This window comes from Rhodoferax sp. (genome assembly GCF_028688795.1).
GTDB lineage: Bacteria > Pseudomonadota > Gammaproteobacteria > Burkholderiales > Burkholderiaceae_C > Rhodoferax.
Genome location: NZ_JAQTXM010000015.1, coordinates 1 through 55181, shown reverse-complemented (window position 1 = coordinate 55181; position 55181 = coordinate 1). Strand labels below are relative to the sequence as shown.

The window sequence follows — 55181 nt, the reverse complement described above, 5'->3', positions numbered from 1 at the left end:
CACCCGCCACACCGCTGAGGTATTGGCGCTGCACGCTGGCCGCAATGCCCTCCACTTTGAGCGCATCGGCCCACAGGGTGGCGATTGCGAGGTTGGGGGCTTGGGTCAGGCGCAGCATGGTGGCAAGAGCATACGCGGGTTTTTCGGCAAGCGTCAGGACAAGCCAGCGGCATCAGGCCTTCAAAAACTCGGCCTTGGTCCCCAGCCAACGCTGCACATGTTGCTCGGCCAGCGCCGGGTGTTGATCGAGCATGACCGGGGCCAGGCGGCGGGCCCAGTCCAGCAGGTGGGCATCTTCCGCCACATCGGCGAAACGCAGCATGGCGTCACCGGACTGGCGCGCGCCCATGAACTCGCCGGGGCCGCGTATTTCCAGGTCGCGCCGGGCAATCTCAAAGCCATCGTTGGTCTCGGCCATGGCCTTCAGGCGTGCGCGCGCGGTCTGGCTCAAACGCGGCGCATCGCCGGTGGAATACAGCAGCACACAGGCCGAGGCCGCCGCGCCCCGCCCAACCCGCCCGCGCAGTTGGTGCAACTGCGACAGGCCAAACCGCTCGGCGTGTTCGATCACCATCAACGAGGCGTTGGGCACATCCACGCCCACCTCGATCACCGTGGTGCTAACCAGCACACCCATGGCGCCGCTGGTGAACAAGGCCATCACCGCCTTCTTCTCAGGCGCTGGCATGCGCGAGTGCAACAGCCCAATTTGCAGCGGCACGCCCGTGGGCCCCACACAGCCTTGCAGAGCCGCGCTCAGCTGGGCGTGGGTTTCGGTGGCGTTGCTCAGGTCCAGCGCCTCGCTTTCTTCAATCAGCGGGCAGACCCAGTAAATCTGACGCCCATCAGTCAGCTGGGCGCGAATGCGCTCAATCACCTCGTCGCGCCGCGCATCATTCACCACCTTGGTGATGATGGGCGTGCGCCCGGGCGGCAGCTCGTCGATGGTGGACACATCCAGATCCGCGTAATAACTCATGGCCAGTGTGCGCGGAATGGGTGTGGCCGTCATCATCAGCAGGTGCGGCTCCAGCGGGGATGGGGACGTAACTCCAGCGGAAACCGCCACGAGCGGATCGGAGAATTCGTCATGCAGTTTGTTCGAAGGCTCAAGCGGCTCCTTTTGGGGCGCCAGCTTGCTGCGCAGCGCCAGCCGCTGCGCCACGCCAAAGCGGTGCTGCTCGTCGATGATGGCCAGCGCCAGGTTATGAAACTGCACCTTGTCCTGGATCAGCGCATGGGTGCCCACCACCAGTTGCGCCTGGCCGCTGGCAATCAGCGCCAGCATCTCGCGGCGCTCTTTGGCCTTTTGGCTGCCCGTGAGCCAGGCCACCGTGATGCCTAAGGGGTGTAACCAGCCCACCAGCTTGGCAAAGTGCTGGGTCGCCAGAATTTCGGTCGGGGCCATAAGTGCACACTGCCAACCGGCATCCATGCACACGGCAGCAGCCAGCGCGGCCACCACGGTTTTACCGGCGCCCACGTCGCCTTGCAGCAGGCGGTGCATCGGCATGGGGCGGGCAATGTCCTGCGTGATCTCGGCCACCACACGCGTTTGCGCGGCAGTGAGTTGAAAGGGCAGCGCAGCCAACAGGCGCTCGTAAAGCGGCGTTGTGGCGCGCACCGCAGCAGTTGCGCCAGAAAAACTGTGTTCCAGCCCCATTGATGGGCGCAGACTGTTGCCACTGCCGCTCCCCGCCAGCACGGGCGAGCGCAGCTGGGCGCGTTCTCGGCGGGACTGTAATTGAGAGAGCTGCTGCGCCAACAGCTCCTCGGCCTTGAGCCGCTGCCAAGCCGGGTGGCTGTGGTCTTGTAGCGCGTCCAACGACACATCAGGCGTGGGGTTATGCAAAAAAGAGAGTGCCTTACGCATATTCCATAAGGGCTGCATGCCAATTTCTTGTAAAAAAACACTTGGCACGGTGTCCGGCAGTTCAGCACGCGCCAGCCCGGCCTGCACGGCACGGCGCAAATAAATTTGCGGCAAACCCGCCACCGTGGGGTAGACCGGGGTTAGCGCCCTGGCCAACTCGCCGCCGGCGGGTTTCACCACCGGGTGCATCATGGTCAGGCCAGCAAAGCCACCCCGGATTTCACCGCGCACCCGAATCCGGCTGCCCACAGCCATCGCCTTTTGCATGGACGGGTAAAAGGTAAAAAAGCGCAGCAGGCAAGTGCCGGTGCCATCGTCGAGCGTGACAAGCAGCTGGCGATGGCCACTGAGTTTGACCTCGGCGTGCGCGACGGTGCCCTCAATCTGCGCCACATCACCCTCGCGCACATCGCGCAGTTGGGTCAGCCGGGTTTCATCCTCGTAACGCAGCGGCAGGTGCAGCGCCAGGTCAATGGCGCGGTTCAAACCGAGCTTGCGCAGGGCTTTTTGCGGGCCCGACAGGGGTTTGGGCGGCGGCTTGCAAACAGACGTGGCTGAAGGCGTGGGGGTGGTCGGCGGCATGGGCCGATTTTGCATGGGATCAAAACTGACCACGCAGGGCCTGGGCTCAAGCCTTGATTTTTCGCACACCAAAAAAAGTGGCCGTGGCTTTAAATCGAGTGGCAGAACTTCCCAAGCCCATTTCAACTGAAGAAGGAGCACATCATGAAATTACATCAATGGCTTGCCGTGGCCATTACAACCGCATTCATCGCTGCATGCAGCGGCGGGGGCGGCGATGCGGGCGTGCCTGCGTCCAACGCGCCCGTCACATCCACCGACACGTTTCAGGTCAAGGCGGCCTATGTCAATTACTTCAACGACACCCGCAGCTACCCGTTCACAGTCAGCGGCACAGCCAGTGGCTTCAGCGTGACCGGCTCAGGCACCGTGACGCAATCACCAGTGACCAACGGCCTGTTTGAAGGTGCCGCCGTGTTACAAAAAACAAGCACGGTCAGCGGGTCAGTTGTTGCCAACGGCGTGACCATCTCGCTTGCGGCAAGCGACACAACTTTTGTCGATTCAAACTATGTGGCCAAAGGCTGGTCGGGCGAAGAATATGTGGTGGTCACCAGCGTGGCCGTTGTTCCCGACACAGCAAAAGTCAACGACTCCGGCCCGTGGCACACGTCCAACCGGTATGCCGACAGCAGCAAATCCACCTTGCTTGGATCATCCGACGTGAGTTTTTCCCTGGCACCGGACACCGCCACCACAGCCCTGCTGAAAATCATTCAGGTCGACAAGGACACCGTGGGCAACACCACAATGACCATGACCGCCGTTTTCAGAATGACACCCGCCGGCGGCCTGACCCGGCTTTCTGAAACTGCGGTGGACGGCAGCAGCACGTTGACGCTAACTTACTGAGGTGGCTGGCAGTGCGGGGCCATGGACACATGGTCTAAACTTTTCAGGGCGTGCGACGCCTTGAATCCGCCCCCTTGCCAGTAACTGCCTAGCACAAACAAAAAAAGCGGCGCATAGGCCACTTTTCATTGACCACCTGCAATTTATCGTGCAGCTGCCCGCTCAGCCAAAAAGATCTCGATGCGGCGATTCCTGGCGCGGCCATAGTCGGTGTTGTTGTCCGCAATCGGCTCATATGAACCACGGCCATCGATCTGGATGCGTTGTGAGTTCACGCCGCGTGACACCAGGTAGTTGCGTGCGCTGGCGGCGCGGTTGACCGACAGCGGGTTGTTGATGGCATCAGAACCGGTGCTGTCGGTGTGGCCCACGATGCGGATTTCGGTGTTGGGCTGATTAGCCAAGCCTTGCGCAAACTGGTCAAGAATCGGGCGCATGTTGGGCTTGATGTCGGCGCGACCGGTGTCAAACGAGATGTCGCTTGGAATGTTGAGCTTGAGCTGGTTGTCAGCGGTTTGCGTCACTTCCACGCCGGTGCCTGCGGTGGCTTGCTCCATGGCGGCTTTCTTCTGCGCCATTTGGTTCGACCAGATGTAGCCACCCAGTGCGCCCAGGCCAGCGCCAATGGCTGCAGACTCACGGTTGTGGCCAAGAGCCACGCCTGCCAGCGAACCCACGCCGGCACCAATGGCCGCACCGCGCTGTGTTTCGGTCATGTTGGCGCAGCCACTGACCAGCACAACCAGTGCGCTCAAACCGGCAATCAGGGGGCGGCTACGCGATGTTGAAATTGTCGAAATTGTCATGATGACTCCATGAGAGTTGTTTGAAAAAGAAGTTATATCACCGGACCCCCGCTACGCTGCGTGTGCTGGCGAACAGAAAGCCCAATTAATCACGTTGTGTTGACAATCCTCAGTTGTCATCGTCATGGAGCATGCCTGCGACAATCTCAACCCGACTCAATTGGCGGGCGATCATGCTCGCCCCACAAGCATCATGACCGCATTTCCCCTTGAAGCACAGCGCACGTTCACCCTGAGTGACTTTGATTTTGTGCTGCCCACCGAACTGATTGCCCAGCACCCAACGCCTACACGCAGCGGCTCACGACTGCTGGACGGCAGCGCCAGCACGCCGGTGAACCGCATCTTTCATGACCTGCCCAGCCTGCTGCAACCTGGTGACCTGATGGTGTTCAACGACACCAAGGTGATGAACGCGCGCCTGTTTGGCGAAAAGGCCACTGGCGGCAAGCTGGAACTGCTGATTGAGCGCGTGCTGGGTGGCAACCAAGTAGCGGCGCACATGCGCGTCAGCAAAAAGCCCGAGGTAGGCAGCACGGTGAGTCTGGTCAGCGCGCCCGGCAGCAAAGACCACCTGAGCGCCACCTTGCTTGGGCGCTGGCCCAATGCGCACGGCCCACTGTTTCGCTTTGTGCTGTCCAACGACGCGGGCGATGACCCCTACACCCTGATGGCGCGCCACGGCCATGTGCCGCTGCCGCCCTACATCACCCACGCCGACTCAGTCGAAGATGCGCAGCGCTACCAAACCGTGTTTGCCAAAAACACCGGCGCCGTGGCCGCCCCTACCGCCGCGCTGCACTTTGACGAAGCCCTGCTGGCCGCCATTGACGCCATGGGCGTGCAGCGCGCGCATGTGACGCTGCATGTGGGTGCCGGCACATTTCAGCCGGTCAAGACCGAAAACCTGGCCGAGCACCAGATGCACAGCGAGTGGTATGACGTGCCCGAAGCAACGCAACAGGCCATTGCCGATTGCCGCGCGCGCGGCGGGCGCATCGTTGCCGTGGGCACCACCAGCGTGCGCACGCTGGAGTCTTGGGCTCTGACGGGGCAATCCACCGGAGACACCAGCATCTTCATCACGCCGGGGTTTGACTTCAAGGTGATTGATGCACTGGTCACCAACTTTCACCTGCCAAAGTCCAGCCTGATGATGCTGGTGAGCGCCTTTGCAGGGTTCGAGCACATCATGGCGTTGTATGCCCACGCCATTGCAGAAAAATACCGCTTTTTCAGTTACGGCGACGCGATGTTTTTGTCTCGCCGAAACGCCGCATAATTTGTTCGCCTGCTTAGATAAACAAACCTGCTCATGAACAACTTTCAAAAACGCACAGCCATCCGCATTGCTACCGTGAGTCTGATGCTGGCCTCTATTGCCAGCCCGGTGGCCTGGTTTGTCACACGTGAGAGCGCGGAAGAAAGCGTGGTCGCACTGGCCATTGAAGAATCTGGCCGGCTACTCCACCACTACGACGCCATCAACCTGACTGGCCCACAGGCCACCGAGCATGCGCAATTGGCAGCGAAGACCATCTCGGGGGGCTTGTTTGACATTGCTGAGATTTACAGCCCCACAGGCGACAAGCTGGCGGAGTCCCTCACCAAAGAAGGGGCGGCAGTAGAGTCGGCCTTACCCCCGCATGGCAAACCGGCCTACGCCCTTCCCTCTTATGAAAGCCTGAAGCTTGCTGACGGGTTGTGGATGCTGCGCGTGTTTGTGCCGTTGCGCGAGTCCGCCACCGACATGAGTTTGCCAATTACAGGCTATTTCGAAGGTGTTCGTGTTGTGCCGGAATGGCAAAAATCACAAATTCTGAGCAACGCTATGACCGTCGCACTGATGGTCTGCCTGGCATCCTTGCTCTGCGGCGCCGTGCTGTATCCGGTGGTGGTGCGGTTGTCCGCCGACAACGAGCGCAAAGCGCGCGAGGTGCTTGACTCGCATATTTCGATGATGGAGGCCCTGGGCCGCGCCATTGCCAAACGCGACTCGGACACCGGCGCCCACAATTACCGGGTGGCCTGGATTGCCGCAGGCATTGCCGAAAAAATGGGCTTTTCTGGCAACGCCATGCAGGCCTTGATTGCTGGCAGCTTCTTGCACGACGTGGGCAAGATCGGTATTCCGGACGCCATTTTGCTCAAGCCCGGCAAGCTCGACGATGCCGAAATGACCATCATGCGCACCCACGTCAACCAGGGCAAAGACATCGTTACCGGCGCTGGCTGGCTCGACGGCGCCAACGATGTGGTGGCTTCGCACCATGAGAAATGGAATGGCTCGGGCTACCCACAACAGCTCGCAGGTGATGCCATTCCCCTGTCCGCACGTATTTTTGCCGTGGCCGATGTGTTTGACGCCTTGTGTTCCAAGCGCCCCTACAAAGAGCCCATGAGCTTTGAAGCCAGTATGGCAATACTGGACAAAGACACCGGAAGCCACTTTGACCCCAGCGTGATGGCCGTCTTCAAACCCATGGCCAGGGGCATTTTTGACCGCCTTGCCCATGCCGATGAAAACGCCGCTCGTGAGTTACTGGAAGACCGCGTGCGCCGTCACTTTGAGCTGTGAACCAATGGCGTGAAGCCAAACCACTGCCATTCACCCGTCCCTAGATCAAAGACAATACCGGCCACGTTCTTCTCACACACCATGACACACGCTCACCCACACGACCCTGCGCACCCGCATTCACACCCGCACCCGCATCCAGCCCAGCCCGTGGTTCAATTTGATGTGCTCGCCACCGACCCCGCCCGGATTGAGACAGGCTACGCAGGCAGCCACGCCCGCCGCGGCACCATGGTACTCAACCACGGCATGGTTCAAACCCCCATTTTCATGCCAGTGGGCACTTACGGCACGGTCAAAGGCGTGATGCCCTCCAGCCTGGAAGACATGGGCGCACAGATTATTCTGGGCAACACCTTCCACCTGTGGATGCGCCCGGGCGCAGATGTGATGAAAAGTTTTGGCGGGTTGCACGCGTTTGAGCGCTGGAACAAACCGATCTTGACCGACTCCGGTGGTTTTCAGGTCTGGAGCCTGGGCGCCATGCGCAAGATCACCGAAGAAGGCGTGCACTTTTCTTCTCCCGTGAATGGCGACAAACTGTTCATGTCGCCCGAAGTGTCCATGCAAATCCAGACCACGCTGAACTCTGACATTGCCATGCAGCTTGACGAATGCACGCCGTATTTGTCGGTCGAGCCCAAAACCAAAGGCCAGATCACCACCGAGGCCGAGGCGCGCACCTCGATGGAAATGAGCCTGCGCTGGGCCAAGCGCAGCCAGGACGAATTCGCCCGACTGGAGAACCCCAACGCCCTGTTTGGCATTGTGCAAGGCGGCATGTTTGAGAGTTTGCGCCAGGAATCACTGGAGGCGCTGGTGGCCATGGACTTCCCCGGCTACGCCGTGGGCGGGGTCAGTGTGGGTGAGCCCAAGGATGAGATGCTGCGCATCATGGCGCACACGCCGCACCGCCTGCCCGCCCACAAACCGCGCTACCTGATGGGCGTCGGCACGCCCGAAGATTTGGTCGAAGGCGTGGCGGCCGGTGTCGACATGTTCGACTGCGTCATGCCCACCCGCAACGCCCGCAACGGCACCTTGTTCACCCGTTTTGGCGACCTGAAAATGCGCAACGCCCGCCACAAAAGCGACCATGGCCCGCTGGACAGCACCTGCACCTGCTATGCCTGCAAAGGCAGCGTTCGCGCCAACGGCACAGTGAGCGGGGCTTTCAGCCGCGCCTACCTGCACCACCTGGACCGCTGCGGCGAAATGCTCGGCCCCATGCTGGCCAGCATTCACAACCTTCACTATTACCTGAACCTGATGCGCGAGGTGCGCGCCGCGCTGGACGCTGGCACGTTTGGCGCATTTCGGGCGCAATTCAAGACAGACCGGGCACGCGGGGTGTGAGACCGGCTTGAATTCATCCTTGCAAATCATGAAATGAAACTCCATAATTGTAAGGATGTTTACACGCCTCCTGCTGCCACAACTGACCGAAGAACTCCAGCATTCACCGGCCGTGGCCCTGCTTGGGCCACGCCAATCCGGCAAAACCACGCTGGCGCTGGAAGCCGCAAAGTCCATTCCCAGCATCTACCTTGACCTGGAATCTGAGCGTGACCTAGCCAAACTGAGGCAACCTGAGCTGTATCTGGCAGATCACCTGGACAAACTGGTCATTCTGGACGAAGTGCACCGCACGCCCGCGCTGTTCCCCGTGCTGCGTGGCCTGATTGACCAAGCCCGCCGCAACGGCAAACGTTCGGGCAACTACCTGTTGTTGGGCTCAGCCTCGCTGGACTTACTCCATCAATCTGGTGAAACCCTGGCCGGGCGCATTGCCTACCTGGAGCTCGGGGCCCTCAATCTGCTGGAAGCCGGTGCATCGCAACTGGATGCCCTGTGGTTGCGCGGCGGATTCCCCGAGAGCCTGACCGCACCCAGCGATGCACGCAGCCTGCGCTGGCGACAAAACTTCATCAGCACCTACCTAGAGCGCGACATCCCGCAGTTTGGCCCGCGCATCGCGGCTGACACCCTGCGCCGCTTCTGGACCATGTTGGCGCATCACCAGAGCGGTCTGCTCAACGTGGCGCAACTGGCACGCAACATCGGCGTCGATGCCAAAACCGCTCAAAGCTACATCGACCTGCTGTGCGATTTGCTGCTGGTGCGCCGCCTGCCACCCTGGCATGCCAACGTCGGCAAGCGCCTGGTGAAGACCCCCAAGGTGTACGTGCGTGACAGCGGGCTGGTGCATGCCCTGCTGGACATCGACACCAAAGAAACTTTGCTGTCACACATGGTGCTGGGGGCAAGCTGGGAAGGGTTTGTGATCGAAAACCTGCTGCAGTGCGCGCCAGCCAATGTGCAAGCCTACTTTTACCGCACCGGTGGCGGTGCTGAAATCGACTTGCTGCTGGTCTGGCCCGGCGGTGACATCTGGGCCATTGAGGTCAAACGCAGCCTGACACCCAAGGTTGAGCGCGGCTTTCATGCGGCCTGCAAAGACTTATCTCCCGTGCGCAAGCTGGTGGTCTACCCCGGACAAGAGTCCTTTCCCCTGGGTCATGACATCACCGCCATGCCACTGGCCACCTTGTGCCAGGAGCTGGCCTGCAAAGTTCATCCCGCACAATAAAAGCATATGACTCAACACTTGTTCGCTACACACTGGCTCGTCAACACCCTCCTTGACGAGGGTTTTGTTGCCCAAAAATCACAGAATTGGCCAAGCTGCCACTGCCTTACGGTTTGAACGATTGGCTCGCCGCCCACTTTGACGTGGCCAGCTTGTCGCAGCGCAGCGAAGCCCAGCTTGAAGAACGCTTCATTGGCCCGCTGCTCACCCAGCTTGGTTGGACCAGCGTCACCCAGCAAACCATCACGGTGCAGGGCAAACTGGCCAAGCCGGACTGGTGTCTGTTGCTGGAGCCGGGGCAAGACAACGCCCTCATTGCCAGCAAAGACCACGCCCTGATCACCGCCATCTGCGAATCCAAGGCCTGGGACAAAACCCTAACAAGGGCTACACGCCTATTTGTCATATAAAACTCGCCCATGACCCAACTGCCCCCTGAGCCTGACCATTTCTGGCTCACCTGCCGCTGCGCCTGATCAAATATCTTTTTGGCGGCCTGCTGGCGCTGGTCATCCTGTTTGAAGAATGGGGCTGGGAGCCACTGCAACGCGCGCTGGCCTGGGTGGGTCGCTTGGCCGGGTTGCGCTGGCTGGAGCGACTCATCCAGACCCTGCCGCCCTACGCCGCGCTGGCGCTATTTTTGTTGCCAACCTTGCTGTTGCTGCCCGTCAAGCTGCTGGCGCTGTGGCTGATTGGCCAAGGCAAAGTGATCTCAGGCACGCTGGTGATCCTGATGGCCAAACTGGTCGGCACGGCCATCGTGGCGCGCTTGTTTAGCTTAACGCAACCCGCGCTGATGCAGCTGGCCTGGTTTGCGCAAGCCTTTGGGCGCTGGACGAACTGGAAAAATGCCCTGCTGGCGCAAGTGCGCGCATCCATGCCGTGGCGACTCGGGCGGGTGCTGAAACACCGGCTGAAACAACGCTGGAATCGTTTCTAAAATCCTGAAACACAGGCGGCCTCCTGCCAACATCAGCTATTGCAATCCACCATGGCACATCAAAAACACTTGCTCCCGAACGATCCGCTACCACCCGCCATCACACCACCCCCAGGTGTTGCACTGGCGGTCAATGCACTCAGTTTTGGCGCCGGCGCCATGTCACCGGCGCAAAAGCGCTTTAACCAGCTGCTGAAACAAACGGAAACCCTGGCGCAAAAAATCGAAGACACGCGCAAGCTGGCTGACGCCCACCGCTTGGTGGCCGAGCGCACGCTGGTGCCGCTACAGAAAATGCGCATTGCCCTGATGCGCCAAATGGCCGTGTGGCTGGACGCTCGCTTGCAGCGCAAGGGCTTGAGCGCCAAGCAAAAAGCCATCGCCACCGAGATCCTCTGCCACTTGGCCGCACAAGTGGCCAACACCGGGGACGTTGCCATGCACGTGCTGTACGAGGCACACAGTGACTCATCGCTGGCCGAAGAAGAAGCCGCCACCGCCGCAAACATGAAAATGTTCATGGAAGACATCTTGGGCGAAGACATGGGGGACGATGACACTCCGTTTGAGCGCCTGGACGACCTGCTGCGCGCCAGCATGGCCAAAATGCAGGAAAAAGCCGCTACTGAGGAAGCCGCCCGCGCCAGCCACCAAAACAAGCGCAAGAAAACGGCAGCACAACTCAAGGCCGAGGTCAAAGCCACCGCCCAGCTGAAAGACGCCACCGGTGCCCTGCGCACCATTTACCGCCAGTTGGTCAGCGCCCTGCACCCCGACCGCGAGACCGACCCACACGAGCAACTGCGCAAAACCGGGCTCATGAAAGAAGCCAATGCGGCTTATGAGAAGCGCGACTTGCTTGGGCTGCTGCAACTGCAACTGCGCGCCGAATTGACCCATGCCAGCCAGATGGCACACCTGGCCAAGGAAAAAATGGCCGCCTTGACCACCCTACTTAAAGACCGGGTGAGCGTACTCACCGACGAGCTGTATGCGGCTGAGCGGCAAATGATTGGCGAATTCAATTTGCCCATGTTCAGCACCCTGAGCGCCACCGCGCTGCGCCGCCATCTCAACGAATGCGAACAGAATTTACAAGAAGAGATCAGCCAGATGAAGCAAGACCTGACCGTGGTGCAAGACGACACCCGTTTCAAACGCTGGTTGCGGGAGCAACAAAAAGCCAGCCAGGATGCGTTTACCCCGCTGGATTTCTTCTGACGCAGGCTGCGCCTAGCGGGATCTAATTTTGCTATAAATAAAATAGCTACTAGCGCTTTATTATCAAGGGCTGCTGGCCTATTTGCCTGTAAAAACTGTCAGCACGCCGGTGTAACCATACAGGTGGTGCCGGGCGATTTCACCGGCGGCAAAAAAGCCCACCAGCGGCACGTCGCCCAAGGCTCGGCGAATGATCTGCAGTTCGGCACTTGGACCCCCAAAATGCGCGCCACCGCGGCCGGTGCAACTCACGTAAATGGCCCCAGCAATGCCACGGGCGGCATGTGGTGCGGCCTCAGCCTCAGATTGCGCCAAGGCGGTTGCAACTTCCAGGGCCTGCTCTTGCGGCTCCAGCTCCTCACGAATTTCAGCGCAAATGCGCATCAGATCGGCGCGGGCGGCTTGCACGTTGCGCTGACAAAAAGCCAGTTCCATGCCCTCGGTCACCACGTCAGCCACGGCGATGCCTGCACGTCCGGGGTCCAGGCCGATGATGTGGCGCACCAGCACGTCGGAACCAAAATTGCCCGTGCGCATGATGGTTTGCGAGGCATCGGCCAAAGCCGCAGGCTCGGTCAAACCGACCAGCGTGGCGCGCACCGCTTGCAAGGCTTCACGCGGCTGCTCCAGCGTCACATCAAGCTCACGTAGCAGCACGTCGAGAGCGCTCTGGCCATCCAGCGTGAGCACCACATTGCGGTCAACACCGGTGACCTTGTGCGCCCGATTGATTGGCAGGCAGCCTTGCGTCACGCGTGACACCAGGGTCACGTCCGGGCCAAAGGCCACACCGCTCAAGCCACCGCTGAAGACACCGCTGGCCTTGCCCTGGCCTTTGACATTGCCGTCCCCTGACACGGCAAACTGCACGGTGCGTCCGCGGCTGGACGACAGGCCGCCAAAAACGTAGCCGGAGTCGGTGCGCTCCGCGAGCTCCTCTATCAGCCCGGCCACGTCAGGCGCATGGCCGTCGGCATGCACCAGCGCCGTGTGTGCCTCAAAAGTCAGGCCAAGCGGCGCCACGCCAGAGAACACGCGGTACTGGTCGCTGGGCAATTCCAGCAACATTACGGCCAGCGCTGGTTCATCAAAATATTCGACATTGTTGGACGCAATGCCGACCCCCACGGTGCCCGACCAGTCGGTGATCTCTGGCAACTCAGCGCTCAGGTGCTCCAGAATGGCTTCGGCGTGCACTGCGTAATGGTCGGTGATGTAGAGCAGCGCCAGCGTGGGGCTGCTGGCATAGCCGTGCAGCGCAATCTGGGCGCGCAACTGCGCCAGCACCAGGTTGGCCGCCATGCCCCACTGCGGGTGGGTGGCGTGGGCGTACGGAAACAGTTTCATGACCAGGCCCTGTGCACTGAAAACAAACCTTAGCGACGACGCGCAGGGGTTTTTGTGGTGGCTTTGGCTGCCGTTTTTTTGGCGGCTGGGGCTGGCGTTGCTTTTTTGGCCGGCGCTTTTTTGACGGCGGTAGCACTGACTGGATCCTTGGTGGCTTTGACGCTTTCTTTGGCCAGATTTTTTCCCAGATCCATGACGGTGGCCTTGCCGGCTTCCTTCATGGCGTCTGCGGCAATGTGCTGAAACTGCTCGGTCAGGGAGGTCCACAGCTTCAGGGGGTCGACCAAACCCGCGGCGACAGGTTTGGCAGCGTCACCGACTTTTTTGGCGACCTCTTCGGCTTGCTCAGCCACCTCGGCCACGGTCTTGACGGTGGCGGCTGCGGTCTCGGTGACCTTTTGCACGCCTGATGCCACAGTATCAGCGGCTTTGAGCTTGAAGGCGTTGGCCACATCACCCATGTTGAAGTTCATGCCCTTCAGGGTGGCCAGTGTCATTTTTTGCACCTCAAGGGCTTGCACGGTGGCGCCCAGTGCCTTGGAATTTTGGTCCAGCCAAAAATGCACGGTTTTCAGCTCGGAAATGCGCTTTTCCAACTCTTCTTCATTGAGCGTGGGCGCAATCCAGTTGGCCAGATTGGGCATTTGCGGCACGGTTTGTGACGCGTTTTTTGCCAGGTTTTGCAAAAAGTCAAAGCCGGGGATGAATTTGCCAAAACCTTCAGTTGCTGAATCGCTCATGTGTCTCTCCTGTTGGGGTTGTTAAAGCTTGCAGGCAGCAGCTTACCGCAAAGGCCTGCGCTGCTGTGAACTTGTCGCGTCCCCAAAATCAGGCCGACCCGCGGCGAAACCAATCAGTGGCGGGCAACGGCGAAAAGCCGTTTCAAGCGCCAGCCATTTGCCCGCGCAATACGGCCGAGCTGGCGGTCATGCCCGGAATCAGCGCCTGCGCACGCAACGCCAGGCTGCTGAACCGCGCCCGGTGCGGCTTGCGGTCTTGCAGGTAATCGAGCTTGCGCATGCTGCTGAACACCCTTGAGACGGTTTCAGGAGCGACGTCCAGAATGTCGGCCATGTCGTTCAAATTTGGCAGAGCACATTCGGAGGTGGTTTTGGCCTCGGGGTTGACGCTGTCGGCAAACATCAGCAGCAGGCACTTCACCCGCTGTGACGCCGGCCCGGTGCGCAGGCTCACCACCTCGCGGCAGCGTTGGTGGGCAATCACCACGGTTTCCATCAGGATGTGCATCATCTCAGGGCCGGTGGCTAGCATCGGGCTCAAAGTGACCGGAGTGAGCGCTCGCAGGCTCAGGGCATCGTCGGTGCCCACCCATTTCTCTACACCAATCACATCGCCAGGCAGTGCAAGGCGCATGAACCGACTGGCCTCGCCGGGCTGCGCGCTGTCGATGCGCAGCGCGCCCGTCTCCACACGCCACATCTGCGTCATGTCAAGTGCGGCCAGACCCTCACGGGCGCTTAAGCTGTGGCTGGCTGCGGTGGGCATTGAGGTGCTCATGATCTTTCCTTTTTTGTATAATAAATCGGGCTATAGCCCTCACTGAATAAGCGCTAATAGCTATTATTAAAATAGCATAAGAAGCTTGACAGCCCAAGCCCGCAAAGCTCTCGCAGGCTTGGGCTTGACCATCAGAACTTCACATTCATACCGACATAAATCGAGCGGCCCATGCCCGGCACAGCCGTACCGTAGGGCGTGCCCGTGATGCTCATGGTCGTGCCCTGGCCGGTGTAAGCACCGCCCGTGGGCAGGTAGTAAAACTTGTCAAACAGGTTCTCGACGCCGAAATCGAGACGCACGGTTTTCCACGAATAACTGCCACGCAAGTTGACCAAGCTGTAACCAGGGGTCTTGATCTCGTTGCGCATGGCATTCACATCGTCTTTGGCGCTGACCATGAGCAACTCGGCGCTGTTGGCCCAGGCACCGGTGGTTTGCGTCACGGCCAACTTTGCGTTCAAAGGCATGATGTTGTACAGGTTGTCACCTGTGTCCTCGTTGGTGCCTTTGGTGTAGTTCAACAGGCCTTTGAGACCGAACTCACCCCAGGCGGACTTCGTCAATGGCATGTGGCCTGACAGGTTCACGCCATAGAGCTGCGCTGACTGGTTCATGTACTTCAACACAACGAACTTGTCGGTGACCAGGGTGCTGGTGGCGGCATTGGTGGTGGCGTTCCACTGCACGGCATCGATGTAATCGTCCACCTGCGTGTAAAACGGCGTGGCCTTGAAGCCCCAGCTGCTGTCTGCGGCGTGCCAGTCAAAGGTGGCGCTCAAGGTGTTGGCCGCCTCTGGCTTGAGGTTGAGGTTGCCGATATAACCGTTGCCGTCACCGACAAAGTTGTTCATCACCGCAGCCATCGTCCAAGTGGACCACGGGAAGCGTTCATACACACTGGGCGAGCGCACCTTGTGGGCAAAACCAAACTCGATGTCGTAATTGGCATTGGCGGTGTACTTGGCCAGGGCAGTCAGGTCAAGGTTGGTGTCGGTGCTGCTGTGGTCCAGAGCGTTGAATGCAACCGAGTCACGCGACTGGAACCCCATGGCTGCGACTGCGGTGTTATAGCCCTGCACATCGCCTGCATCCATCTTCACTTGCTCGACCCGGGCGCCGATCAGCGTCATCCACTGTGCGCTCTTGCGCGCTTCCCACTCGGCGTAAAGCGCGGTACGGTCGCGTTCGCCATCCTTGATGTTCCAGAACGATTTGCCAAGCTGGGCATAGGTAGTGGTGGTGGGCGACCACATACCGGCGCCCGAGGCTGGCCACCAGTCGTTAAGGCGGTACTGCTGCAGCTCAGCGCCCACGCGCAGCAGGTCTTGCGGGCTCAGTGCCATATCGGCCTTGACGCTCACACCGGTGGTTTTGCCCTCGGTGTACATCGGCATACCCGCTGCACAGGTGGGGCTGATCGGGCTGCACGCATACCCAACGGGTGACGTGGACCCGCCCGAACTTGTGACGCCAATCCCCGTGAGCGTGCCACCATACCAAAACCGCTTGTCCGCACCAAAGTCCATGAAGTGATCCACGTTCTCCTGGTAGGCGCGGGCTTCCAGCGAACCCCAGTCAAACTGGCCCAGGTAGCGCAGGTTCAGGCTGTCTTGCTTGTTGTAGAGCATGTCCATGCGCTGGTTCGGGTAGAGCTGGAACGGCATGTCCTGGATACCCACCTTGGCTTCAAACAGGTGATTGTCTTTTTTGAAGGCCAGCCCCAGGCTGTGGTTGAGGGTCTCAAAAGCGGTGGACCCGACTTCATCGCGCGCCAGGGTGTGGCCAACGCGGCCAGTGAAGTCATAGGTTTTGAAATCGGCACCGGCGGTGTAGTTGTCGGCTTTGCTGGTGGCCCCGCTATAGCTGATGTTGAACTGCTCTGTGGCGTAGGTGGCCGAGAGATTGGCACCACTGGCGTTGTTGTTGCTTCGGTAGAAGGTGCCCACCTCGCCCTTGAGGATCGGTTTTTGTCCTGGTGCGGCGAATTCGGGGGCGCGCGACTCGGCCACGATGCTGCCGCCAATGCTGTCGCCACCGGCGCTCACGGGCGTGATGCCCGCGTAAACCTTCAACAAACCGACATGGGTCGGGTCGATGTAGGACAGCGCCGGGTTCATGTGGTTGGGGCAGGAGGCGATCAGGTCCATGCCGTCGACCTTGATGCGCAGGCGGTCATCGGCCAGGCCATTGATGGCGGGCAGGCTGGAGACTCCGCCGGCACCGTTGAGGCTCAAGCCGGGAATATCGATGAGCAGGCTGGCAGTGTCGCTGGTGGCTGACAGCTTGGGCGCCAGGCTGGTCTTGTCTAGCGGTGTGGCCGCTGGCAGCGGCGTGATTTTGCTGGCGTTCACAGTTACGGTCGGTAATGTGGCGGCGTTTTGCGCCAAGGCTTGGCCGCAGAGCAGGCACAGGGCGGGGACAGCCAGCGCCATGGCGCGGGCGAATTCGTTAAATTTGAGAGAGGACATGGTGATTTTCTGAAAGTGTTAAGCGGGACAGTAAATGCTGATGGGCCACGCTGTCATCGCGCGTAGGCACAACGTGGTGATCCATAAACCCTGGAATGCCGCGTGGTTGGCGCTCTTCGCAATGACGAAAACGGTCCATTGACAATTTCCGATGCCCTACGCAGCGAAAGCATGAGATGTGCGGCATCTGCACCCCAAAGCCGGGGACCGCTACAGCAGCCACACCGCTACCTCGGATGCGCAGTTCAGTCGACGAAGAAATTCAGAACGCGGGCGGACCGCGGGGCTGCGACGCCGCAAGCACTTGGGCGGGCAAACAGGTCAAGGGCGGTGAGACAGGCGCATCAGTGTGGCCGGAAGCTGCAAAACAAAGGTGCTGAGGCTGCGGTGGCGGCGCTATGCGGTCAGCCATCAGCATGCAAAAGGGGCAGTGCGCCAACACTGCGGCTGAGTTGGGCGTGCGGGAAGAAGGGTCAGGCGTCGAGTCAAGCGGTGTCGCTGCATCTGTGACACCACCTTCAAGCCGGGTATCAGTAGCATCAGCTTGGCTGACAAACGCCGTCCAGCGGGGCCCAACGCTGGTGCAGATTTCAATCAGCGGTGCCCGCTCGCCCTGCGCCCAGTTCAGTGCATGCGACACCGTCGGGGCCAGCGCACCCAGCAGTGCCATACACAGCGCCAGCCACACCGCCCAGGGGCGGTGTGGCGTGGTCATCATGTGCCGGTGGCGACTGGACATCAGGTGCGCGGGCTTGGGCTAAAGCAGAAGGCTTGGCTGACCGTTTGGCTTAGGGCTTGGCAGCAGGTTTTGTCGCTGGCATGCCATGCATGGAATGGTCCATGGCAGCGGGTTTTGCCATGCCACCGGGGGCCGCCATGGCTACCGGCACCTTGAGTTCGAGCTTGCTCTCAATACCCTTGGCGTCCTTGAACAGCAGTGTGACGGGCACGGTGCTGTCTTTCACCAAAGTCTCTTTCAAGTCCATCAGCATGACGTGGTAGCCGCCGGGTTTGAGCTCAACCGCTTTGCCTGCGGGCAAGTCCAGCCCACCTTTGACTTCGTTCATTTTCATGACGCCAGCGTCCATCTTCATCTCATGCACCTGCGCCACACCGGCCACGGGGGAAGTTGCACCAACCAGCTTGACGCCGTCTTTGGCCGTAAGTGTCATGAATGCGCCCGTGGCCATTTGGCCCTTGACGGTGGCGCGCGCCCAGGCGTTTTGCGCCTCAACCGCTTCGCCAGCCGCAAAGGCGCTCAGGGTGGCCGCAGCCAGGGCAACAGCCGTCATCAATGATTTGATTTTCATGGGGTTTCCTTCAGGGTTAAATGGTCAGTGCGACCGGGATATTTATAGAAAATAGGGCTATAGCCCATATATATAAAGCGCTATCAGCTATTATTTATATAGCTACTCAGGTAGATTTTTAGTCCCTTCCCGCAAGCCAGCCAGCCAGATCACAGGTGAACTTCTAGGGCCAACTTGCACTGGCCTGGCCAAATGAAGTCAACTCTACGGGAGCCGCAACACCAGCCAAACAGCGAAAAATATCAGTCAAATCAGCCTCTAGCCCTTACGCTGATTGCGCAGAGCGCTCTTTAAAAAAGAGCGATCAGGCTTTGGGAGGTGCGCGCGCAGGCGGCGGCGCGGCGGTCAGGGCGGCGATGATGGCCGCTGGAATATGTTGCAGCACAAGGCCCAAGGGCTGTGGTGGCGCTACCGTGTGCGTGACGAACGGTGTCGGTGCGCCACCCAGCATGCACAGCGGGCAAAACAGGGCGCTACCCGCGTCAGCAGCTGCCGTGGTGACGGTGCCGTCATCAGCCAGCACCACCTTGAGCATGCCCGCGCCAGTGCAGATCACCAGCTCGGTCTGCGGGTTAACCGCGGGCGAGGCCACCGCCACGCCCAGCGTCAAGGCAAACCACAGCAACGCCAGTTTGGCGAGCCAGGGTGAGTTGCGCAGGGTGTGCAGAAGGGTCATGGGGCGCGATTATGGCATTGGGCTTGTGACGTCAGTCTGACAGGCATCAGACGCCAAGAACTGCACAACCGCGGACCGGTTGGCGCTGCCATCAAACATTTTGGCCCGCGTGGTAGCGCGCAAAGAACTGCTGCGTGGCAGCGTGTTGCGGGCGGTCAATCACATCGGCAGCTGGGCCGTTTTCAAGCACGACGCCGTCGCGCATGAAAAACACCTCATCGGCCACTTCGCGCGCAAACGACATCTCGTGGGTGACCAAAATCATGGTCATGCCGTCGGCAGCCAGGTCACGAATGACGCCCAGCACCTCGCCTACCAGTTCAGGGTCGAGCGCCGAGGTGACTTCGTCAAACAGCATCACCTGCGGCTGCATGGCCAGGGCGCGGGCAATGGCCACGCGCTGCTTCTGCCCGCCCGAAAGTTGGCCCGGGTGCTGATCCGCCTTGTCCTGCAGGCCCACTTTGGCCAACAAAGCATGGGCTTGCTCGCGCGCAGCCGCCTTGGATGTGCGCAGCACGGTCACCGGGCCTTCCATGACGTTTTGCAGCACGGTCATGTGCGGAAACAGGTTGAAATGCTGAAACACCATGCCGGTGTTGGCCCGAAAACGCGCCAACGCGCGGTCGCCCGGCAAGCGCGTGGCATCGCCTGAATAGGTCATCTCATGCGTACCGACACGGATGCTGCCTTTGTCGGGGATGGTCAGCAGGTTGACACAACGCAGCAGAGTGGACTTGCCCGAGCCCGAGGGCCCCAGCAACGCCACCACCGCGCCTTTGTCAATGTGCATGTGGATGTCTTTGAGGACGACGTGGTCGCCAAAGCTTTTCTGGAGGGCGTGGATATCAATCATGGCATGGCGTCTGGCGTGCTTCATTTTCTGGGGTTGGCTTTTACTCGGCGCGCTGCGACTCCAGCCGGCGCACCAGCTTGCTCGCGGGCAACAAGATGGCGATGTACATCAGCGCAATCAGCGTGTAGGCCTCCAGCGGGCGGTAAGTTTCATGCGCCACCGCCTGGCCCTGGTAGACCAGGTCAGGCAGCGCCAGCACCGACAACAGCGAGGTGTTTTTGAGCTGCATGATGGACTGGTTCATCAGTGGCGGGGTCATGCGGCGCAAGGCCTGCGGCAGCACCACACGACGCATCACCTGAAAACGCGTCATGCCCAGGGCGCGCGCGGCATCGGTTTGCCCAGGGTCGATCGAGACAATGCCACCGCGAATGATCTCGGCATAAAACGCCCCACCGTACAGCGACAAGGCCAACACCGCCGCCACCGATGCCGTCATGGCCACGCCAATGAGCACCGGCAACGCGTAGTAAAACCAGATGATGAGCACCAGTACCGGCGTGGCGCGAAACAACTCCACGTACCATTTCAATGGCAGATGAATTAGCCGCGATTTGGCCAGCCCGCCAATGCCAGCCAGCAGCCCCACCGACAAGCCAAACACGATGCACAGCAGGCTGTAGCCCACGGTGACCATCAGGCCGCTGGCAAACAGCTGGCGGTATTGCCAGAGGTATTGAAAGTTCCACTCGTACACGCCGGTGTCCTTTACGAAAGGGTCAGAAACTGACGATGGCGGGAATTTCTTCGCGCTTGATGCTCATGAGTTTGTCCAGGTTGCCCAGCACAATGGTGTTGATGGCACCACTCTTGCGCAGGTCGGCAATCCAGCCGTCCACATAGGTTTTCCAGCGCGAGTCGGTCTCCATGCGCAGCCCGGCGTTGGTGGACGTGCCCTTGATGGGCTCGGGCACCACCACATGGCCGATGCCGGGGTTCTTTTTGACGATACCGGCAGAGAGCGTAACCACCAGCGGCTGCACATCGGCGCGGCCGGTTTGCACTGCCAGCGTGGCATCGGCGGATTTCTCGAAGCGCAAGATCTTGGCCTTTTTGTACATGGCCGTCACCAGGTTGTCGTAAGACGAACCGACATCCACCGCAATCGTCACCTCAGGCGTGTCCATCTCGTCCCAGGTTTTGGGGCTGTAGCCTTTTTTGGCGATCAGGCTGTAGGCGTTGTTGTACAGCGGCTCGGAAAAGCTGATGACTTTCATGCGCTGCGGCGTCGGGTTCAGGCCAAAAAAGATGTCGATCTTGTTGGTCTGCAAATCCAGCACCGCATTGCCCCAGGTGGTCTCGGTGATGACCAGTTTGGCACCCAGCTTGGCCGCTAGATTGTTGGCCAGGTCAATCATGATGCCGCTCCACTCACCCGTGGCCAGGTCTTTCTGGTAGTTGGGTGCGCCGCCCGCCACGGCAGCAATGCGCAGGGTTTTGCTGCTGGCAATGCGGTCCCAGGTGGCCATGTCGGCCTGGTTCTGCGCCCAGGTCGAGAAGCTCGCGGCAGAACCCAATAGGGCGGCGCTGCCCAGAAGCACGTTGCGGCGGTTGGTGGTTGTCATGGCTTTTCTCCTCAATATTGGCAAGTGGCTTGCCGGTTACAAAACGGTTTCAGATTCGGAATAAGCAGCTAGTGCTGCCAGCGACACCGGGCGCAGCGGCCAGCGCTGCACGTCGCCATTGAGCGCAGCGGGGTCAAAGTCAATGCCACGCTCGTGCGCCATGGCGCTCAGGTGCTGGGCACAAAAACGCCCCTGGCAGGCGCCCATGCCAAAGCGCCCCACCAGCCGCAGTTCGTGCGCCGAGCCTGCCACTTGCAGCCGGTCAAAGTCGGTGCGGCGCAAGGCTTCGCAGCGGCACACCACGGTGTTGGCCGTGGGGCTTGTGGGCGCGGCCGCAAATAACTGCGCCAGGGCTTGCTGGGTGCGCCGCGCCGCAGCGATGGCAGCGTCTAGCTGGGCGCTGTCGCAGCGCTGCCCCAGATGGCGCGCCACCTGCTGCGCAGCACGGCGACCATCGTCGATGGCGGCGCTGGCGCCCAGCACCTCACGGCAATCACCAGCATGTACCACGCACTTGTTTTCTGCCTGCGCCGCGGCGGGCAGCCCAGTGGCATTGGGCACCAGACCGTCATGCAAGGCCAGATGCTGCACCGTGTAGTGGCGCGCCACGCCGCTGCCGTGCCGCGCTTCAACCAATAAACCGTCTTCCACACGTTGTGCCGATTGCACCTGCCAGCCGGTCAGGTAAGGCACACGCGCGCGCCACAGTTCGCGGGCATATAGCGCGGCCTCTTGCACATGCGCCCAACTGCGCAACGTATTGACCACCGCGCGCCCCTGCCAACGTGCCGATGCCATGGGTTGGGCATGCTCCAACACCGCCAGCGGAGGGTTACCCGCCGCCGCCAGTTGGGCCGCCAAAGCCAGCAACAAGGGGCCGCTGCCAGCGAGCAATATCGGGCCTTGTGGCGTTTGCCCAGTTTCCTTGAATTGCACCTGCATGCCGCCCGCGGTGACCACGCCAGGCAGCTCCCAGCCTTCACGTGGCAGCACCCGCTCGACCGTGCCCAGCGCCAAAATCACCGCCTTGGGCCGCACACTTTGGACGCGGCCCGTTGCCCGGTTGTCGATCAAAAAGCGGCCATCGCGGTCCACCCCGATGAACACGGAGAAAAAAAGCGGTGTGACACGCGCCTGCGCCTGCTCAAAACCCTGCATCAGCGTGTCGCGCCGGCGGCGGTGGTGTTCCGGCATCAACAGCACATGGCTGCCAACACCCACATGGCGGCGATAAATGGCGCCGCCCACCTGGTCGCGCTGCTCCACCAGCAGGCTGCTCAGCCCCAAGCGAGCCAGCTCCACCACGGCGGACAACCCGGCGGGCCCGGCGCCAATCACCAGCACATCGGGCATGGTCACGGGGTGGCCCCAGTCTTTGGCGAGTTGATGGGTGCGCTGTAGGCCGGCTGCGGCGACCATGCCGGCGGGGCATCACTGAGCAGCAGCGCCGGGCTCAGGCGCATGCCGTCTTGCGCCAGCGTCAGGCAAGCCTCCACTGGGCTGGCCCCGTTGACCGACACCAGGCAAGCCTGGCAGGTACCGATGCCACAAAAATAGCGACCCGGCAAGCCACCCACACCCGCACCTAAATCAGCCACACCCTGACGCTGCAGCGCCGCCGCGATGGTTTCGCCCGGGCGAAACACAACGGCAAAAGTGTCCCAATACAGGGTGGGTGACGAGGTTGTCGACGGGATGTCAGTCATAAATTTATTTGTACAAATGTGAATTCAACGATAACAGATCATCCAGCCCACGTCACCCCGAAGTTGCCCGCGCAGCCCGGACAGTGAACGCTCAATGGGTCTGCTGCAAAGGCAGGTCGCCAAAGCGTCCGGGGTTTAGCACCGATATGTCAAAGCGGGCGCGGGCCTGCAACACCATGTCAGCCACGGCCGCACCAATCACCGGGGCCAGGCAAATGCCATCGCCCTCCATGCCCGTGGCTATGAACAGCCCCGGCAGCGTTGGGTGCGGGCCCACAATGGGCAAGCCATCACGCGTACCAATGCGAATGCCGGCAAAGGTTCGAATCACCCGCTGGCGTGCCAACGCCGGGTACACCGCCAGCGCCTCGCGCAGCAGGGTCGACACTGTCTGGATGTCAGTCTGGCGATCCTCAAACCCGGTTTCGCGGCTGCTGCCGATCAAAAACTGCCCGGTGGCCAGCGGGTCAATCACCAGACTGGTGCTGCTGTGGCCCAGCACCATGCGCCGTTTGGCGGCCAAGTAGCCGGCAGACATCAGCGGCCCGGGCAAAGCCGCGCCCGACAGTGAGGCGCGATCGGTGACGATGAGCTGACCTTTGCGCGGCATCAAAATATCCTGCAGGCCGACCAGCGCGCCGCTGCCCAAACCCGCTGCCACCACCACCACGTCAGCCACCAAAGGCCCTTGTGCCGTGACCACACCCACTACCCGACCATCAGACAACGCCAGGCGCTGCACCGGCGTGTGACGCAGCACCTGCGCACCGCTCACCTGCAGTAAGCGGTCGACCACACGATAGCCCAGCGCATGACCGTCGTCCGGCACTTTCATGCCCGCCAGCACATGGCGACCCAAACCAGGCACACGCTGCATCAGTTCGGCATGGGTCAGGGGCAAGATGCGCTCGCCGAGTGCCATCAGGTCAGAACCCTGGTGTGCAATCACCGCCACTTCTTCGTCCGTGCGGGCAAAAAGATAGGTTGGGCGTGAGTGGTAAATGTCACTGAGGATGCCCTGCTCAGCCCACTGCCGGTAAAGGCTGCGCGCCTCGCAGGCCAGCGCCATCATGGGGCCGGGCCGTTTGCTGGCCACCGACACCGCGCCATCCGAGGCGCCAGACGCACCTGCCGCGGGCGCTTTGGCATCCAGCAGCGTCACCTGGGCGCCAGCGCGCGCCAAAAAGTAAGCAATGGCGGCGCCCACAATGCCCGCGCCCACAATCAAAACCTTGGGGGCGGTAGGCAAAAACGAATCAGGAGCAGTTTGCAAGATGCAATTAGGAGCAGTGGCGATGCACAAGCTTAACCGCTCGCCGCAGTGGCTGCCCCTGGCTGCAGATGGAATGCCCTGCTATTCTTCGTGCCATGCAATCACTCTTTCACCTTGCCTTCAACGTCACAGACCTGGACCAGACGCGAGCCTTTTACGGTGGCGTGCTGGCCTGCCGGGAGGGTCGCAGCACCACTACCTGGGTTGACTTTGATTTTTTTGGTCACCAGCTGTCGATGCATCTGGGCGAGCCCTTCAAGACCACGCCGACCGGCCATGTGGGCGATCACCTGGTGCCGATGCCGCACTTTGGGGTGGTACTGGCACTGCCCGACTGGCAAGCATTGGCGCAGCGCCTGACCGACGCCAACATTGATTTCATCCTGCCGCCACAGCTTCGCTTTGCCGGGCAGCCCGGCGAACAGTGGACGATGTTTTTTTGCGACCCGTTTGGCAACCCGATCGAGATCAAGGGTTTTGCGTCACTCGACGCGCTTTACGCCAGCTGATCAGGCTTTATCCTGTGGCGGTACCGTGTCACCCAGACGCCGCAAGGCGCTGGAGCGGCGCTCCTCGTCGCGCGCCTTGTCCTCAATGCCCTGGCGCACAAAATCAATGTGATCACTGGCGGCCAACGCAGCCTCTTGTGGCTTGTGCTCACGTATGGCTTGCCAGATGGCTTGGTGTTGCGCCCGCAGCTGACCCCAGCGCTGCGGGCGGGCATGCAAATGCTCAAGATTCTTAGCCACATGGCCGTGAATCACGCGCATCAGGCTGGCCGTCAGGTGCCCGATCAGCACATTGTGTGAGGCTTCGGCAATGGCTTGGTGAAAAGCCACATCAGTGTCAATGCAGTGGTCCAAATCATCGCGGGTGTAACTGTCTTCCAGCGCCGCATAGGTCGCGTCAAGGCGGCTGATGTCCGCGTCGGTGGCCCGATCAGCCGCCAGTGACGCTGCCTGGCTCTCCAGCATCTGCCGGAACTCAAGCAGATCGCGGTGCATCGACGGATTGCCCTTGAGCATGTCTTGCCAGGGGTCGACAAAATGGGCATCCAGCCGATCGGTGACATAAGTGCCACCGCCATGGCGCGTGGTCAACAGACCTTTTGACACCAGCTTTTGCATCGCCTCGCGTAAGGAAGGACGCGACACGCCCAGGTCAAGCGCCAGTGTTCGCTCTGACGGTAAGCGGTCGCCAGGCTTGAGCGAGCCCTCCAAGATTCTTTTTTCGAGTTCGCTGGCAACGGAATCAGCCAGACGGGCAACGGCAGGGCGTGATGGAATCATTTTTTCAACAAATGGTAAGACCAGTTGTATGGTATTTCAAAACACGAATGAAAAATTTGCATCTGGCGCGAGGGTAAACCCTGATTTCACAACAAAATTGAGGCTTTTATAGTTACACACTGGTCATACCAATTTACCAAAACAAGAACTAAGAGGCTTCCAATGAACCAATTGATGACTGGGCTGGCGAGCGTCTTGCCACCCAAACAGGTCATTACCGACAGCCTGCGCCTGCTGGCCTACGGCACCGATGCCAGCTTTTACCGCCTGACCCCCGAGGTGGTGGCCGTGGTTGAATCCGAGGAAGAAGTGCAGGCCGTGCTGCAGGCGGCGCGCTCTGCGCAGCGCCCAGTGACCTTTCGCGCTGCGGGCACCAGCCTGTCAGGCCAGTCCGTCACAGACAGCGTGCTAGCCCTGATTGGTGAAGGTTTTGCAACCTGCGAGATTGGCCCGGACGCGGCCACGGTGCGTGCAGGCCCCGGCATCATTGGCGGCGAGGTGAACTACCGGTTGGCACCCTACGGACGCAAAATCGGGCCCGACCCGGCCTCCATCAACGCCTGCAAGATCGGTGGCATTGCCGCCAACAACGCCTCAGGCATGTGCTGCGGCACCCAGCAAAACAGCTACCAAACGCTGGCCGGCATGCGAGTCATTCTGGCTGATGGCGCGCTGCTTGACACCGAAGACGCCTCCAGCGTGGCCGGTTTTCGCCAGAGCCACGCCACTTTGTTAGACGAACTCAAGCACCTGGGCGCCGTCACCCGGGCTGACGAAGCGTTGGCCGCACGCATTCGTCGCAAGTACAAGATCAAGAACACCACAGGCTACAGCCTGAATTCGCTGGTCGACTATGAAGACCCCATCGACATCCTGGCGCACCTGATGATTGGTTCGGAGGGCACGCTCGGGTTCATCTCACGCATCACTTACCAGACCGTGGCGGAAGACCCGTTCAAGGCCAGTGCGTTGGTGTTTTTCCCGACGATTGAGGTGGCTTGCCAGGCCGTGCTGCGCCTAAAACCTCAACCGGTGTCAGCGGTGGAATTGCTGGACCGCCCAGCCTTGCGCTCAGTGCAAGACAAGCCCGGCTTGCCCGCCATCATGCGCACGCTGGGCAATGAGGCAGCGGCCTTGCTGATTGAGGTGCGCGGTGAAACCGATGCGGCCATGCAGTTGCGCATGCAAGCGGCTCTGGGTGCGCTGCAAGGCATTGCCACCATTGAAGCCCCGGCATTTTCCACCGACCCCGCCACCTGTGAGATGTACTGGAAAGTGCGCAAGGGCACGTTCCCGTCGGTGGGCGCCATGCGCCGTACCGGCACCACCGTGATCATCGAAGACGTAGCGTTCCCGCTTGAATCGCTGGCCGCCGCCACGCTTGACCTGCAAGCCTTGATGCGCACACATGGCTACAGCGAGGGCATCATCTTCGGCCACGCATTGGAGGGCAACCTGCACTTTGTCTTCACGCAGGATTTCTCGGTGCAAACCGAGATTGACCGGTATTCATGTTTCATGGACGACGTGGCAGTGCTCGTGGTCGACACCTACGACGGCTCGCTCAAGGCAGAGCACGGCACCGGGCGCAACATGGCGCCGTTTGTTGAAAAAGAATGGGGCAAGCAAGCCACTGACCTGATGCGCCGCATCAAGCAGCTGTTTGACCCCGAGAACCTGCTCAACCCCGGCGTCATCCTGAATGACGACCCGCAGGCGCACCTGAAAAACCTCAAACCCATGCCCGCTGCCGAAGAGATGGTGGACCGCTGTATTGAGTGCGGCTTTTGTGAGCCACTGTGCCCGTCGCACCGGCTCACCCTGTCACCGCGCCAGCGCATTGTGAGCTGGCGCGAATTGTCCCGCCGCACCGCTACCGGCGAAAGTGTGGCCGATCTGGAAACCGACTTTGCCTACTATGGTCTCGACACCTGTGCCGGCTGCGGCCTGTGCTCCACCGCCTGCCCGGTGGGCATTGACACCGGTGCCCTGACACGTTTGCTGCGCGGCCGCGGCATGGGCGCAGGCTCCCGCAAGGTGGGCGAATGGACGGCAGACAACTTTGGCAAAGTGGCCACCGCCTCACGCATCGGACTGGGCCTGGGACACGTTGCGTCCAGCGTGCTCGGGGACAACTTGCTGGCCAAGCTCTCGGGCGGCAAATGGAAACGCGGCATGCCACTGGCGGGCAAGGCACCGGCAGCCTACGTCGGCGGCGGCGACCCGGTGGTTTATTTCCCAACCTGCGGCGGTCGCATTTTTGGCGCAAACAGCGCGGATGAAGCCACCCTGCCCGAGGTCATCATGGAACTGCTGGTACGCGCCGGTTACGCACCGATCCTGCCCGAAGGCTTTGACAAACTGTGCTGCGGCCAGATGCTGGAGAGCAAAGGCATGAGTGAGGAAGCCGCCGAGATGGCAGATGCCGTCACGCAAGCTGTGCTGAAAGCAGCTGACAACGGCCAGGGCGGCTACTACCCGGTGATCATGGACGCCAGCACCTGCTCAGTGCGCATGCAAAAAGTGCTGGTCGGGCGCCTGAACCTTCTGGATTTTCATGAGTTCGCGCACGACGCGTTGTTGCCGCGCCTGGTTCTGACCAAAAAGCCAGGGCCGATTGCCTTGCACATCAATTGCAGCGTGCGCCGCACCGCCTCAGATGCCAAGTTGCGCAAGGTGCTGGCGGCCTGTGTCGAGCAAGTTGTCGAGCCTGCCGGGGTCACCTGTTGCGGCTTTGGTGGCGACCGCGGCTTTGCCGTGCCAGAACTCAACGTGCATGCGCTGCGCAAGGTGCACGACGCCTTGCCCGCCAGCTGCTGCGAAGGCGTGTCCACCAACCGCACCTGCGAAATCGGACTCACTGCCGAGACGGGGCGCCCCTACCACTCGATTGCCTACTTGCTTGAAGAGTGCAGCCGAGCAGATGCCATGGCCACCTGCCGCCCCAACGCATGAAGCCTTTCCCCCAGCGCGTACTTTTTCATTTTATTAACGAGGAGATTTTCATCATGTCCATCCGGCGCCCCCCGCACTTTTGTGCCCAACCCTCAACACGCAGGCTTCAATCATGAACCAAACCATGCTTTCTTTACTGGCCTTTGCGCCACTGGTGCTGGCAGCCGTGCTGCTGGTGGGCCTGAACTGGCCGGCCAAGCGCGCCATGCCTGCAGTGCTGATCATCAGCGTGGTGATTGCCCTGACGGCCTGGGGCATGTCAGCGAACCGCGTCATGGCCTCCATCCTGCAGGGCCTGATCCTGACCGGCGCGGTGTTGTGGATCATTTTTGGCGCCATTCTGCTGCTCAACACCCTGAAACATTCAGGCGCGATCAAGGCGATTCGCGGCGGCTTTGCCAACATCAGCCCGGACCGCCGGGTGCAGGTCATCATCGTGGCCTGGCTATTTGGCTGCTTCATTGAAGGCGCCTCCGGCTTCGGCACACCAGCGGCCGTTGCAGCACCGTTGTTGGTGGCCCTGGGCTTTCCGGCCATGGGCGCGGTCATGCTCGGCATGATGGTGCAATCCACCCCAGTGTCGTTTGGCGCGGTCGGCACGCCGATTGTGGTGGGCGTGACTGGCGGCCTGGACAAGGCTGGCATTTCAGCCCAACTGCTGGCCAAAGGCTCTGACTGGGAAGTGTTTTACCGGCTCATCACCTCTGAAGTGGCGATCACCCATGCGCTGATCGGTTTCATGATTCCGCTGCTGATGTGCGCCATGCTGACGCGCTTTTTTGGCCGCAACAAGTCTTGGCGCGAAGGCCTGGCCATTGCCCCATTTGCCATTTTTGGGGGCCTGGCCTTTGTGCTGCCTTATGCGGCGGCTGGCGTGTTTTTGGGCCCAGAGTTTCCGTCAATCATCGGCGCCCTGGTGGGCCTGGCGATTGTGGTGCCCGCTGCCAAAATGGGTTTTTTGGTGCCCAAAAAGAGTTGGGATTTTGCTGACCCGAAAGAGTGGTCACACCTGTGGATGGGCAGCATCGAGATCAAGCTGGACCAATTGACCGCCAAGGCCCCCATGTCGGTAGGCCTGGCCTGGCTGCCCTACCTGTTGCTGGCTGGCTTGCTGGTGCTGTCACGCGTCAACGCCGACGTCAAAACCTTCTTTACCAAAAATCTCGTGCTGGGCTGGAAAAACATCCTGGGCGAAACCGGTTTGTCTGGCAGCATCGAGTTCTTGTACTTGCCTGGCGGCATCATGATCATGGTGGTACTGGCTACTTTTGTGCTGCAACGCATGAAGTTCTCGGAACTCAAGGCGGCGGTGAGTGAATCCTCACGCACCCTGATCGGTGCCGGTTTTGTGCTGATGTTCACCATCCCGATGGTCCGGATTTTGATCAACTCGGGCGTCAACATGGCCAACCTGCCCTCCATGCCACGCGCCATGGCCGAACTGGTGGCCAGCAGCGTGGGCAGCATTTACCCATTTTTTGCACCGTCGGTGGGTGCGCTGGGTGCTTTTATTGCCGGCTCCAACACAGTCTCGAACCTGATGATGGCGCAGTTCCAGTTTGACACGGCCCAACTGATCGGCGTCTCCGGCGCCCTGCTGGTGGCCGTGCAGGCCGTCGGTGCAGCAGCCGGCAACATGATTGCGATCCACAACGTGGTGGCAGCGTCGGCCACGGTGGGCTTGCTCGGCCGCGAAGGCGCCATTCTGCGCATGACCATCATCCCGACGATCTACTACCTTTTCATGGCGGGCATCCTGGCCATGATCGCCATCTATGGCCTGGGCATTACCGACCCGATGATGCTGGCCGCCAAGCTTTAAACCGTTCCATTTTCCAGGAGTTCCTTCATGTGTAAACGTATTTTTGTCGCTGTCGACGGCAGCGCCACAGCGCAAGCAGCGCTGGTCGAGGCCATCCAGTTTGCCCGGTTACCCGACACCAGCCTGTGTATTGGCACCGTGCTTGACGCCAGCCCGTTGGGTCAGAACAGCATGGGCATGGGCGCCTTGATTGATGTCGACCAAGTCAAGGCCAACATGCGCCAAGCCGCCGAAACCCTGCTTGACCAAGCCGTGGCTAAGGCAGAAGGCGCGGGGCTGTTGCCCTACCGCATCCTCATCGAGTCGGATAAAAAACGCATCGCGGAGTCAATCGCGGATGCTGCCAAACAGTGGGATGCCGACCTGATCGTGATTGGCACGCATGGCCGGCGCGGCTTTGAGCGCCTGGTGATGGGCAGCGTGGCCGAAAACCTGGTGCACATTGCCACCACGTCCCTGTTTCTGGTACGCAATAAACCAACTGCCAAGGCGTAAAGCGCTTCAAAAGTCAGGCTCGGCGCAGGCAGCAAGCCTGCTATCCTGTGGCGGTTAAAAAGTTTTTTCAGCGCGCATGAACTACACCTTTGCCTCTGCCACGATTTTGCTGATCCTGATCACCGACCCGATCGGCAACATTCCGATTTTTGCCAATGCACTGAAGCACGTGGCCCCCGAGCGGCGCGCCCGGGTGATCCTGCGCGAGATTCTGATTGCGTTTGCCTTGCTGCTGACCTTCATGTTTGTTGGCGAGAGCTTCTTGCGTGTGATGAACCTGAGCGAGTTGTCACTGCAAATAGGTGGTGGCGTGATCCTGTTCCTGATTGCGCTGCGCATGATCTTTCCGCCACCCAAGGTGGAGTCGGATGAACCGCTGGGCGAACCCTTGATCGTGCCCCTGGCCATCCCCGCCATTGCCGGGCCGTCGGCCCTGGCCACGGTACTGTTGCTGGTGTCGCAGGCACCGGAAAAACGGCTTGAATGGATTGCCGCACTGTGCGTCACCATGACGGTGAGTGCCGTGGTGCTTGTGCTGGCCGAGCGCATTCAGCGGGTGGCTGGTGACCGCTTTGTGGTGGCGCTGGAACGCCTGATGGGGCTGGTGCTGGTGGCTGTGTCGATCGAGATGATGCTGCGCGGCATCAAGACCTTCGTCAAACAGGTGGCGGGCGCGTGATGGGTTGGGAGCTTTCGCCCTAAGCGGCAGGCAGTGCCGTTTGCGGCCCCACCTGCACATCCTGGTCAATGGCGCCAAACACACTTTGGCCATCGGGCCCCATCATGTCAATCGTCACGTTGTCACCCTGCGCCAGCCACGGCGTTTTTGCACTGCCACTCTGCGCCATTTCCAGCCCCCGCCGGGTGGCGATGCTGCTGCAGCCCGCGCTGACCGCCAGTTGCCGCACCTCGCCTGAGCTCACAATGCTGCCCGCTCGCAGACGACGCGCCAGACACAACTGGGCCATCAATTCGCCGAAATGCGTGCGCATGTCATGCCCGGCGTTGCAGGCGCCAAATTTGCGACCATTCACGCTGCATTGCAGCGTCAGGCTCAAGCGGCCTTGCGCCCAGGCACTTTCACCTGCCCACACCAATTCATCGGGCGTCACGGCCACCGGGCTTAAGGCGGTATGGGGCGCTGCCATCAGTGCCAGCGCCGGCTGGTCTTGCCAGGCACGGTAATGGGTGTGACTGGCCAGCGCCAGCAGACGCACCGCGTCCAGCGCCTGCTCGGGCGTTGCGCCCTGGGCCACGTCGCCGGTCATGACCGCCACGCTGGCGGCAAAGTCAGGGTACTGGGCGGCATGGGCACAGGTCAGGGGCGCGCGGGCACCCAACAGCGCGTCGGCAAACCCCAGGTGCAACGCGGTCGATGACGCATTTGGCAGGCTGGCGGTAGCCGCCTGCGTCTCAGCAGGGCTCGGGTAAGCATCACCCACGGCCAGCAGGTAGGCGCGCGGCAATGGGGCCATGCATTGGCGCGCGTCAAACGCAAACGCGTGCCGGGCCTTGCCATGGTTCAGAGTGTCGTACAGGTCTTGCAGCTGGGGCGAGATGAAGCTCCAGTCATCCAGCACTTGCTGCAGGTGCTCAGCAATGCCGGTTGCATAATGCGCGCTCGCCAGGTCGGTTGACACCACCACCAGCTGGCCGTCGCGCGAGCCGTCATTCAAAGTCGCAAGTTTCATTCAGTTTGTCCCACGTAGCCGCCAAAATCCGCCCGAGTTTAGTTGACATGGCACACGCCAAAACCCCGCTTAAAGCCTGGCTGACGCTGAGTCTGGCGGTGCTGCTGCTGCACCTGGCACTGCTGCAGACCATGCCATTGAGCCTGGGTCACACAGCAGCCGATAGGTCAGCGCTGAGTTTCACCACCCGAACGCTGACAACCGAGCCCGTGGCACACAAGGTGGCCATGCCCACGCCTGTGACCACGCCTGTGACCACGATAAAACCCAAGCCCAAACCCGTTGCCAAGGCTGCGGCCCGGCCACTGCCCCCAGCCCCCGTTGATGCGGCCCCGGCGATGTCAACCGACGGCAGTGCACCCTCTGCCTCAGCAGACGGCCCGGCAGTCTCAGAGCCAGCGCTACCTGAGCCTGCGTCGGCGCCAGCTCCACCCACCGAGCCTGCACCAGAACCAGAGTCAGCACCTGCGCCACCGCCGCCCCGGGACAAAGCACCAAGCTTCAGCAACAACGGCTTGCCGGGCTCTGTCAAACTGGTCTACAAGGTAGAGGCCAACAAGTTTCCCTACAGCCTGAATGGCGAGCTGGTGTGGGCACACGCGCAGGGCCACTATCTGGCGTCCTTGAGTTTTGGCGCCTTCGGCCAGACCCGCACCCAAACCAGCCGCGGCCTGATTGGCGCAGACGGCCTGGAACCGGAACGCTTTGCGGACAAATACCGCAGTGAAGTGGCGGCACATTTCAACCGCGAACAGGGCAAGGTGACGTTCAGTGCCAACACGCCGCAGGCTGCGCTGCTCAGCGGTGCACAAGACCGCCTGAGCGTGCTGATCCAGCTGGCCTCCCTGGTGGCGAGCGCGCCCGAGCGCTTCACAGCAGGCACCACACTGACCCTTCAGACCGTGGGCCCGCGCGACGCCGACCTGTGGTTGTTCACTGTGGGAAACCTGGAAGCCCTGACCTTGCCCGGTGGCATCGTGCAAGGCCTGAAAATCACCCGCAACCCGCGCCAGGCCTATGACCAGCAGATGGACATCTGGCTGGCCCCCACCTTGGGCTACTTGCCAGCACGCATTCGCATCACGGACGCCAATGGTGACTTCATTGACCAAAAATGGGCGTCCTCTGAGGCCGCCAGCATGCCGTGACCCCGCACCGGCTTGAAATTGCGCCATCTGCGGCCATCTGCAAGGCGAATCTCTTTCATGGATAATTTACCAATGCACACGCTCTACGACTCTGACACTTATTCTGTGACCCACATGCTGGCCAACGCAGTGGCCGCTGATGTGCCACCAGACACGCTCAAGGATGGGGAGCAGTTGCTGGTCGTACCGGCATTGGCGCGCCACGGCTTTGAGATTGTGGACAAGCGCTCCAACAAAGAGGTTTACCTAGACGGCTCATGGGCTGAGTTGTTTCAGCAGCAAATTTCTGCCTGGCAACAAAAAACCCCCACACAAGAAGAGGTAGAAGACACGCTGGAGCAGTACGCCGAGTTGGCGCAAAATCCGGTGGTCGTGCATTAATTTATAAGAAATAGGGCTGTAGCCCTTATAAATAAAGCGCAAGCAGCTATTTATTAAATAGCAATCTTATGCCCTTTGTGACTCCGAGCCACCTGCAACCCTGTCGCCCCCATGAATCCTGTTTACATCCTGACCCTCTCGTGTCCTGACCGTTTGGGCCTGGTGCACGCCGTTTCCGGCTTCTTACTGGAACGCACCGGCAACATTGAAGAAGCAGCGCAGTACAACGACGCTGGCACGGGCCTGTTCTTCATGCGGGTGCAATTTGCCTGTGCCGCACATAGCTTTGACGAGCTCAAGGTGCAACTGGCAGAGTTTGCGGCACCTTTCCAGATGCTGTGGCAACTCCACGCCCAGGCGCAGCCCATGCGCACCGTGATCCTGGTCAGCAAAGAAGGCCATTGCCTGAATGACCTGCTGTTCCGCTGGAAAAGCGGCCTGTTGCCCGTGGACATTCGCGCCATCGTCAGCAACCACCGCGAGTTTTACCAGCTGGCGGCCAGCTACAACGTGCCATTTCACCACCTGCCGGTAACCGCCGCCACCAAGGCGCAGGTGGAAGCCAAACAGCTTGACATCATTCAGGACGAGGCCGCTGAGCTGGTGGTGCTGGCGCGCTACATGCAAATTTTGAGCAACGACCTGTGCCGCAGCCTGTCAGGCCGCGCCATCAACATCCACCACTCGTTTTTGCCCAGCTTCAAGGGCGCCAAACCCTATTACCAGGCGCATGACCGCGGCGTGAAGCTGATTGGCGCCACCGCCCACTACGTGACGGCGGACCTGGATGAAGGCCCGATCATCGAGCAAGATGTGGCGCGCGTGGACCACAGCAAAACCGTCGAAGACCTGACGGCATTAGGCCGCGACACAGAGAGCCAGGTGCTGGCCCGCGCCGTGAAGTGGCACAGCGAACACCGCGTGTTGATCAATGGCCACAAGACCGTGATTTTCAAATAACGACCAGGGCTTGATCCTCGCCAAGCTCAAGCGCACTGGGCGCATGAAAGCCGGCCAACTTGTCACGAAAAGCGGCGGGCATCAGGACCACCTTGTGGGATTTGTAGTCAAAAAAGACGATGCCCGTCTTGCCACGGGCCACCTCGCGCTGGGTGGACCGCTCGTTCATCGACCAAACCATGTCAAAGCCCTTGCGGCCCAGGTCGGTTGCCGCCATGCGCACCACCATCACCTCCCCATGAAACGCCTCGGAGCGGTACTGCAACGCTGCGTCTGACACCAAAATACCCACGCCCTCGACATCGAGTTCGGTGTAGCCAAGCGATTTGAAAAATCTGACCCGTGCTTCGGACACCAAAGTGAGCAGCAGTGCGTTGTCCAGATGGCCACCGTAGTTCAAGTGACTTTGGTACAGCGTGATGTCTGTGGAAAACGCGAAATGGGAGGGAAGCCGGATTTGAATGCGAGCCATGGGAGGCAAAACCTTGAAGGAGAGCAAGATCGGTATTTGACCACTGAGGCCTGCCGTGTTGCTGACAAGCTGCGTTGCCCTCATGGCGCCAGCAGCAGCGTTTATCGTGCTGTTGGCAACTCGCGGCCAAGCTGGGGGAGCGTCAAACCCGATGAGCCACAACGCCAAGTTGTGCAGCATATCGATACAACTGTTTACATCCCAAAAAACTGCGCTTACAATTTCTCACATGTTTTTCCTGACCGAATCAGGAAAACTCAGAGGGCAAACCTGTTGAAAGACAGGGACGCAAAACCTCCGGCCTAAAACGCATGTGCGTCACGGTAGCGGGGTTGCCAATGTTTTGGCAGGCTGTTCATGGCTTGCGCGTCTGAATCAGACGACAACATTGTCTAGCGTGACCCTCGCCCAACTTGGAGCGACGAGTTCATGCATCACACATTACCCAATTCAACACTTCCCCGCGCTGGCGGCATATTGACCGCTTTGTGCGCTGCGGCGTTGCTGAGCGCCTGCGGTGGTGGTGACACCGCCGACAGCGGCGAGGCAACCTTTCAGACCGTTGCCGCACCCTTGGCCAGTGGCACCACCACCTTGCAAATTGACATGCCGGCCCTGCCAGAAGAAGTTGGCGCACTCATCATGCAGCCCGCTTTTCACATGGCCCCCGCGCTGCTTGACACGCCAGACGATGCAGACCGCTCAGGCAACAACCTGTCTTCACACCGCCGACCGCATCGGCATGCGCTGACATTGGATTCCGAGGGCATCTCCACGCGTCAACTGACGCCACAATTGCTGGACTCGACACAGCGCGAGCACCGGCACGGTCGGCGCATGCGTGAACTTTCGCCGCTGGACGAGGTCGTCACCCCCATGGCAACAGGCAGCGCGGTTTCAACCTACTCGCCAGCACAAATTCGCGCCGCCTACAGCTTGCCTGCGCTGCCCGCCACAGGCACCGCCTTGACTGCTGCGCAAGCGGCACAGTTCGGCGCTGGACAGACTATTTACATCGTCAATGCCAAGCACAACCCGAATGTGGCGGCAGAGCTGGCGGCCTTCAATCAAAAGTTTGGCTTGCCAACCTGTACCACCCAGGCCATCGCCACCACCGCCGCCTTGCCCTTGCCTGCGGCATCGGTCAGCGGTTGCAAATTGTCGATTGTTTACAACACAGCCGCTGGTGGCATGACCAGCACTGCGCCCGCCTACGATTCAGGTTGGGCCACTGAAATTTCGCTGGACGTGCAATGGGCCCACGCCACTGCACCGCTGGCGCGCATCATCCTGATTGAAGCCGCAGACGCTTCCATCAACAGCCTTCTGGGTGGCATCAAACTGGCCAATGCCATGGGCCCGGGCGCGGTTTCCATGAGTTTTGGCACGCTGGAAGGCAGCTGGACAGCCTCCGTTGATGCCGCTTTCAATGGCAGCAACATGACCTATCTGGCGGCCACGGGCGACTCCGGTGCCGCTGTGTCCTGGCCAGCAGTATCGACCAAGGTGGTGGCCGTGGGCGGCACCAGCCTGACCTACTCTGGCACGGGCACCCGCTCAGAAACCGTCTGGTCGGGCACCGGCGGTGGCACCAGCTTGTACACCCTCAAGCCGTCCTACCAGTCCAACGTCGTCCCCGGCATGGGCACCTACAGTGGCCGCGCAGTAGCCGACGTGGCCTTTAATGCAGACCCGGCAACTGGCCAATATGTCGCCACCATGGCACCCGGCAGCGCGACCGTGAACTGGATCAGCGCCGGTGGCACCAGCCTGGCCACACCACAGTGGGCAGGTTTGATCGCCATCGCCAACGCCGCACGTGCTTTGTCTGCCAAAGTGGCCCTGGCCTCCCCCCATGCTGTGTTGTACAGCCAGATTGCGGCCGTCCCCGGCACCTACGCCAGCGCGTTTTCCGACATCACCAAGGGTCTGAATGGCGCCTGCGCCATTTGTGTATCAACCATCGGGTACGACACACCTTCGGGGCTGGGGACGCCCAATGTGAGCAACCTGGTGAGCACGCTCTCGGGCGTGGTCGCTGCGCCGAGCGCGCCGGTTGTTTCGTCTGCCAGCATCAGCGGCAAGGTGGGCACGGCCTTGACGTTTACAGCGTCGGCAACGGCCCCCAACGCCGTGACTTACACGCTGACCGGCGCACCCTCGGGCATGAGCATCAGCACCGCAGGCATTGTGAGTTGGGCCGTCCCTGTTGCTGGCGCCTATAACGTCACGGTAACTGCCAAGGACAGCAAGACCGGCCTGAGCGGCAAGGGCGTCTATGCGGTAACCATCACGGCATCACCACCGCCAGTGGTGGGCTCAGCCACGGTCAGTGGCAAGGCTGGTACGGCCCTGTCGTTCACGGCCACCGCAACATCGACCAATGCCGTGACCTACACATTGACTGGCGCGCCATCGGGCATGACCATCCGCACCACAGGTGTGGTGACCTGGGCGAAGCCTGTGACCGGCACGTATGCAGTGACAGTGACCGCCAAGGACAGCAAGACCGGCCTGAGCGGTAAGGGCGTCTATACCGTGGTGATTGCAGCCCAGTTGCCGCCAACCGTGGCCGCGACCACTGTGAACGGCAAGCCTGCGGTTGCCTTGTCATTCAAGGTGTCGGTGTCAGCACCCAACCCGGTGGCCTACACATTGAGCGGGGCACCCAGCGGCATGAGCATCGCCAGCACGGGCGTCGTCAGTTGGGCCAAACCGGTACTGGGCAGCTACAGCGTGACCGTTATCGCAAAAGACAGCAAGACGGGTTTAAGCGGACAGGGTGTTTACACCGTCAAGATCGCCACCGCTGGCCCGGTGATCACGGCACCTGCTGCGACGGGTGTGGTTGGCAAGGCATTGAGTGGTTCGATCAGCATTTCGGACCCAACGGCCACGTCGCTGTCGATCTCCATCACCGGCGCACCGCTGGGCATGGGCTTTTCAGTCAGCGGCCTGACCATCAAGTATGTTTGGGCCAGCCCGGTGGTAGGTAGCTACAACCTGAAGGTGTCGGTGGTGAATTCGGCCGGTTTGACGGCTCAAGCCACGGTGCCGATCACCATCACATCGAAATAAGACAGCGGATTTCCATCTTCAACTCATTTTGCATTGATACCCATCATGTAGACGATGGGCATCAAGCGCACCGCTAAACGCGCTGCGCCATCACCTCACCTAACCGGACCGCGCCGCCCGGCTGCCAGGTTGGGTTGAACTGCAAAGGGCCTTTGGGGAACAGCATGACCACGGTGGAGCCAAGCAAAAACCGCCCCATCTCGTCACCTTGCTTCAATGCAACACGCCCGTCTTCATAGTGCCATTCGCTCAATTTACCTGAACGTGTGGCATTAACAACGCCGTGCCAAGTGGTGGCCATGCTGCCGACAATGGTGGCACCCACCAACACCAGCACAAACGGCCCGCTGACCCCTTCAAACACACACACCACGCGCTCATTGCGGGCAAACAAGCCGGGCACACCGCGTGCGGTGGTGGGATTGACTGAAAACAAATCACCCGGCACGTAGATCATGCGGGTCAGGCGGCCAGCACATGGCATGTGGATGCGGTGATAGTCGCGTGGACTCAAATACAAATTGGCAAAGTGCCCGTTGTCAAACTGCGCAGCCAAAGCGGCATCGCCTCCGAGCAGCGCCGTGCTACTGAACGCCTGACCTTTTGCTTGAAAGATCTGTTGGCCTTCGATGCGACCAAACTGGCTGATGGCGCCATCCACCGGGCAAATCAGGTCGGCAGCGGCCAGCGGCCGGACGCCAACTTTCAGCGCGCGGGTAAAAAAATCATTGAACGAGGCGTAGCTGGCCATGTCCGGGTTGGCGGCCTCGGCCATGTTGACCTGGTAGCGATTGACAAACCAGTGGATCAGCCGCGTGGTGAGCGCACCAGCCTGGGCACTGGCAACGCGACCAGCCAGCAGGGTGAGGGCCTGTTTGGGCAAGAGGTACTGCAGCAGCACGGCAAAACGGTCGGACATGAATGGCTACCTGGGTAAAAAAGAAAGGGGGGCCTGAATCAGAAAAAAAGACGGCATGGCCGAGCCATGGCGAGGGATTTTACCCAGTGAGATATCCCGCTCAAGTGCCACAATGTTTGCTATGTCCATCGCCCGCATCCCACCCATTCAATGCCTGCTGACGTTTGAGGCGCTGGCGCGTCTGCGCAGCGTCACCCAAACCTCTGAAGAACTGTGCGTGACGCCCAGCGCGGTGAGCCACCGCGTCAAACAGTTGGAGCAAATCATTGGCACCAAGCTGTTTGGCCGGGCTGATTTTTCACTCACCATCGAAGGCGTGGAATACCTGGCCCATGTGCGTGACGGGCTGGCCATGCTGCAAAAATTTCCGGGCGCGGCGGCCATGCCAGGCAAGCGCAAATTGCGCCTGGCCGTGACGCCGACCTTTGCCCGCTCGATCCTGATCCCGCGCCTGCGCCAGTTCACCGAAGCCTACCCCGAGATCGACCTGACCCTGCAAATCTCCATCCCGCTGCTGGACGTGGTGGCCGAAGACGCTGACCTGATGATTCGTTTTGGTACCGGTCGCTATGCCGACGTGGAACATGTCTGCCTGCTGAAAGATGAGGTCACGCCGCTGGCCTCACCCGCGTTTGTGCGGGAGCACGGGCCGTTTGAGCTGGCACAAGACCTGGACGGTGAAGCCTTGTTACGCAGCCCGCTGGAGCCGTGGCGCACCTGGTTTGCCGCCCGCAACCTGGACTGGCCTGAGCCAGTGGACGGCTCGCAGTTCAATGACGTGGGCCTGATGTGCGACGGCGCAGCGGCCGGCATGGGCATTGGCTTGATCCGCCTGAAGCTGGCGCTGCCCTGGCTGGAAAACGGCTCGCTGGTGCGATTGGGTACCAGCGATGTGTTTGCCACCAATGTGCCCAGCCCGCATGCGCACTACCTCTGCTGGCGCACCGGCATGATGGAGCGCTGGGAGTGCGTGGCGTTTGCCGACTGGCTGAAACAGGGCATGGTGTGAAATTTATGAAAAATCAGCCTGTAGCCCTTATTTAATATGCGCAAGCAGCTATTAATTAAATAGCATTATTTATTTCAGGAAGGGCTATAAAAATGCTCAACTGCGATGCCGGCCGCAGGCATTAAAGTCCTGTCTCAGCCCATACCCGTCAGCCTGACCGGCCAGCACAAGGAGCCAGATGAACGCCACCGTTACCCCACAAGAATTTTCAAGCTTGCAACGCACTGAGCGCCAAGCCCAAGTGGTGCAAGGACTGTCTGCGGCCCTGCCCGCATACGCCTTGCTTTGGCACACCGAGGACACCACGCCCTACGAGTGCGATGGCCTGACCGCCTACCGCCAGCGCCCGCTGGTGGTGGCCCTGCCAGAGGACGAAGCCCAAGTGCAAGCAGTCCTCAAAACCTGCCACGCGCTGGGCGTGCCGGTGGTGGCGCGTGGGGCCGGCACAGGTTTGTCGGGCGGTGCCATGCCGCACCAAATGGGCGTGACCTTGTCACTGGCTCGCTTCAACCGCATCCTGAAAGTCGACCCAATGGCACACACGGCGCTGGTGCAATGCGGCGTGCGCAACTTGGCCATCAGCGAGGCGGTTGCGCCTTTGGGCTTGTACTACGCACCCGACCCCAGCAGCCAGATTGCCTGCACCATTGGCGGCAATGTGGCAGAAAACTCAGGCGGCGTGCACTGCCTGAAATACGGCCTGACGCTGCACAACATCGTCAAAATCAAGGGCTACACCATGGATGGTGAGCCCGTTGTTTTTGGCTCCGACGCGCTCGATGCCCCCGGCTACGACTTGATGAGTGTGGTGATTGGCAGTGAGGGCATGCTGGCGGTGGTGACCGAGGTCACCGTCAAACTGATTCCAAAACCCTTGCTGGCGCGCTGCATCATGGCGAGCTTTGACGACATTCGCAAAGCGGGTGAAGCGGTAGCTGCGGTGATTGCCGCAGGCATTATTCCGGCCGGCCTGGAGATGATGGACAAACCCATGACCGCTGCGGTGGAAGACTATGTGCATGCTGGCTACGACTTGACCGCCGAGGCCATTTTGCTGTGTGAGAGCGACGGCACACCGGAAGAGGTTGAAGAAGAGATTGGCCGCATGAGCGCCGTGTTACTTGCGGCCGGTGCCACGAAAATTGCAGTAAGCCAGTCTGAACAAGAACGCATGACGTTCTGGAGCGGGCGCAAAAATGCGTTCCCAGCCAGCGGACGCATCAGCCCTGACTACATGTGCATGGACAGCACGATTCCGCGCAAACGGGTCGCCGACATCCTGCTGGCCATTCAAGAGATGGAAAAGAAGTACCAGCTGCGCTGCGCCAATGTGTTCCACGCAGGCGACGGCAACCTGCACCCGCTGATCTTGTTTGATGCGAATGACCCCGACCAACTGCACCGCTGCGAGCTGTTTGGTGCCGACATTCTGGAGACCAGCGTGGCGATGGGCGGCACGGTCACGGGTGAACACGGCGTGGGCATCGAGAAGCTCAACAGCATGTGTGTTCAGTTCAGCGCGGCGGAAAACGAGCAAATGTTTGGCGTCAAACGCGCCTTTGACCCGGCGGGCCTGCTCAACCCTGGCAAGGTTATTCCCACTTTGCACCGCTGCGCCGAGTACGGCAAGATGCTGGTGCGTGGCGGCAAGATCAAGCACCCTGATTTGCCTCGGTTTTAACAGCAAAGCATGCGAGGATTACAAGGGCTGGCATGGCTTTTGGCTATGCAATCGCTGGGCGAACTGCTGTCACGCGGCTTGTCGCTGCCGATTCCGGGGCCGGTGATCGGCATGCTGCTGTTGCTGGGTGCCTTGCAACTGCCCTTGGTGCGCAACCCGGTGGCTGCGTGCGCCAATTTTTTGCTGTCACACCTGTCTTTGCTGTTTGTGCCGGTTGGGGTGGGTGTGATGACGCATTTGGGACTGCTAAGCCAATACGGTGTGCGCATGATGGCCGTGGTCGTGCTGTCAACCTGGATCGGCTTGGCCGTGACCGTGCTGGTGCTGCGCGCCTTCAAGGGGCCGCGCGATGCCTAAATTTGTCGAGCTATGGGTTTACCTGTCCGCGACGCCGCTGTTCGGCCTGACCGCCACGCTGGTGGTTTATGTGCTGGCGCAAGCGCTGTATGCCCGCCTGAATCAAGCGTCATGGGCCAACCCGGTGCTGTGGTCCGTGGTAACGCTGGCCAGCCTGCTGACCGCAACGGGGGTGGACTACCCCACCTATTTCTCGGGCGCACAGTTCATCCACTTTTTGCTCGGCCCCGCCGTGGTTGCCTTAGCCTGGCCGCTGTGGGAGCGTCGCGCAGCCTTGCGCCTGCACTGGCGGGCCTTGTTGGCCGCCGCTGTGGTCGGTGGCGGGGCGGCCAGCGGGTCAGCGCTGCTGTTAGGCTGGCTGGCAGGTTTGCCACATGACGTGGTGCTGTCGCTGGCACCCAAGTCGGTCACGGCGCCAGTCGCCATGGGCATTGCCGACAAGATCGGTGGCATTCCGGCTCTGGCCGCCGTGTTTGCCGTGGTGACCGGCATGGTGGGCGCGCTCAGCGGCAAAGCTTTGTTTGCCTGGCTGAAAATCCCGATCGATGCGGGAGGCTGGATGGCCCGTGGTTATGCGCTAGGCACCGCCGCCCACGGCATCGGTGCTGCGCGTGCGCTGCAGGTCAATGCGGATGCAGGTGCGTATGCCGGGTTGGCGCTGGGCGTACAAGCGGTGCTGGCATCCTTGCTGATTCCCTTGCTGTTCAGGCTGTTTTGAGCCTAACGCTCAGCGCACAATAATGTCGGCCCTGCGGTTTTGGGGTTCATCCACTTCATCGTCGGTGGGCACCAGCGGGGAGCGTTCCCCGCGCCCCACGGCATCAACCAAGGCAGGCGCGAAGCCTTGCACCACAAAAAGCTCACGAATAACCTGGGCACGTTTCAATGACAACGCGTCGTTGGCTGGCACCGAGCCCACTCGGTCGGTATGCGCAACCACAACGATTTCGCCGCCTTTTCGGGCTCTGGCTTGGCGCAGGATGGTCGGCAGCAGGGCCTGCGAGGGCGCTGTCAGCTGAGAGCCGCCCGGCTCAAAATAAAGCACAAACAATTCCTCAGGCGGTGGTTTTTGCGCCAACAAGCTGCCATAGCGCTCCTGCACCACCTGAGGCTCGGTTGTGCCAAGCACCAAGTCGCCAGCGGGGCTGACGCTGGCGGTTTGGTAGGGCGCAGACAAGACCTGCGACGCCGTGGCTGTTTTCACCTCGACAGCCGACGGCTTGCCGCCGTCTTGTGGCAGCAAAATCACACGCGAGGCGGGTGCACAGGCACTGAGCAGCCCAGCAACGGACAGGCAGGCCACACGCTTGAGCCATCGGTTCATGGCACCTCCACAATGAAATCGGTACCGCGCACGCCAACCACCGAGGTTGGCGTGGTGACTTTAACCTGCTCAGGATGCAGCTTGCCCAGCCAACCGGTGACCACGCGAATGGTGCCTTGCAGCAGGTTAAGCATCAAACCGCCGTCCTGGGTTGTGGTGTCAAACTGCACTTTGGCCAACTCCAGGGTCGAATTGGGCCCGACGCTGATGACACTGCCATCCTTGAGCATGAACGTGGCACTGGCATCGCGCCCAGTGACGATGCGGTCAGCTTGGCTCAGCCCGCCGCCTTCTTGTGCTGCACGCGCCGTGGCCCCCTGGCTCAGGCGCACCTCGCCCGTCACCGTTTTCAAGGTGCCGGTGCGTTGTTCCTGGGCATGAGCAACCGCAGTGGCCAACACCAGCGCACAGGTTGCCACTATTTTGAAGTTCATCACCATGGGTATCCAAACGTTTCAATCATTTTCTCAAACCGCTTGCGCGGCATCACGCCTTCTTGGCGATGCGTGTGCTCGGCTCGTCTTCCATCATGACTTGTTCGGCCCAGAGTGCCAACTTGGCCGTATCGGCACGCAGCAACTCCTGCTTGACAGCCAGAATTTGCGCCGGATGCATGGAAAAGCTGCGCAAACCCATGCCCAGCAGCAGCCGGGTCATGGCGACGTCGCCCGCCATTTCACCGCAGACCGTGACCGGCTTGCCCTGCGCATGAGACGCGGCAATGGTGTTGGCCACCAATCGCAGCACCGCAGGGTGCATGGGGTCATAAAGATGGGCCACAGACTCGTCGGCCCGGTCAATGGCCAGGGTGTATTGAATCAGGTCGTTGGTGCCAATAGACAAGAAGTCAAAGTATTTCAAAAACACCTTGAGCGTCAGCGCTGCCGCCGGAATTTCAATCATGGCGCCGATCTTCACCGCGCCATAGGCCACCCCACGGTTGTCCAGTTGCACCCGTGCATGGTCTATCAACGCCATGGTCTGGCGGATTTCACTGGCGTGTACCAGCATCGGAATCAACAAATGCACCTGCCCATGGGCTGCAGCGCGCAGGATGGCACGCAACTGGGTGAGAAACATGGCAGGGTCAGCCAGGCTCCAGCGAATGGCGCGCAAGCCTAAGGCCGGGTTTAAGTGGGCATCATCACGCAAGGTGTCGTCAAGCGGCTTGTCTGCCCCGACATCCACCGTGCGAATCGTCACGGGCAAACCCTGCATGCCCTCCACCGCACGTCGATAGGCCTGGTACTGTTCATCTTCATTTGGCAACTTGCCATGGCGACCCATGAACAAAAACTCGCTGCGAAACAGGCCAACACCAACGGCACCAGCGTTTAACGCACTGGCAGCATCGTCAGGCATTTCGATGTTGGCCAGCAATTCGATTTTTTGGCCATCCATGGTTACCGCTGGGGTGTGCAGCAAGCGCTGCAAGCGTCCACGCTGCAATTCGCCCTGACGTTGCTTGAAACCGTATTCGGCCAAAATGATGGCAGACGGGTCCACCACCACCACGCCCGCATCACCATCAATCACTACCCAGTCATCTTGTCGAATCAAATGGCTGCCCAAGCGTGCCCCAACCACCGCCGGAATATCCAGGCTACGCGCCACAATCGCGGTATGTGACGTTTTACCGCCTACATCGGTGATGAAACCCGCGAACACGCTTTGCTTGAATTGCAGCATGTCGGCCGGCGACAGGTCGTGTGCTACCAATATCAGCGGCACGTCCACGGTATCGTCCAGCAACAAGTCCTGCTGTGAGGTTTTACGGCCATGCCGTCCAAGTGGTTGCATCAGCGGAGACGACACCCCCCGCATGGCACGCAGCACTTTTTCGGTGATTTGCTCCAGGTCCGCTTTGCGCTCACGCAAATACTCGTCTTCCATTTCATCAAACTGGCGCGCTATCACATCAAGCTGAGTGGTCAGCGCCCACTCGGCGTTGTAAAGACGGTCTTTGATCCAATGGTGAACGCCATTGGAGAGCTCTTCATCCTGCAACAGCATCAGATGCACATCGAGCAAGGCGGTGAGCTCGTGCGGCGCTTCTTTGGGTCCCATTTGAGCAATGCTGGTCTGCAAGCGCTGAATTTCGCCAACCACGGCATCGCGGCCATCGCGCACCCGGTTGATTTCAGCGCCCACCTGAGAAGGCTCGATGAAATAGTGCGCCACATCCAACCGGCTCGACGCCACCAACACGGCTCGCCCAATGGCAATGCCCCGGGCGACCGCCAAGCCGTGAATACTGAACGTCATTCACCCTCTCCGAATTTGTCGGCGATGAGGGCCAACAAGGCATCCATAGCGTCCTGTTCGCGTTCACCCTGTGTTTCAACTTCAACCTGCGCGCCCAGTCCAGCGGCCAACATCATCACCCCCATGATGCTCTTGGCATTGACACGCCGCTCGCCACGGGACATCCAGACCTCACATGGATAACTTCCTGCCAATTTGGTCAACTTGGCAGAAGCGCGCGCGTGAAGTCCTAATTTATTGCTGATGGTCGTCGTGGTTTTGATCATTTGGTTTTCGTTGCTGATTTTGCGGCGCAGTAACCGCGACTTGCATGACACCCTGCGTGCCACCTGCCAATGCGCGCGCCACCAAAGCGTCCAAAGACTCATTGCGGTAGGTCACTGAACGCAGCAGCATCGGCAGGTTAACACCTGCCACCAGCCGGGAGTTCACACCGTCGACCAGCTTTTGCGCCACGTTGCAAGGCGTGGCGCCAAACATATCTGTCAAGACCAGGGTCCGCTCAGTTTTGAGAAGGTCCAGCGACAGGCGGGCGGCGGCTAACGACTCTTCGGCAGGCATATTGGGCTGCACATCCAGCACGGCAATGGTCGTTGAAGCGTCTGGAAAAACATGTACCACGCACTGCCTCAAGGCACTAGCCAAGGGTGCGTGGGCGATGATAAAAATGCCGATACTCATATTGTTCCAAGTCCATGGCCGTACGTGCAGAGCGTCGATTATGGCGTTTTACGTTAAGCTGTCTGGCAAAGACAGCAGACAGCTTATCAACCTGCCCCCGCTCTTTTGACTTGTTTCAACTAGGGCTTGAGTGCACCAAAGACTTTTTGCAGGATGGCGCTGCCAGTCCCTACCGGGTCTTGGCGAATTTTTCTCTCCTCTTCGCCAATCATGAAATAAAGACCATCCAAAGTCTTACCAGTCACGTAGTGTTCGATATTGGCCTGATCACCTTTAATCAGACCCAAACCTGCGGCTTTTCCGGCAATTTGGTTGTACTTTTCTGCCAAGTTGACTCTCGCCGTGGTCTTGGTCACCACTGGCAAGAATTGTGCACTCAGGGGTTGTCGCGTATTGTCAGCAAAAAATTGCGTGACAGAAGTGTCACCGCCACTGAGGATATTCTTGGCATCCTGCACGTTCATGGATTTGACGGCACCCACCAGCATGTCACGGGCCATCGGCACCGCCGCTTCTGCTGCGCGGTTCATGGCGGTGATCAACTCGTCCAGACGCGCACCCTGACCAAAGTTTCGCAATAAATTTGCAGCGTCTTGTAAATAGCCAGGCAACGGAATGCGCACCTTGTCGTTGCCCAAAAACCCATTCGGCCGACTGAGGGCTCGTACTGCCTCAATTGCCCCCTTCTCCAGGGCCGCTTTCAACCCCTGGGAAGCCTGCACGCTGGTGATATCACCCAGCGTAAGCGCACTGCACTCCATGTGCAAACCAAGCCAGGGACTTGCTAACAACGCCAGCTGAAGCGAATGAAAACGGCGACGATCCATGGATACTTCCTTCGATAAGCGTGATGCCAGCCATCTTAACGCCGGAGGAAACGATACCGAGTCACCACCCCGACGCGTCACCGCTAAAGAAAGAACGATTTACTTGGCGCGAAAATCATCGTGGCATGACTTGCAGGTGCCGCCAGTGGCATTGACAGCCAGCTTGATATTGTCCATATTTCCTGATTTAGCGGCAGCAGCCAGCTTTGTCATTTCTGCCTCCATCTTCTTAGCGTAGTCGTCAAATTTGGCCTTGTCAGTCCATATTTCTGGCTTCGCTTTGGTATCACCTTTGTCAGTGCCCGGGCCAAAACCTGCCCAGGGAAGTTTCGACACAAACTCTGCAACCGCGGCGCTTTCAGCAGCGACCTTCGCATCAAACGGGGCCTTCCCTGCGGCCATGGCAGCCACGCGACCAAAATTCTGCTGCATGACAAATAATGCGTTTTTGCGGTACTTGACGGCATCTTCAGCTTTGGCGAACTGGGCGGACGCTGGCAACGCCAATGTCAATGCAGTACCGGCAAGAATCAAAGAGAGGAGCTTCTTCATAACTGACCTTTCGTGGTTGGACTTAAACTAATTGGGCGGCTGAGTGTAAAAGCATTCTGAAAATCCCGTTTTTTAAGTTTTTGAGGTGTTCTATGTCCGTGATTGTTCGTGTTTGGGATGCGCCTACCCGCTTGTTCCATTGGTCGCTGGTGGCTTGTGTTGTGGGCTTGGTCGTGTCAGGGCAAATAGGTGGGGGTGCCATGGTTTGGCATTTCCGCTTTGGCTACGGCGTGTTGACCTTGCTGCTATTTCGCACCATTTGGGGCTTTCAAGGCGGTCATTGGTCCCGTTTCACAACATTTGTCTATACACCTCGCCAAGTGTTGCGCTACCTGCAAGGCCTGGACGAGCCGCACCAGCACGTGGGGCACAACCCGTTGGGAGCTATATCGGTATTTGCCATGCTGGTCTTTTTGGCGCTACAGGTGACCTCTGGCTTAATGAGTGATGATGAGATTTCGGCAGCCGGGCCTTTGACGCGTTTGGTGTCTTCACAATGGGTCAACTACGCAACCTACTACCACAAAGAGATCGGCAAGCTGGTCCTGATCCTGCTGGTCATCCTTCATCTTGGCGCCATCGCCTATTACTTGTTAAATAGACGTGAGAACTTGATCCGCCCAATGGTGCTGGGCGACAAGTCACTAACGTTTCCAGCCCAAGAAGCAAGCGACACAATTGCAAACCGAATCAAAGCCGCCGTGATTCTTCTGATCTGTGCCATGTTGGTTGCGGGAACCGTCACTTGGTTAGGCTAAGTGCGTCGGAACGATCAATGCACCCAAGGAACTTGGGCGACAGCGTCATCTTTGACCTTTCCTCGTACCGCGCTACTACTTCAGTCAGCTAGCGGGTGCCCAACAACTAGAAAAATACTGTAACCGGGCTCCGCCTCAACAAATCGGGCATCACGGACGATGCCCAAGGGTCAAGCTTGAGCTTGTGACAGCAAGGTAGCGGCGTCACTCACTTCAAATTTCCCAGGGCCTTCGACATTCAAGGTGGTGACGATACCGTCTTTAACCAGCATTGAATAACGGTTGCTACGCAGGCCCAAGCCTTTCCCTGTCAGGTCCAGGGTCAAGCCTGTGGCTTTGGCAAACACAGCGTCACCATCTGCCAGCATGCGCACTTTGTCGCCTGTCTGTTGATCCCGGGCCCAGGCACCCATGACAAACGCATCGTTAACGCTGACGCACCAAATTTCATCCACCCCAGCTGCCTTAAGGGCAGCATGGTTCGCAATGTAACCTGGAACGTGCTTGGCAGAGCATGTGGGCGTGAAAGCGCCGGGCAGCGCAAACAGGGCAATGGTCTTGCCCGCACTGGCGGCCGTCACGTCCACGGGATTGGGGCCCATGCTGCACCCACCTCCTTCAACTTCGTGATATTCCATCAGGGTTGCGGCCGGTAGCTGATCGCCAACTTTAATCATGTCAAACTCCAAAAATTAAAAACAAAAGAAACAAACAAAAGCGGCTCACATTGTGAGCCGCTTTTCATGATGCTGCCAGAGCAGCCGATTGAAGGTGTTAAACCAAAGAGGCTTTTTGTACCAAGCGGGTTGCTACCCAGTTCTTTGTCTTGGAAATTGGGCGACTCTCGGTGATTTCGATGACATCACCCATCTTGTACTCGCCCTTTTCGTCATGGGCGTGGTACTTGCTGGATTTGCCAACGATCTTGCCGTAGAGCTCGTGTTTGACACGACGCTCAATCAACACCGTTACTGTTTTCGTACGCTTGTCGCTGACCACCTTGCCAACCAAGGTGCGCTTGAGGGATGTTTTAGCTTCCGTCATTTATCGCTCCTTATTTGGCGGTTTGAACAGCGGCTTGCTTTTCGACCAAAATGGTCTTGGCGCGAGCGATGTCACGACGCGCAACGCGCAGTGAAGCTGTATTGTTAAGTTGTTGGGTGGCTTTTTGCATGCGCATGCCAAAGTGTGCCTTTTGCAACTCTTTGACTTCGGCCTGCAAACCAACCACGTCTTTTTGGCGCAATTCAGTCGTTTTCATATCATTTGCTCCTGATTACTGGCCAATCATGCGTGACACAAAGGTCGTCCGCAGCGGGAGTTTGGCAGCTGCCAAACGAAACGCTTCACGAGCCAACTCTTCAGTAACACCCACAATTTCAAATACGATCTTACCGGGCTGAATTTCGGCCACGTAGTACTCAGGGTTACCCTTGCCGTTACCCATACGCACCTCAGCAGGCTTTTGGGAAATTGGCTTATCAGGAAACACCCGAATCCAGATACGACCACCACGTTTGACGTGACGGGAAACAGCACGACGTGCTGCTTCAATCTGACGTGCCGTCAAGCGACCGCGATCAATGCATTTGAGACCAAAATCACCAAACGCAACCGAGCTACCCCGGGTTGCGATACCGGTGTTACGGCCTTTTTGCTCTTTGCGATATTTGCGACGAGCGGGTTGCAACATAGTTATTCTCCTTTACCGTCAGCTGCTGCAGCGGCTGGCGCGGCTACCTTGCGGACGCGCTGAACGGTGGGTTTGTTGGCATCAGCACCAGTGGCTTCAGCGGGTTTGTCGCTGCCATCCGCAGGTGCATTGTTGCCACCCATGGGTCGGCGAACACCACGAGGCGCAGGGCGATCAGATCCTGGACGACCACCACGGTCGTCGCGACGTGGGCCACGCGGACGGCGTTCGTCGTCAGGACGCGGAGTTTCGACAGCAGGCAGATCATTGCGGCCCAAGGTATCACCCTTGTAAACCCAGACCTTGACACCGATGATGCCGTAAGTCGTTTTAGCTTCTGATGTACCGTAGTCGATGTCAGCGCGGAGAGTGTGCAAAGGCACACGGCCTTCCCGATACCACTCAGTACGCGCAATTTCAATGCCATTCAGACGGCCAGCAGACATGATCTTGATGCCTAAAGCACCGAGACGCATGGCGTTTTGCATGGCACGCTTCATGGCCCGACGGAACATGATGCGTTTTTCAAGCTGCTGGGTGATCGAGTCAGCGATAAGTTTGGCATCGATTTCAGGCTTGCGCACTTCTTCAATGTTCACCGCAACAGGAACGCCCAACTGGCGACCCAGTTCGCGCTTCAGGTTCTCAATGTCTTCACCTTTTTTACCGATCACAACACCCGGACGAGCCGAGTAAATCGTGATACGGGCATTTTTGGCTGGACGCTCGATAAGCACCCGCGAAACGGAGGCATTTTTGAGCTTGGCTTTCAGGTACTCACGTACCTTAATGTCTTCAGCCAGCATGCCAGCGAAATCACGGTCATTGGCATACCAACGTGATGCCCAGTTGCGACTAATCGACAAGCGAAAGCCGGTTGGATGGATTTTTTGTCCCATATCTTCCTGGCCTCTTTCAGTTACCAACCGTCACGTACACATGGCACGTGGGTTTTCTGATCTGGTTACCACGACCTTTTGCGCGGGCCGTGAAGCGCCTGAGCGAAGCACCTTGTTCGACGAAGATTGAAGTAATCTTTAATTCGTCAATGTCAGCACCATCGTTGTGTTCAGCGTTGGCAATTGCAGACTCCAGAACCTTCTTGATGATCACAGCAGCTTTTTTCTGCGTGAACTGCAAAATGTTCAGGGCTTGATCAACTTTCTTGCCGCGAATCAAATCCGCGACCAATCGGCCTTTATCGACCGACAAACGAACGCCACGAAGGGTTGCACGTGTTTCCATGGTCAACTCCTTATTTCTTTTGGACTTTTTTGTCCGCAGGATGGCCCTTGAAAGTTCGGGTCAGAGCGAACTCACCCAACTTATGGCCAACCATTTGGTCAGTGATGTAAACGGGCACATGCTGCTTGCCGTTGTGCACAGCAATGGTCAGACCGATGAAATCGGGCAAAACCATTGAGCGACGCGACCAGGTTTTGATCGGCTTTTTGTCCTTGGTGGCCACGGCCTTTTCGGTCTTAGCGACAAGGTGTTGGTCAACAAAGGGACCTTTTTTGAGAGAACGAGTCATTTACCTTCCCCTTACTTCTTGCGACGCGACACGATCATGACCTGCGTGCGCTTGTTGTTACGGGTACGGTAACCCTTGGTCAGATTACCCCAAGGATCGACTGGATGACGGCCTTCGCCAGTCTTCCCTTCGCCACCGCCGTGTGGGTGATCCACTGGATTCATGACAACGCCACGAACAGTTGGACGAATACCCATCCAGCGCTTCACACCAGCCTTGCCGAGTCGGCGCAGGCTGTGTTCTTCGTTGGCCACTTGACCCAGAGTCGCACGGCATTCGATATGGATCTTGCGAACCTCACCTGAGCGCATACGAACCTGAGCATAGATGCCTTCACGTGCCAACAGTGTTGCCGAAGCACCTGCGGAGCGCACCATTTGCGCACCTTTGCCGATTTGCAATTCGATGCAATGAACAATTGAACCGACCGGAATATTCCGAATGGGCAATGTATTACCAACACGAATCGGAGCCTCGGCACCACTCATGATGGAAGCACCAACCTCGAGACCGCGAGGAGCAATGATGTAGCGACGCTCGCCGTCCGCGTAACACACCAAAGCGATGTGCGCAGAACGGTTTGGATCGTATTCAATACGCTCGACCTTGGCAGCTATGCCATCCTTGTTGCGAAGAAAATCAACAACGCGGTAGTGATGCTTGTGACCACCACCTTTGTGACGGGTAGTAATGTGACCATTGTTGTTACGGCCGGCGTGCTGGAATTGTGGCTCCAACAACGGCGCGTAAGGCTCACCTTTGTGCAGGTGGTCACGCGAGATCTTCACCATGCCACGACGGCCTGGTGAAGTTGGTTTCATTTTAATGACAGCCATGATTACGCAGCCTCCCCACCAATGTTCAGCTCTTAACCTGTCTTCAGCATCACATAGGCCTTGCGAATGTTATCGCGACGGCCTACAGACTTACCAAAACGTTTGGTCTTGCCTTTGGTGTTGACAACAGACACACCCTTGACTTCAACCTTGAACATCAATTCCACTGCGGCCTTGATTTCATATTTGGTTGCGTCCTGCAACACCTTGAATGTCACTGCATTGCTTTTCTCAGCTGCCATCGTTGCCTTTTCAGACACGATTGGCGCTACAAGCACTTGCATCAGGCGACCTTCATCAAATTTTTTCAGATTAGGACCATGGCTCATGCGAACATCTCCTGGAGTTTGCCCATGGCAGCCTTGGTCACCAAAACCTTGCGGTAGTGGACCAGCGACACGGGGTCGGCATAGCGAGGCTCAACCACCAACACATTCACCAAGTTCCGTGATGCGAGGTACAGGTTTTCATCAACTTCATCGGCAATCACCAAAACCGAGTCGAGGTTCATCGCCTTGAATTTCGCAGCCAAGACTTTTGTCTTGGGCGAATCAACGGTCAACGAATCAACTACGGCGAGACGACCTTCGCGAGCCAATTGAGAGAAGATGGAGGCCATGCCAGCCCGGTACATCTTCTTGTTAATTTTCTGTGCGAAATTCTCATCTGGCATGTTCGGAAAAATCCGACCGCCGCCACGCCACAAAGGCGATGACGTCATACCAGCACGCGCACGACCCGTACCCTTTTGTTTAAAAGGCTTTTTGGTCGAGTGGTGAACTTGTTCACGGTCTTTCTGGGCGCGTGTACCTTGACGGGCATTCGCCTGGAAAGCAACAACCACCTGGTGAACCAGATCTTCGTTGTATGCGCGACCAAAAACCGCTTCAGGCACATCCAGCTTGGAAGCCACTTGCCCTTGATCATTCAGGAGTTCGAGCTGCATCAGTTCGCCCCTTTCGCTTCAACGGGTTTTGTTTTGACAGCCGGACGCACTGTAACGAATCCACCAGCCGAACCAGGGATTGCACCCTTGATCATCAACAGCTGACGGGCTTCATCAATACGAACCACATCAAGATTTTGCGTAGTGACAAGATCGTCACCGAGGTGACCCGTCATACGCTTACCAGGAAACACGCGGCCTGGATCTTGCGCCATACCAATGGAACCAGGCACATTGTGCGAACGGCTATTGCCGTGCGACGCGCGCTGTGACTTCATGTGGTGACGTTTGATGGTGCCCGCAAAACCTTTACCAATCGATGTGCCTTGCACATCGACTTTTTGACCAGTAGCAAATACTGCACTGATTGGCACAACAGCGCCGGCTTGGTACTGCGAAGCTGTTTCCACAGCAACGCGGAATTCGCGAATAATTTCACCAGCCTCAACACCTGCTTTTGCAAGGTGCCCAGCTGCCGGCTTGCTGACGCGAGAAGCTTTTCTCGCACCAAATGTCACTTGTAAAGCGACATAGCCATCGTTCTCTTGGGTTTTGATCTGGGTCACGCGGTTGTTAGACACATCAATCACAGTGACGGGAATTGCATTCCCATCGTCCGTGAACAAGCGCATCATGCCAACCTTGCGCCCCAGCAATCCTAAGTGATTGCTAAGACTCATTGTTTTCTCCGTAACTCTCACCGTCGCAACTGCAATTGGCTACGCCGTTTTTATGTGAGAGACTGTTAATAAAACTCTGCCGACGCACCAGGTGAATCTGCAGAGCCTGCGAGTATAGCGCCAACTTGCTTTAGAAGCAAGTAAGGCACCAACCCAAAGAAGCGGTCAACAGCAATTTCAGCTATCAATCGCAACGTTTTTTACTGCAATTTGATTTCGACATCGACGCCAGCAGGCAAGTCGAGCTTCATCAACGCGTCTACAGTCTTGTCAGTCGGATCCACAATATCCATCAGACGTTGATGGGTGCGAATCTCAAACTGGTCACGACTGGTTTTATTGACGTGTGGTGAACGCAGGATGTCAAAACGCTTCATGCGCGTTGGCAACGGCACGGGGCCCTTGACGATCGCGCCAGTGCGTTTTGCCGTATCCACGATTTCAGCCGCAGACTGATCGATCAACTTGTAGTCAAACGCTTTCAGGCGAATGCGAATTTTTTGTTTCGTTGCCATGGTCACTCCTTACGCAATCACTTTTGCCACGACGCCAGCGCCGACGGTCTTGCCGCCTTCACGAATGGCGAAACGCAGACCTTCTTCCATGGCGATCGGGGCAATCAGCTTCACAGTGATTGACACGTTGTCACCAGGCATGACCATTTCCT

At 59.3% G+C, this 55181-nt stretch carries 61 protein-coding genes, 1 pseudogene and 1 riboswitch (1 of these 63 running past the window's edge); of the genes and pseudogenes, 22 read left to right on the top strand and 40 right to left on the bottom strand.

The features are described from left to right. On the bottom strand, nt 1-118 hold the start of the coding sequence (locus PHQ58_RS12580; RefSeq protein ID WP_300111460.1) for a DUF2007 domain-containing protein. It extends 185 nt beyond the left edge of the window; 118 of the gene's 303 nt are visible here — the first part of the coding sequence; its start codon is at nt 116-118; its stop codon lies off the left edge, out of view. A gap of 54 nt (nt 119-172) precedes the next feature. After that, a complete protein-coding gene (recG, locus tag PHQ58_RS12575) occupies nt 173-2455 on the bottom strand; it encodes an ATP-dependent DNA helicase RecG (protein ID WP_300111459.1) in 2283 nt (760 codons plus the stop codon). 144 nt (nt 2456-2599) lie between these two features. Here recG and PHQ58_RS12570 point away from each other — a divergent pair, with 144 nt between their 5' ends. After that, complete coding sequence (locus PHQ58_RS12570) at nt 2600-3307, top strand: hypothetical protein (RefSeq protein ID WP_300111458.1); 708 nt, start codon at nt 2600-2602, stop codon at nt 3305-3307. Between the two features lie 143 nt (nt 3308-3450). Here PHQ58_RS12570 and PHQ58_RS12565 read toward each other — a convergent pair whose 3' ends face one another. Continuing rightward, the gene (locus tag PHQ58_RS12565) at nt 3451-4113 is read right to left on the bottom strand and encodes an OmpA family protein (protein ID WP_300111456.1); all 663 of its coding nucleotides are present in this window, start codon (nt 4111-4113) and stop codon (nt 3451-3453) included. Between the two features lie 193 nt (nt 4114-4306). On the opposite strand from PHQ58_RS12565, the gene queA reads away from it, so the two are divergent. The 7 genes from queA to PHQ58_RS12530 all read left to right on the top strand — a co-directional run bounded on the left by queA (nt 4307) and on the right by PHQ58_RS12530 (nt 11442). Then, nucleotides 4307-5395 carry a tRNA preQ1(34) S-adenosylmethionine ribosyltransferase-isomerase QueA gene (queA, locus tag PHQ58_RS12560; RefSeq protein ID WP_300111454.1) on the top strand — a complete coding sequence of 363 codons (1089 nt, stop codon included), beginning with the start codon at nt 4307-4309 and terminating at the stop codon, nt 5393-5395. Between the two features lie 33 nt (nt 5396-5428). Next, nucleotides 5429-6691 carry an HD domain-containing phosphohydrolase gene (locus tag PHQ58_RS12555; protein ID WP_300111452.1) on the top strand — a complete coding sequence of 421 codons (1263 nt, stop codon included), beginning with the start codon at nt 5429-5431 and terminating at the stop codon, nt 6689-6691. Nucleotides 6692-6841: 150 nt separating this feature from the next. After that, on the top strand, nt 6842-8047 hold the full coding sequence (gene tgt / locus PHQ58_RS12550) for a tRNA guanosine(34) transglycosylase Tgt (RefSeq protein WP_300111577.1): 1206 nt from the start codon (nt 6842-6844) through the stop codon (nt 8045-8047). A 55-nt stretch (nt 8048-8102) separates the two neighbouring features. Beyond that, nucleotides 8103-9281 (top strand): ATP-binding protein, encoded by a 1179-nt coding sequence (locus PHQ58_RS12545; protein ID WP_300111450.1) that lies wholly within the window; start codon nt 8103-8105, stop codon nt 9279-9281. 86 nt (nt 9282-9367) lie between these two features. Further along, a complete protein-coding gene (locus PHQ58_RS12540) occupies nt 9368-9691 on the top strand; it encodes a hypothetical protein (protein ID WP_300111448.1) in 324 nt (107 codons plus the stop codon). Nucleotides 9692-9843: 152 nt separating this feature from the next. Then, a complete protein-coding gene (locus PHQ58_RS12535) occupies nt 9844-10221 on the top strand; it encodes a hypothetical protein (protein ID WP_367187315.1) in 378 nt (125 codons plus the stop codon). A gap of 51 nt (nt 10222-10272) precedes the next feature. Next, the gene (locus tag PHQ58_RS12530) at nt 10273-11442 is read left to right on the top strand and encodes a hypothetical protein (protein ID WP_300111446.1); all 1170 of its coding nucleotides are present in this window, start codon (nt 10273-10275) and stop codon (nt 11440-11442) included. A gap of 78 nt (nt 11443-11520) precedes the next feature. Here PHQ58_RS12530 and PHQ58_RS12525 read toward each other — a convergent pair whose 3' ends face one another. The 13 genes from PHQ58_RS12525 to PHQ58_RS12465 all read right to left on the bottom strand — a co-directional run bounded on the left by PHQ58_RS12525 (nt 11521) and on the right by PHQ58_RS12465 (nt 24161). Further along, entirely contained in the window at nt 11521-12789 is a 1269-nt protein-coding gene (locus PHQ58_RS12525) for an FIST N-terminal domain-containing protein (RefSeq protein ID WP_300111444.1), read from the bottom strand. A gap of 29 nt (nt 12790-12818) precedes the next feature. Beyond that, the gene (locus PHQ58_RS12520) at nt 12819-13529 is read right to left on the bottom strand and encodes a PhaM family polyhydroxyalkanoate granule multifunctional regulatory protein (protein WP_300111442.1); all 711 of its coding nucleotides are present in this window, start codon (nt 13527-13529) and stop codon (nt 12819-12821) included. Between the two features lie 142 nt (nt 13530-13671). Next, entirely contained in the window at nt 13672-14307 is a 636-nt protein-coding gene (locus PHQ58_RS12515) for a Crp/Fnr family transcriptional regulator (RefSeq protein ID WP_300111440.1), read from the bottom strand. Between the two features lie 131 nt (nt 14308-14438). After that, nucleotides 14439-16778 carry a TonB-dependent receptor gene (locus PHQ58_RS12510; RefSeq protein ID WP_300111439.1) on the bottom strand — a complete coding sequence of 780 codons (2340 nt, stop codon included), beginning with the start codon at nt 16776-16778 and terminating at the stop codon, nt 14439-14441. Nucleotides 16779-17040: 262 nt separating this feature from the next. Then, nucleotides 17041-17517: a DUF2946 family protein gene (locus PHQ58_RS12505; protein ID WP_300111437.1), complete on the bottom strand. Its 477-nt coding sequence runs from the start codon at nt 17515-17517 to the stop codon at nt 17041-17043. A 49-nt stretch (nt 17518-17566) separates the two neighbouring features. Continuing rightward, complete coding sequence (locus tag PHQ58_RS12500; RefSeq protein ID WP_300111435.1) at nt 17567-18088, bottom strand: copper chaperone PCu(A)C; 522 nt, start codon at nt 18086-18088, stop codon at nt 17567-17569. A gap of 304 nt (nt 18089-18392) precedes the next feature. Beyond that, entirely contained in the window at nt 18393-18764 is a 372-nt protein-coding gene (locus tag PHQ58_RS12495; protein WP_300111433.1) for a DUF2946 family protein, read from the bottom strand. Nucleotides 18765-18855: 91 nt separating this feature from the next. Continuing rightward, nucleotides 18856-19617 (bottom strand): amino acid ABC transporter ATP-binding protein, encoded by a 762-nt coding sequence (locus PHQ58_RS12490; RefSeq protein WP_300111431.1) that lies wholly within the window; start codon nt 19615-19617, stop codon nt 18856-18858. 40 nt (nt 19618-19657) lie between these two features. After that, a complete protein-coding gene (locus PHQ58_RS12485) occupies nt 19658-20314 on the bottom strand; it encodes an amino acid ABC transporter permease (protein WP_300111428.1) in 657 nt (218 codons plus the stop codon). A 22-nt stretch (nt 20315-20336) separates the two neighbouring features. After that, nucleotides 20337-21182: a transporter substrate-binding domain-containing protein gene (locus PHQ58_RS12480; protein ID WP_300111427.1), complete on the bottom strand. Its 846-nt coding sequence runs from the start codon at nt 21180-21182 to the stop codon at nt 20337-20339. 36 nt (nt 21183-21218) lie between these two features. Continuing rightward, the gene (locus PHQ58_RS12475; RefSeq protein ID WP_300111426.1) at nt 21219-22601 is read right to left on the bottom strand and encodes an FAD-dependent oxidoreductase; all 1383 of its coding nucleotides are present in this window, start codon (nt 22599-22601) and stop codon (nt 21219-21221) included. Then, on the bottom strand, nt 22538-22888 hold the full coding sequence (locus PHQ58_RS12470) for a 2Fe-2S iron-sulfur cluster-binding protein (RefSeq protein WP_300111424.1): 351 nt from the start codon (nt 22886-22888) through the stop codon (nt 22538-22540). Before PHQ58_RS12470 ends, PHQ58_RS12475 begins: the two co-directional genes overlap by 64 nt. A gap of 91 nt (nt 22889-22979) precedes the next feature. Beyond that, complete coding sequence (locus PHQ58_RS12465; RefSeq protein WP_300111422.1) at nt 22980-24161, bottom strand: FAD-binding oxidoreductase; 1182 nt, start codon at nt 24159-24161, stop codon at nt 22980-22982. A gap of 95 nt (nt 24162-24256) precedes the next feature. On the opposite strand from PHQ58_RS12465, the gene PHQ58_RS12460 reads away from it, so the two are divergent. Further along, on the top strand, nt 24257-24670 hold the full coding sequence (locus PHQ58_RS12460) for a VOC family protein (RefSeq protein WP_300111420.1): 414 nt from the start codon (nt 24257-24259) through the stop codon (nt 24668-24670). Here PHQ58_RS12460 and PHQ58_RS12455 read toward each other — a convergent pair whose 3' ends face one another. Then, a complete protein-coding gene (locus tag PHQ58_RS12455; protein ID WP_300111418.1) occupies nt 24671-25450 on the bottom strand; it encodes a FadR/GntR family transcriptional regulator in 780 nt (259 codons plus the stop codon). It abuts the gene before it with no gap. 162 nt (nt 25451-25612) lie between these two features. Between PHQ58_RS12455 and PHQ58_RS12450 the strand changes: the two genes are divergently transcribed. The 4 genes from PHQ58_RS12450 (at nt 25613) to PHQ58_RS12435 (ending at nt 31401) form a co-directional block, all read left to right on the top strand. Further along, nucleotides 25613-28405 (top strand): FAD-binding and (Fe-S)-binding domain-containing protein, encoded by a 2793-nt coding sequence (locus tag PHQ58_RS12450; protein ID WP_300111416.1) that lies wholly within the window; start codon nt 25613-25615, stop codon nt 28403-28405. A 124-nt stretch (nt 28406-28529) separates the two neighbouring features. Beyond that, a complete protein-coding gene (locus PHQ58_RS12445; protein ID WP_300111415.1) occupies nt 28530-30227 on the top strand; it encodes an L-lactate permease in 1698 nt (565 codons plus the stop codon). Nucleotides 30228-30254: 27 nt separating this feature from the next. Continuing rightward, nucleotides 30255-30722, top strand: a complete 468-nt coding sequence (locus tag PHQ58_RS12440) for a universal stress protein (protein WP_300111412.1) — start codon at nt 30255-30257, stop codon at nt 30720-30722. Nucleotides 30723-30798: 76 nt separating this feature from the next. Then, nucleotides 30799-31401, top strand: coding sequence for a MarC family protein (locus PHQ58_RS12435; RefSeq protein ID WP_300111411.1), 603 nt, complete (start codon nt 30799-30801; stop codon nt 31399-31401). A 19-nt stretch (nt 31402-31420) separates the two neighbouring features. Here PHQ58_RS12435 and PHQ58_RS12430 read toward each other — a convergent pair whose 3' ends face one another. Next, a complete protein-coding gene (locus PHQ58_RS12430) occupies nt 31421-32413 on the bottom strand; it encodes a fumarylacetoacetate hydrolase family protein (protein ID WP_300111409.1) in 993 nt (330 codons plus the stop codon). A 47-nt stretch (nt 32414-32460) separates the two neighbouring features. On the opposite strand from PHQ58_RS12430, the gene PHQ58_RS12425 reads away from it, so the two are divergent. From PHQ58_RS12425 to purU, 3 genes are all read left to right on the top strand, one after another. After that, nucleotides 32461-33561, top strand: a complete 1101-nt coding sequence (locus PHQ58_RS12425) for a DUF3108 domain-containing protein (protein ID WP_300111408.1) — start codon at nt 32461-32463, stop codon at nt 33559-33561. Between the two features lie 72 nt (nt 33562-33633). Further along, complete coding sequence (locus PHQ58_RS12420; protein WP_300111573.1) at nt 33634-33942, top strand: DUF3567 domain-containing protein; 309 nt, start codon at nt 33634-33636, stop codon at nt 33940-33942. 111 nt (nt 33943-34053) lie between these two features. Next, entirely contained in the window at nt 34054-34902 is an 849-nt protein-coding gene (gene purU / locus PHQ58_RS12415; protein WP_300111406.1) for a formyltetrahydrofolate deformylase, read from the top strand. Here the strand turns inward: purU and PHQ58_RS12410 are convergent. Then, nucleotides 34895-35374 carry a thioesterase family protein gene (locus PHQ58_RS12410; RefSeq protein ID WP_300111404.1) on the bottom strand — a complete coding sequence of 160 codons (480 nt, stop codon included), beginning with the start codon at nt 35372-35374 and terminating at the stop codon, nt 34895-34897. The genes purU and PHQ58_RS12410 overlap by 8 nt on opposite strands. 253 nt (nt 35375-35627) lie before the next feature. After that, a riboswitch (cyclic di-GMP riboswitch) is annotated at nt 35628-35714 on the top strand. An 89-nt stretch (nt 35715-35803) separates the two neighbouring features. On the opposite strand from PHQ58_RS12410, the gene PHQ58_RS12405 reads away from it, so the two are divergent. Further along, the gene (locus PHQ58_RS12405) at nt 35804-38452 is read left to right on the top strand and encodes a S53 family peptidase (protein ID WP_300111402.1); all 2649 of its coding nucleotides are present in this window, start codon (nt 35804-35806) and stop codon (nt 38450-38452) included. A gap of 73 nt (nt 38453-38525) precedes the next feature. Here the strand turns inward: PHQ58_RS12405 and asd are convergent, their stop codons facing one another. Continuing rightward, a complete protein-coding gene (gene asd, locus PHQ58_RS12400; RefSeq protein WP_300111400.1) occupies nt 38526-39371 on the bottom strand; it encodes an archaetidylserine decarboxylase in 846 nt (281 codons plus the stop codon). A 121-nt stretch (nt 39372-39492) separates the two neighbouring features. On the opposite strand from asd, the gene PHQ58_RS12395 reads away from it, so the two are divergent. From PHQ58_RS12395 to PHQ58_RS12380, 4 genes are all read left to right on the top strand, one after another. Beyond that, nucleotides 39493-40380: a LysR substrate-binding domain-containing protein gene (locus tag PHQ58_RS12395; RefSeq protein ID WP_300111398.1), complete on the top strand. Its 888-nt coding sequence runs from the start codon at nt 39493-39495 to the stop codon at nt 40378-40380. A gap of 178 nt (nt 40381-40558) precedes the next feature. Next, nucleotides 40559-42061 carry an FAD-linked oxidase C-terminal domain-containing protein gene (locus PHQ58_RS12390; RefSeq protein ID WP_300111397.1) on the top strand — a complete coding sequence of 501 codons (1503 nt, stop codon included), beginning with the start codon at nt 40559-40561 and terminating at the stop codon, nt 42059-42061. A 9-nt stretch (nt 42062-42070) separates the two neighbouring features. Further along, nucleotides 42071-42418, top strand: coding sequence for a CidA/LrgA family protein (locus PHQ58_RS12385; protein WP_300111395.1), 348 nt, complete (start codon nt 42071-42073; stop codon nt 42416-42418). Next, entirely contained in the window at nt 42411-43136 is a 726-nt protein-coding gene (locus PHQ58_RS12380) for an LrgB family protein (protein WP_300111393.1), read from the top strand. The genes PHQ58_RS12385 and PHQ58_RS12380 overlap by 8 nt, the downstream gene beginning before the upstream one ends. Nucleotides 43137-43145: 9 nt before the next feature. On the opposite strand, the gene PHQ58_RS12375 is transcribed toward PHQ58_RS12380, so the two are convergent. The 7 genes from PHQ58_RS12375 to PHQ58_RS12345 form a co-directional block, all read right to left on the bottom strand. Next, a complete protein-coding gene (locus PHQ58_RS12375; protein WP_300111391.1) occupies nt 43146-43742 on the bottom strand; it encodes an OmpA family protein in 597 nt (198 codons plus the stop codon). After that, entirely contained in the window at nt 43739-44176 is a 438-nt protein-coding gene (locus PHQ58_RS12370) for a FecR domain-containing protein (RefSeq protein WP_300111389.1), read from the bottom strand. Before PHQ58_RS12370 ends, PHQ58_RS12375 begins: the two co-directional genes overlap by 4 nt. Nucleotides 44177-44228: 52 nt before the next feature. After that, a complete protein-coding gene (gene ptsP, locus PHQ58_RS12365) occupies nt 44229-46007 on the bottom strand; it encodes a phosphoenolpyruvate--protein phosphotransferase (protein WP_300111387.1) in 1779 nt (592 codons plus the stop codon). Then, complete coding sequence (locus PHQ58_RS12360) at nt 46004-46273, bottom strand: HPr family phosphocarrier protein (RefSeq protein WP_300111385.1); 270 nt, start codon at nt 46271-46273, stop codon at nt 46004-46006. The genes ptsP and PHQ58_RS12360 overlap by 4 nt, the downstream gene beginning before the upstream one ends. Then, on the bottom strand, nt 46242-46688 hold the full coding sequence (locus PHQ58_RS12355; RefSeq protein ID WP_300111383.1) for a PTS fructose transporter subunit IIA: 447 nt from the start codon (nt 46686-46688) through the stop codon (nt 46242-46244). The genes PHQ58_RS12360 and PHQ58_RS12355 overlap by 32 nt, the downstream gene beginning before the upstream one ends. A gap of 119 nt (nt 46689-46807) precedes the next feature. Further along, the gene (locus PHQ58_RS12350; protein WP_300111381.1) at nt 46808-47515 is read right to left on the bottom strand and encodes a DUF4197 domain-containing protein; all 708 of its coding nucleotides are present in this window, start codon (nt 47513-47515) and stop codon (nt 46808-46810) included. A gap of 99 nt (nt 47516-47614) precedes the next feature. Further along, nucleotides 47615-48067: a cytochrome c gene (locus PHQ58_RS12345; protein WP_300111379.1), complete on the bottom strand. Its 453-nt coding sequence runs from the start codon at nt 48065-48067 to the stop codon at nt 47615-47617. 92 nt (nt 48068-48159) lie between these two features. On the opposite strand from PHQ58_RS12345, the gene PHQ58_RS12340 reads away from it, so the two are divergent. Further along, the gene (locus tag PHQ58_RS12340; protein ID WP_300111377.1) at nt 48160-48825 is read left to right on the top strand and encodes a cytochrome b/b6 domain-containing protein; all 666 of its coding nucleotides are present in this window, start codon (nt 48160-48162) and stop codon (nt 48823-48825) included. A 170-nt stretch (nt 48826-48995) separates the two neighbouring features. On the opposite strand, the gene PHQ58_RS12335 is transcribed toward PHQ58_RS12340, so the two are convergent. From PHQ58_RS12335 to PHQ58_RS12275, 13 genes and pseudogenes are all read right to left on the bottom strand, one after another. Then, on the bottom strand, nt 48996-49502 hold the full coding sequence (locus PHQ58_RS12335) for a peroxiredoxin (RefSeq protein ID WP_300111374.1): 507 nt from the start codon (nt 49500-49502) through the stop codon (nt 48996-48998). A gap of 97 nt (nt 49503-49599) precedes the next feature. Further along, a complete protein-coding gene (gene rpsQ, locus PHQ58_RS12330; RefSeq protein ID WP_300111372.1) occupies nt 49600-49869 on the bottom strand; it encodes a 30S ribosomal protein S17 in 270 nt (89 codons plus the stop codon). 10 nt (nt 49870-49879) lie between these two features. Beyond that, nucleotides 49880-50086: a 50S ribosomal protein L29 gene (gene rpmC / locus PHQ58_RS12325; protein WP_300111370.1), complete on the bottom strand. Its 207-nt coding sequence runs from the start codon at nt 50084-50086 to the stop codon at nt 49880-49882. Between the two features lie 15 nt (nt 50087-50101). Continuing rightward, entirely contained in the window at nt 50102-50518 is a 417-nt protein-coding gene (rplP, locus tag PHQ58_RS12320; protein ID WP_296493788.1) for a 50S ribosomal protein L16, read from the bottom strand. Nucleotides 50519-50520: 2 nt separating this feature from the next. Beyond that, nucleotides 50521-51417, bottom strand: a complete 897-nt coding sequence (rpsC, locus tag PHQ58_RS12315) for a 30S ribosomal protein S3 (RefSeq protein ID WP_300111368.1) — start codon at nt 51415-51417, stop codon at nt 50521-50523. 16 nt (nt 51418-51433) lie between these two features. Further along, the gene (rplV, locus tag PHQ58_RS12310) at nt 51434-51763 is read right to left on the bottom strand and encodes a 50S ribosomal protein L22 (protein WP_210542411.1); all 330 of its coding nucleotides are present in this window, start codon (nt 51761-51763) and stop codon (nt 51434-51436) included. 10 nt (nt 51764-51773) lie between these two features. Beyond that, on the bottom strand, nt 51774-52052 hold the full coding sequence (gene rpsS / locus PHQ58_RS12305) for a 30S ribosomal protein S19 (protein WP_300111364.1): 279 nt from the start codon (nt 52050-52052) through the stop codon (nt 51774-51776). A gap of 11 nt (nt 52053-52063) precedes the next feature. After that, nucleotides 52064-52888, bottom strand: coding sequence for a 50S ribosomal protein L2 (rplB, locus tag PHQ58_RS12300; protein ID WP_300111362.1), 825 nt, complete (start codon nt 52886-52888; stop codon nt 52064-52066). A 32-nt stretch (nt 52889-52920) separates the two neighbouring features. Beyond that, nucleotides 52921-53217, bottom strand: a complete 297-nt coding sequence (gene rplW, locus PHQ58_RS12295; RefSeq protein WP_300111361.1) for a 50S ribosomal protein L23 — start codon at nt 53215-53217, stop codon at nt 52921-52923. Further along, nucleotides 53214-53834: a 50S ribosomal protein L4 gene (gene rplD / locus PHQ58_RS12290; RefSeq protein WP_300111360.1), complete on the bottom strand. Its 621-nt coding sequence runs from the start codon at nt 53832-53834 to the stop codon at nt 53214-53216. The genes rplW and rplD overlap by 4 nt, the downstream gene beginning before the upstream one ends. Beyond that, nucleotides 53834-54514: a 50S ribosomal protein L3 gene (gene rplC / locus PHQ58_RS12285; RefSeq protein ID WP_300111358.1), complete on the bottom strand. Its 681-nt coding sequence runs from the start codon at nt 54512-54514 to the stop codon at nt 53834-53836. Before rplC ends, rplD begins: the two co-directional genes overlap by 1 nt. Before the next feature lie 200 nt (nt 54515-54714). Next, complete coding sequence (gene rpsJ, locus PHQ58_RS12280) at nt 54715-55029, bottom strand: 30S ribosomal protein S10 (RefSeq protein ID WP_028250951.1); 315 nt, start codon at nt 55027-55029, stop codon at nt 54715-54717. Nucleotides 55030-55038: 9 nt separating this feature from the next. After that, nucleotides 55039-55181: pseudogene (locus tag PHQ58_RS12275) on the bottom strand (elongation factor Tu); the annotation flags it as partial.

What these genes read in the sequence shown, in the direction of transcription:
- recG (WP_300111459.1), bottom strand. Translation starts at nt 2,455, where the DNA reads ATGCCGCCGACCACCCCCACGCCTTCAGCCACGTCTGTTTGCAAGCCG.
- PHQ58_RS12570 (WP_300111458.1), top strand. Translation starts at nt 2,600, where the DNA reads ATGAAATTACATCAATGGCTTGCCGTGGCCATTACAACCGCATTCATC.
- PHQ58_RS12565 (WP_300111456.1), bottom strand. Translation starts at nt 4,113, where the DNA reads ATGACAATTTCGACAATTTCAACATCGCGTAGCCGCCCCCTGATTGCC.
- queA (WP_300111454.1), top strand. Translation starts at nt 4,307, where the DNA reads ATGACCGCATTTCCCCTTGAAGCACAGCGCACGTTCACCCTGAGTGAC.
- PHQ58_RS12555 (WP_300111452.1), top strand. Translation starts at nt 5,429, where the DNA reads ATGAACAACTTTCAAAAACGCACAGCCATCCGCATTGCTACCGTGAGT.
- PHQ58_RS12545 (WP_300111450.1), top strand. Translation starts at nt 8,103, where the DNA reads ATGTTTACACGCCTCCTGCTGCCACAACTGACCGAAGAACTCCAGCAT.
- PHQ58_RS12530 (WP_300111446.1), top strand. Translation starts at nt 10,273, where the DNA reads ATGGCACATCAAAAACACTTGCTCCCGAACGATCCGCTACCACCCGCC.
- PHQ58_RS12525 (WP_300111444.1), bottom strand. Translation starts at nt 12,789, where the DNA reads ATGAAACTGTTTCCGTACGCCCACGCCACCCACCCGCAGTGGGGCATG.
- PHQ58_RS12520 (WP_300111442.1), bottom strand. Translation starts at nt 13,529, where the DNA reads ATGAGCGATTCAGCAACTGAAGGTTTTGGCAAATTCATCCCCGGCTTT.
- PHQ58_RS12515 (WP_300111440.1), bottom strand. Translation starts at nt 14,307, where the DNA reads ATGAGCACCTCAATGCCCACCGCAGCCAGCCACAGCTTAAGCGCCCGT.
- PHQ58_RS12510 (WP_300111439.1), bottom strand. Translation starts at nt 16,778, where the DNA reads ATGTCCTCTCTCAAATTTAACGAATTCGCCCGCGCCATGGCGCTGGCT.
- PHQ58_RS12505 (WP_300111437.1), bottom strand. Translation starts at nt 17,517, where the DNA reads ATGTCCAGTCGCCACCGGCACATGATGACCACGCCACACCGCCCCTGG.
- PHQ58_RS12500 (WP_300111435.1), bottom strand. Translation starts at nt 18,088, where the DNA reads ATGAAAATCAAATCATTGATGACGGCTGTTGCCCTGGCTGCGGCCACC.
- PHQ58_RS12495 (WP_300111433.1), bottom strand. Translation starts at nt 18,764, where the DNA reads ATGACCCTTCTGCACACCCTGCGCAACTCACCCTGGCTCGCCAAACTG.
- PHQ58_RS12490 (WP_300111431.1), bottom strand. Translation starts at nt 19,617, where the DNA reads ATGATTGATATCCACGCCCTCCAGAAAAGCTTTGGCGACCACGTCGTC.
- PHQ58_RS12480 (WP_300111427.1), bottom strand. Translation starts at nt 21,182, where the DNA reads ATGACAACCACCAACCGCCGCAACGTGCTTCTGGGCAGCGCCGCCCTA.
- PHQ58_RS12475 (WP_300111426.1), bottom strand. Translation starts at nt 22,601, where the DNA reads ATGGTCGCCGCAGCCGGCCTACAGCGCACCCATCAACTCGCCAAAGAC.
- PHQ58_RS12470 (WP_300111424.1), bottom strand. Translation starts at nt 22,888, where the DNA reads ATGACTGACATCCCGTCGACAACCTCGTCACCCACCCTGTATTGGGAC.
- PHQ58_RS12460 (WP_300111420.1), top strand. Translation starts at nt 24,257, where the DNA reads ATGCAATCACTCTTTCACCTTGCCTTCAACGTCACAGACCTGGACCAG.
- PHQ58_RS12455 (WP_300111418.1), bottom strand. Translation starts at nt 25,450, where the DNA reads ATGATTCCATCACGCCCTGCCGTTGCCCGTCTGGCTGATTCCGTTGCC.
- PHQ58_RS12450 (WP_300111416.1), top strand. Translation starts at nt 25,613, where the DNA reads ATGAACCAATTGATGACTGGGCTGGCGAGCGTCTTGCCACCCAAACAG.
- PHQ58_RS12445 (WP_300111415.1), top strand. Translation starts at nt 28,530, where the DNA reads ATGCTTTCTTTACTGGCCTTTGCGCCACTGGTGCTGGCAGCCGTGCTG.
- PHQ58_RS12440 (WP_300111412.1), top strand. Translation starts at nt 30,255, where the DNA reads ATGTGTAAACGTATTTTTGTCGCTGTCGACGGCAGCGCCACAGCGCAA.
- PHQ58_RS12435 (WP_300111411.1), top strand. Translation starts at nt 30,799, where the DNA reads ATGAACTACACCTTTGCCTCTGCCACGATTTTGCTGATCCTGATCACC.
- PHQ58_RS12430 (WP_300111409.1), bottom strand. Translation starts at nt 32,413, where the DNA reads ATGAAACTTGCGACTTTGAATGACGGCTCGCGCGACGGCCAGCTGGTG.
- PHQ58_RS12425 (WP_300111408.1), top strand. Translation starts at nt 32,461, where the DNA reads ATGGCACACGCCAAAACCCCGCTTAAAGCCTGGCTGACGCTGAGTCTG.
- PHQ58_RS12420 (WP_300111573.1), top strand. Translation starts at nt 33,634, where the DNA reads ATGCACACGCTCTACGACTCTGACACTTATTCTGTGACCCACATGCTG.
- purU (WP_300111406.1), top strand. Translation starts at nt 34,054, where the DNA reads ATGAATCCTGTTTACATCCTGACCCTCTCGTGTCCTGACCGTTTGGGC.
- PHQ58_RS12410 (WP_300111404.1), bottom strand. Translation starts at nt 35,374, where the DNA reads ATGGCTCGCATTCAAATCCGGCTTCCCTCCCATTTCGCGTTTTCCACA.
- PHQ58_RS12405 (WP_300111402.1), top strand. Translation starts at nt 35,804, where the DNA reads ATGCATCACACATTACCCAATTCAACACTTCCCCGCGCTGGCGGCATA.
- asd (WP_300111400.1), bottom strand. Translation starts at nt 39,371, where the DNA reads ATGTCCGACCGTTTTGCCGTGCTGCTGCAGTACCTCTTGCCCAAACAG.
- PHQ58_RS12395 (WP_300111398.1), top strand. Translation starts at nt 39,493, where the DNA reads ATGTCCATCGCCCGCATCCCACCCATTCAATGCCTGCTGACGTTTGAG.
- PHQ58_RS12390 (WP_300111397.1), top strand. Translation starts at nt 40,559, where the DNA reads ATGAACGCCACCGTTACCCCACAAGAATTTTCAAGCTTGCAACGCACT.
- PHQ58_RS12385 (WP_300111395.1), top strand. Translation starts at nt 42,071, where the DNA reads ATGCGAGGATTACAAGGGCTGGCATGGCTTTTGGCTATGCAATCGCTG.
- PHQ58_RS12380 (WP_300111393.1), top strand. Translation starts at nt 42,411, where the DNA reads ATGCCTAAATTTGTCGAGCTATGGGTTTACCTGTCCGCGACGCCGCTG.
- PHQ58_RS12375 (WP_300111391.1), bottom strand. Translation starts at nt 43,742, where the DNA reads ATGAACCGATGGCTCAAGCGTGTGGCCTGCCTGTCCGTTGCTGGGCTG.
- PHQ58_RS12370 (WP_300111389.1), bottom strand. Translation starts at nt 44,176, where the DNA reads ATGAACTTCAAAATAGTGGCAACCTGTGCGCTGGTGTTGGCCACTGCG.
- ptsP (WP_300111387.1), bottom strand. Translation starts at nt 46,007, where the DNA reads ATGACGTTCAGTATTCACGGCTTGGCGGTCGCCCGGGGCATTGCCATT.
- PHQ58_RS12360 (WP_300111385.1), bottom strand. Translation starts at nt 46,273, where the DNA reads ATGATCAAAACCACGACGACCATCAGCAATAAATTAGGACTTCACGCG.
- PHQ58_RS12355 (WP_300111383.1), bottom strand. Translation starts at nt 46,688, where the DNA reads ATGAGTATCGGCATTTTTATCATCGCCCACGCACCCTTGGCTAGTGCC.
- PHQ58_RS12350 (WP_300111381.1), bottom strand. Translation starts at nt 47,515, where the DNA reads ATGGATCGTCGCCGTTTTCATTCGCTTCAGCTGGCGTTGTTAGCAAGT.
- PHQ58_RS12345 (WP_300111379.1), bottom strand. Translation starts at nt 48,067, where the DNA reads ATGAAGAAGCTCCTCTCTTTGATTCTTGCCGGTACTGCATTGACATTG.
- PHQ58_RS12340 (WP_300111377.1), top strand. Translation starts at nt 48,160, where the DNA reads ATGTCCGTGATTGTTCGTGTTTGGGATGCGCCTACCCGCTTGTTCCAT.
- PHQ58_RS12335 (WP_300111374.1), bottom strand. Translation starts at nt 49,502, where the DNA reads ATGATTAAAGTTGGCGATCAGCTACCGGCCGCAACCCTGATGGAATAT.
- rpsQ (WP_300111372.1), bottom strand. Translation starts at nt 49,869, where the DNA reads ATGACGGAAGCTAAAACATCCCTCAAGCGCACCTTGGTTGGCAAGGTG.
- rpmC (WP_300111370.1), bottom strand. Translation starts at nt 50,086, where the DNA reads ATGAAAACGACTGAATTGCGCCAAAAAGACGTGGTTGGTTTGCAGGCC.
- rplP (WP_296493788.1), bottom strand. Translation starts at nt 50,518, where the DNA reads ATGTTGCAACCCGCTCGTCGCAAATATCGCAAAGAGCAAAAAGGCCGT.
- rpsC (WP_300111368.1), bottom strand. Translation starts at nt 51,417, where the DNA reads ATGGGACAAAAAATCCATCCAACCGGCTTTCGCTTGTCGATTAGTCGC.
- rplV (WP_210542411.1), bottom strand. Translation starts at nt 51,763, where the DNA reads ATGGAAACACGTGCAACCCTTCGTGGCGTTCGTTTGTCGGTCGATAAA.
- rpsS (WP_300111364.1), bottom strand. Translation starts at nt 52,052, where the DNA reads ATGACTCGTTCTCTCAAAAAAGGTCCCTTTGTTGACCAACACCTTGTC.
- rplB (WP_300111362.1), bottom strand. Translation starts at nt 52,888, where the DNA reads ATGGCTGTCATTAAAATGAAACCAACTTCACCAGGCCGTCGTGGCATG.
- rplW (WP_300111361.1), bottom strand. Translation starts at nt 53,217, where the DNA reads ATGAGCCATGGTCCTAATCTGAAAAAATTTGATGAAGGTCGCCTGATG.
- rplD (WP_300111360.1), bottom strand. Translation starts at nt 53,834, where the DNA reads ATGCAGCTCGAACTCCTGAATGATCAAGGGCAAGTGGCTTCCAAGCTG.
- rplC (WP_300111358.1), bottom strand. Translation starts at nt 54,514, where the DNA reads ATGAGTCTTAGCAATCACTTAGGATTGCTGGGGCGCAAGGTTGGCATG.
- rpsJ (WP_028250951.1), bottom strand. Translation starts at nt 55,029, where the DNA reads ATGGCAACGAAACAAAAAATTCGCATTCGCCTGAAAGCGTTTGACTAC.